48 protein-coding genes and 3 pseudogenes (1 of these 51 running past the window's edge) are annotated in these 55,143 nt (G+C 44.2%); 18 read left to right on the top strand and 33 right to left on the bottom strand.

What is annotated here, in order from left to right; all coding sequences use genetic code 11:
* Positions 1–380 precede the first annotated feature (380 nt).
* Genes MKHDV_RS08470 through brxL form a run of 7 tightly spaced genes read left to right on the top strand, consistent with a single transcriptional unit; the run spans position 381 to position 13,219 of the window.
* Positions 381–554: a helix-turn-helix domain-containing protein gene (locus tag MKHDV_RS08470; RefSeq protein WP_160714238.1), complete on the top strand. Its 174-nt coding sequence runs from the start codon at positions 381–383 to the stop codon at positions 552–554.
* A complete protein-coding gene (locus tag MKHDV_RS08465) occupies positions 523–1,350 on the top strand; it encodes a hypothetical protein (RefSeq protein WP_254060435.1) in 828 nt (275 codons plus the stop codon). The genes MKHDV_RS08470 and MKHDV_RS08465 overlap by 32 nt, the downstream gene beginning before the upstream one ends.
* Positions 1,343–1,894, top strand: a complete 552-nt coding sequence (locus tag MKHDV_RS08460; RefSeq protein ID WP_160714236.1) for a BREX protein BrxB domain-containing protein — start codon at positions 1,343–1,345, stop codon at positions 1,892–1,894. Before MKHDV_RS08465 ends, MKHDV_RS08460 begins: the two co-directional genes overlap by 8 nt.
* Before the next feature lie 14 nt (positions 1,895–1,908).
* Positions 1,909–5,370, top strand: a complete 3,462-nt coding sequence (brxC, locus tag MKHDV_RS08455) for a BREX system P-loop protein BrxC (protein WP_160714268.1) — start codon at positions 1,909–1,911, stop codon at positions 5,368–5,370.
* 18 nt (positions 5,371–5,388) lie between these two features.
* Positions 5,389–8,826, top strand: a complete 3,438-nt coding sequence (locus tag MKHDV_RS08450; protein WP_160714234.1) for an Eco57I restriction-modification methylase domain-containing protein — start codon at positions 5,389–5,391, stop codon at positions 8,824–8,826.
* Positions 8,823–11,174: a BREX-1 system phosphatase PglZ type B gene (pglZ, locus tag MKHDV_RS08445; protein WP_160714232.1), complete on the top strand. Its 2,352-nt coding sequence runs from the start codon at positions 8,823–8,825 to the stop codon at positions 11,172–11,174. Before MKHDV_RS08450 ends, pglZ begins: the two co-directional genes overlap by 4 nt.
* Entirely contained in the window at positions 11,174–13,219 is a 2,046-nt protein-coding gene (gene brxL, locus MKHDV_RS08440) for a protease Lon-related BREX system protein BrxL (protein ID WP_160714230.1), read from the top strand. Before pglZ ends, brxL begins: the two co-directional genes overlap by 1 nt.
* Before the next feature lie 213 nt (positions 13,220–13,432).
* On the opposite strand, the pseudogene MKHDV_RS08435 reads toward brxL, so the two are convergent.
* Positions 13,433–13,708, bottom strand: a pseudogene (locus MKHDV_RS08435) (tyrosine-type recombinase/integrase); the annotation flags it as partial.
* Positions 13,709–13,838: 130 nt separating this feature from the next.
* Here MKHDV_RS08435 and MKHDV_RS08430 point away from each other — a divergent pair.
* A complete protein-coding gene (locus tag MKHDV_RS08430; RefSeq protein WP_160714266.1) occupies positions 13,839–14,705 on the top strand; it encodes a GIY-YIG nuclease family protein in 867 nt (288 codons plus the stop codon).
* 77 nt (positions 14,706–14,782) lie between these two features.
* Here MKHDV_RS08430 and MKHDV_RS08425 read toward each other — a convergent pair whose 3' ends face one another.
* The 6 genes and pseudogenes from MKHDV_RS08425 to MKHDV_RS19185 form a co-directional block, all read right to left on the bottom strand.
* Positions 14,783–15,154 carry a hypothetical protein gene (locus MKHDV_RS08425; RefSeq protein WP_160714228.1) on the bottom strand — a complete coding sequence of 124 codons (372 nt, stop codon included), beginning with the start codon at positions 15,152–15,154 and terminating at the stop codon, positions 14,783–14,785.
* A gap of 19 nt (positions 15,155–15,173) precedes the next feature.
* Complete coding sequence (locus MKHDV_RS08420; protein WP_160714226.1) at positions 15,174–15,524, bottom strand: hypothetical protein; 351 nt, start codon at positions 15,522–15,524, stop codon at positions 15,174–15,176.
* An 18-nt stretch (positions 15,525–15,542) separates the two neighbouring features.
* Positions 15,543–17,045: a hypothetical protein gene (locus MKHDV_RS08415; protein WP_160714224.1), complete on the bottom strand. Its 1,503-nt coding sequence runs from the start codon at positions 17,043–17,045 to the stop codon at positions 15,543–15,545.
* Positions 17,046–17,449: 404 nt separating this feature from the next.
* Positions 17,450–18,556, bottom strand: a complete 1,107-nt coding sequence (locus MKHDV_RS08410) for a site-specific integrase (RefSeq protein WP_160714222.1) — start codon at positions 18,554–18,556, stop codon at positions 17,450–17,452.
* Positions 18,557–19,642: 1,086 nt separating this feature from the next.
* Positions 19,643–21,604, bottom strand: a complete 1,962-nt coding sequence (locus MKHDV_RS19190; protein WP_371416023.1) for a multicopper oxidase domain-containing protein — start codon at positions 21,602–21,604, stop codon at positions 19,643–19,645.
* Positions 21,602–21,844: pseudogene (locus MKHDV_RS19185) on the bottom strand (multicopper oxidase domain-containing protein); the annotation flags it as partial. The pseudogene MKHDV_RS19185 and the gene MKHDV_RS19190, both read right to left, overlap by 3 nt.
* A gap of 395 nt (positions 21,845–22,239) precedes the next feature.
* Here MKHDV_RS19185 and MKHDV_RS08400 point away from each other — a divergent pair.
* Positions 22,240–22,401 (top strand): annotated as a pseudogene (locus MKHDV_RS08400) (transposase); the annotation flags it as partial.
* Positions 22,402–22,627: 226 nt separating this feature from the next.
* On the opposite strand, the gene MKHDV_RS08395 reads toward MKHDV_RS08400, so the two are convergent.
* From MKHDV_RS08395 to MKHDV_RS08310, 18 genes are all read right to left on the bottom strand, one after another.
* On the bottom strand, positions 22,628–23,620 hold the full coding sequence (locus tag MKHDV_RS08395) for a contractile injection system protein, VgrG/Pvc8 family (protein ID WP_160714216.1): 993 nt from the start codon (positions 23,618–23,620) through the stop codon (positions 22,628–22,630).
* Positions 23,614–23,820, bottom strand: a complete 207-nt coding sequence (locus MKHDV_RS08390; protein WP_160714214.1) for a tail protein X — start codon at positions 23,818–23,820, stop codon at positions 23,614–23,616. The genes MKHDV_RS08395 and MKHDV_RS08390 overlap by 7 nt, the downstream gene beginning before the upstream one ends.
* A complete protein-coding gene (locus MKHDV_RS08385) occupies positions 23,817–24,281 on the bottom strand; it encodes a phage tail protein (protein ID WP_254060433.1) in 465 nt (154 codons plus the stop codon). Before MKHDV_RS08385 ends, MKHDV_RS08390 begins: the two co-directional genes overlap by 4 nt.
* Positions 24,268–25,965, bottom strand: a complete 1,698-nt coding sequence (locus MKHDV_RS08380) for a phage tail tape measure protein (RefSeq protein ID WP_160714212.1) — start codon at positions 25,963–25,965, stop codon at positions 24,268–24,270. The genes MKHDV_RS08385 and MKHDV_RS08380 overlap by 14 nt, the downstream gene beginning before the upstream one ends.
* Before the next feature lie 123 nt (positions 25,966–26,088).
* Positions 26,089–26,331, bottom strand: coding sequence for a phage tail assembly protein (locus MKHDV_RS08375; RefSeq protein WP_160714210.1), 243 nt, complete (start codon positions 26,329–26,331; stop codon positions 26,089–26,091).
* A gap of 183 nt (positions 26,332–26,514) precedes the next feature.
* Positions 26,515–27,027: a phage major tail tube protein gene (locus MKHDV_RS08370; RefSeq protein ID WP_160714208.1), complete on the bottom strand. Its 513-nt coding sequence runs from the start codon at positions 27,025–27,027 to the stop codon at positions 26,515–26,517.
* On the bottom strand, positions 27,027–28,229 hold the full coding sequence (locus tag MKHDV_RS08365; RefSeq protein WP_160714206.1) for a phage tail sheath C-terminal domain-containing protein: 1,203 nt from the start codon (positions 28,227–28,229) through the stop codon (positions 27,027–27,029). The genes MKHDV_RS08370 and MKHDV_RS08365 overlap by 1 nt, the downstream gene beginning before the upstream one ends.
* Positions 28,230–28,321: 92 nt before the next feature.
* Entirely contained in the window at positions 28,322–28,663 is a 342-nt protein-coding gene (locus MKHDV_RS08360) for a hypothetical protein (protein WP_160714204.1), read from the bottom strand.
* Complete coding sequence (locus MKHDV_RS08355) at positions 28,660–29,238, bottom strand: hypothetical protein (protein ID WP_254060432.1); 579 nt, start codon at positions 29,236–29,238, stop codon at positions 28,660–28,662. Before MKHDV_RS08355 ends, MKHDV_RS08360 begins: the two co-directional genes overlap by 4 nt.
* Position 29,239: 1 nt before the next feature.
* Positions 29,240–30,145, bottom strand: a complete 906-nt coding sequence (locus MKHDV_RS08350) for a hypothetical protein (RefSeq protein ID WP_160714202.1) — start codon at positions 30,143–30,145, stop codon at positions 29,240–29,242.
* On the bottom strand, positions 30,108–30,920 hold the full coding sequence (locus MKHDV_RS08345) for a phage tail protein (protein ID WP_160714200.1): 813 nt from the start codon (positions 30,918–30,920) through the stop codon (positions 30,108–30,110). The genes MKHDV_RS08350 and MKHDV_RS08345 overlap by 38 nt, the downstream gene beginning before the upstream one ends.
* Positions 30,921–30,928: 8 nt before the next feature.
* Entirely contained in the window at positions 30,929–31,480 is a 552-nt protein-coding gene (locus MKHDV_RS08340; RefSeq protein ID WP_160714198.1) for a phage tail protein I, read from the bottom strand.
* On the bottom strand, positions 31,477–32,364 hold the full coding sequence (locus MKHDV_RS08335) for a baseplate J/gp47 family protein (RefSeq protein ID WP_160714196.1): 888 nt from the start codon (positions 32,362–32,364) through the stop codon (positions 31,477–31,479). The genes MKHDV_RS08340 and MKHDV_RS08335 overlap by 4 nt, the downstream gene beginning before the upstream one ends.
* A complete protein-coding gene (locus tag MKHDV_RS08330) occupies positions 32,361–32,699 on the bottom strand; it encodes a GPW/gp25 family protein (protein WP_160714194.1) in 339 nt (112 codons plus the stop codon). The genes MKHDV_RS08335 and MKHDV_RS08330 overlap by 4 nt, the downstream gene beginning before the upstream one ends.
* 342 nt (positions 32,700–33,041) lie before the next feature.
* On the bottom strand, positions 33,042–33,722 hold the full coding sequence (locus MKHDV_RS08325; RefSeq protein ID WP_160714192.1) for a phage baseplate assembly protein V: 681 nt from the start codon (positions 33,720–33,722) through the stop codon (positions 33,042–33,044).
* Positions 33,722–34,303: a hypothetical protein gene (locus MKHDV_RS08320; protein WP_160714190.1), complete on the bottom strand. Its 582-nt coding sequence runs from the start codon at positions 34,301–34,303 to the stop codon at positions 33,722–33,724. The genes MKHDV_RS08325 and MKHDV_RS08320 overlap by 1 nt, the downstream gene beginning before the upstream one ends.
* Before the next feature lie 178 nt (positions 34,304–34,481).
* Positions 34,482–34,904, bottom strand: a complete 423-nt coding sequence (locus MKHDV_RS08315; RefSeq protein ID WP_160714188.1) for a hypothetical protein — start codon at positions 34,902–34,904, stop codon at positions 34,482–34,484.
* A gap of 230 nt (positions 34,905–35,134) precedes the next feature.
* Complete coding sequence (locus tag MKHDV_RS08310; protein ID WP_160714186.1) at positions 35,135–35,344, bottom strand: hypothetical protein; 210 nt, start codon at positions 35,342–35,344, stop codon at positions 35,135–35,137.
* A gap of 706 nt (positions 35,345–36,050) precedes the next feature.
* On the opposite strand from MKHDV_RS08310, the gene MKHDV_RS08305 reads away from it, so the two are divergent.
* From MKHDV_RS08305 to MKHDV_RS08265, 9 genes are all read left to right on the top strand, one after another.
* Positions 36,051–37,331, top strand: coding sequence for a diguanylate cyclase (locus MKHDV_RS08305; RefSeq protein ID WP_160714184.1), 1,281 nt, complete (start codon positions 36,051–36,053; stop codon positions 37,329–37,331).
* Positions 37,332–37,620: 289 nt separating this feature from the next.
* Complete coding sequence (locus MKHDV_RS08300) at positions 37,621–38,295, top strand: FadR/GntR family transcriptional regulator (protein WP_160714182.1); 675 nt, start codon at positions 37,621–37,623, stop codon at positions 38,293–38,295.
* 18 nt (positions 38,296–38,313) lie between these two features.
* Complete coding sequence (locus MKHDV_RS08295) at positions 38,314–38,511, top strand: hypothetical protein (RefSeq protein WP_160714180.1); 198 nt, start codon at positions 38,314–38,316, stop codon at positions 38,509–38,511.
* A gap of 84 nt (positions 38,512–38,595) precedes the next feature.
* Positions 38,596–39,999, top strand: a complete 1,404-nt coding sequence (locus MKHDV_RS08290) for a hypothetical protein (RefSeq protein WP_160714178.1) — start codon at positions 38,596–38,598, stop codon at positions 39,997–39,999.
* A gap of 24 nt (positions 40,000–40,023) precedes the next feature.
* Positions 40,024–41,193, top strand: coding sequence for an MBL fold metallo-hydrolase (locus MKHDV_RS08285; protein ID WP_160714176.1), 1,170 nt, complete (start codon positions 40,024–40,026; stop codon positions 41,191–41,193).
* Positions 41,194–41,266: 73 nt separating this feature from the next.
* Positions 41,267–43,093, top strand: a complete 1,827-nt coding sequence (locus MKHDV_RS08280; protein WP_160714174.1) for a GTP-binding protein — start codon at positions 41,267–41,269, stop codon at positions 43,091–43,093.
* On the top strand, positions 43,090–43,677 hold the full coding sequence (locus tag MKHDV_RS08275; protein WP_160714172.1) for a MotA/TolQ/ExbB proton channel family protein: 588 nt from the start codon (positions 43,090–43,092) through the stop codon (positions 43,675–43,677). Before MKHDV_RS08280 ends, MKHDV_RS08275 begins: the two co-directional genes overlap by 4 nt.
* Positions 43,678–43,685: 8 nt before the next feature.
* Positions 43,686–44,123: a biopolymer transporter ExbD gene (locus MKHDV_RS08270; RefSeq protein ID WP_160714170.1), complete on the top strand. Its 438-nt coding sequence runs from the start codon at positions 43,686–43,688 to the stop codon at positions 44,121–44,123.
* Between the two features lie 116 nt (positions 44,124–44,239).
* The gene (locus MKHDV_RS08265; protein WP_254060439.1) at positions 44,240–44,647 is read left to right on the top strand and encodes a TonB family protein; all 408 of its coding nucleotides are present in this window, start codon (positions 44,240–44,242) and stop codon (positions 44,645–44,647) included.
* A 136-nt stretch (positions 44,648–44,783) separates the two neighbouring features.
* Here MKHDV_RS08265 and MKHDV_RS08260 read toward each other — a convergent pair whose 3' ends face one another.
* The 8 genes from MKHDV_RS08260 to MKHDV_RS08225 all read right to left on the bottom strand — a co-directional run.
* On the bottom strand, positions 44,784–47,381 hold the full coding sequence (locus MKHDV_RS08260; RefSeq protein ID WP_160714166.1) for a PEP/pyruvate-binding domain-containing protein: 2,598 nt from the start codon (positions 47,379–47,381) through the stop codon (positions 44,784–44,786).
* A 3-nt stretch (positions 47,382–47,384) separates the two neighbouring features.
* Positions 47,385–48,098, bottom strand: a complete 714-nt coding sequence (locus MKHDV_RS08255; protein WP_160714164.1) for a hypothetical protein — start codon at positions 48,096–48,098, stop codon at positions 47,385–47,387.
* Positions 48,098–49,348 (bottom strand): sulfite exporter TauE/SafE family protein, encoded by a 1,251-nt coding sequence (locus tag MKHDV_RS08250; RefSeq protein ID WP_160714162.1) that lies wholly within the window; start codon positions 49,346–49,348, stop codon positions 48,098–48,100. Before MKHDV_RS08250 ends, MKHDV_RS08255 begins: the two co-directional genes overlap by 1 nt.
* Positions 49,349–49,390: 42 nt before the next feature.
* A complete protein-coding gene (locus MKHDV_RS08245) occupies positions 49,391–49,774 on the bottom strand; it encodes a response regulator (RefSeq protein WP_160714160.1) in 384 nt (127 codons plus the stop codon).
* A 27-nt stretch (positions 49,775–49,801) separates the two neighbouring features.
* Complete coding sequence (locus tag MKHDV_RS08240; RefSeq protein WP_160714158.1) at positions 49,802–51,166, bottom strand: sensor histidine kinase; 1,365 nt, start codon at positions 51,164–51,166, stop codon at positions 49,802–49,804.
* 697 nt (positions 51,167–51,863) lie between these two features.
* Positions 51,864–53,261 carry a sigma-54 dependent transcriptional regulator gene (locus tag MKHDV_RS08235; RefSeq protein ID WP_160714156.1) on the bottom strand — a complete coding sequence of 466 codons (1,398 nt, stop codon included), beginning with the start codon at positions 53,259–53,261 and terminating at the stop codon, positions 51,864–51,866.
* Complete coding sequence (locus MKHDV_RS08230) at positions 53,236–54,726, bottom strand: sensor histidine kinase (protein WP_216846891.1); 1,491 nt, start codon at positions 54,724–54,726, stop codon at positions 53,236–53,238. The genes MKHDV_RS08235 and MKHDV_RS08230 overlap by 26 nt, the downstream gene beginning before the upstream one ends.
* A gap of 130 nt (positions 54,727–54,856) precedes the next feature.
* On the bottom strand, positions 54,857–55,143 hold the 3' portion of the coding sequence (locus MKHDV_RS08225) for a response regulator (RefSeq protein WP_160714152.1). It continues 94 nt past the right edge of the window; 287 of the gene's 381 nt are visible here — the last part of the coding sequence; the start codon falls outside the window, past its right edge; the stop codon is at positions 54,857–54,859.

Genomic DNA, 55,143 nt, shown 5'->3' with positions numbered 1-55,143 from the left:
ATCGTCTTAGACAATGAAATTTATACGATTGACTTTGCAATTGACCACCTGTCGAAGCTTAGAGCAATCATAAAAGAATCACAGGAAAATGCTTCGTAGCAGGCAGGAAAAAGAACTTCAAAAGTGCCTTTTCCTATTCAACTGCAATCAGTGCTTTTAAGCCTTCAACGAAAACGCATCAGCAAATTATATTAACCGTGCCCCCCGTTATAGGGACAAAACCGGACAAAACCGGTTAAAACCGGAAAGAAATCTTGACTTTTGAACTGCTATCTATAAATCATCGCTTCCATTCAAATTATATATTGGTGAAGCTTCCTTGAAGTTTCTCCCGTGGCCCCTATAAAAACATTTTGACGCCAGTCCACATGGAGCAAACCATGGAAGATAGATGGCTATCTGTTGACGAAATTGGAATTTATCTCGGCGTAAAGCGAGATACGATTTATAAATGGATAAGTGAGAAAGGCATGCCAGCCCACAAAATTGGAAGACTTTGGAAATTTAAAAAAGACGAAGTAGATGAGTGGGTTCGAAAAGGTGGAGCAATTTAACGAAATGATAACAATAGCTGAACAAAAAAATTTAACACAACTTGGATTCAGTTTTGAACGAGGCGGCGCACATACTGCACGCACGATGATGCTTGACGAGCTAAGTGAATTATTAGCATTCATATCTAAACCTGAAGCTGAAAAAAGTGAATATCAACAAGCCATTGTCGACATTAACTGTCTAAGAAAACGCTCTGGGAAAACCCGGACATTGACCTACCGCCATCTTGTCGACCTTTACTCACTTAACCCATCCAATACGCTGTTCAATGCTTTACTCTTTTTCTGGAATCGAGATCCTCAAGGCCAACAGCTCATCGCGTTGCTTTGTTCATATGCTCGAGACTCCATCTTTCGAGCTACAGCACCATTTATTCTTGAAACGCCCGAGGGAACGCATGTTACGAGAGAATCTTTAGAGGAATTCATTGACTCTAAAGAGCCTGGGCGGTTTAGCAAAGCAACCTTGAAATCTACAGCCCAGAATATAAATTCTACATGGACTAAGTCTGGTCACTTTAAAGGAAGGATAAAAAAGATTCGAACCAAACCAGTACCTACGGCTGGAAGTGTTTCATATGCACTGTTCATTAGCTATCTTACAGGTGCACGTGGACAAGCTCTTTTTCATACAGAATATATGAAACTCCTGGATAGTCCTACGGATAGGCTTATAGAACTAGCTAAAGAAGCATCGCTCAAAGGTTGGATCATATTTAAACATGCTGGCAATGTAATTGAGGTTCTCTTTCCTAAACTCATTAACGCGCAAACTATGGAGTTGATTAATGAGTAAAGTAAAACGCCTTATCCAGTCCTATAGCAATTTCATCTCTGTACCATGGCGTAATGATACCGCAGCAGCTCAGCGAGTCATTTTCTGTGTTTACAACGAAACAGAAGAACGCGGGATTCGTGCAAAAAAAGAAGAATTTGAACTTGTAACCCACCAGGCCGGACACGAATGGGTTGTATTTGACTTAACAGACACTTTTGCTCTGTGGCTTTCCTCACAGCGATATTCTGAAAGCTATTTCAAAAAGCCTGATCTTCTCCCTACTCTCCTTCCAAGGTATTTAGACTTTATTAAAACTACCTTCGAAACATTTATTGAAGAAAACAAGATTAACTCAAATACAGTTGTCGCCCTTGAAGGGGTGGGGGGTCTTTTCGGCTTACTAAAAGTAAGAGACCTTGTTGATCAACTTGCCCCCTTAATAACAGGACGGCTTTTAGTTCTTTTTCCTGGAAGTTACGAAAACAACAACTACAGATTGTTAGACGGTTATGATGGCTGGAACTACCTTGCCGTGCCAATTACAGCCGACAAAGAATTTTAGATAAGGACTCAATGATGTATAACCGTGACCTTTACCAAACTGATCCTGCTAGCCAAAAACTTGTCAACCAAGGTGTGGCAAGTGTTAATGACGAGACAACAAGCCAAGCACTCGCGATACTTCGGTATGAACTTGAAACCTTTGTCTGTGATGGGCAGTATGAAAAAGGTTTAGCTCATATTTTAGAGACATACCTCAAGAACATCCAACAAGCTCAACAACCGGCGGTTTGGGTTAGTGGCTTCTATGGGTCTGGTAAATCACACCTTGTCAAAATGCTTCGTGCTCTGTGGGTAGACACGGTATTTGAAGACGGTGCAACTGCACGTGGGATTGCGAATCTTCCTCAACACATTCGTGATCACCTCAAAGAACTTAGCACCGAAGGCAAACGTCACGGCGGATTGCATGCTACATCTGGGACTCTTGGGGCAGGTGCAAGTGGCAGTGTCCGACTTGCATTGTTACGACTGATCTTCAAGTCTGCAGGATTACCAGAACAATATCACACTGCTCGATTTGTTATGTGGCTTAAAAAAGAAGGCATTTATGAACAGGTTCAAGAAGTTGTTCAACAAAATAACTACGATTGGAACGAAGAACTCGATAACTTCTATGTAGCCCAAGGGCTCCACCAAGCGTTGACCCAAATAAAACCTAATATCTTTTCATCAGAAAATTCTTGTGCTGAAGTTTTAGCCAACCTTTACCCGAATGTTTCTGACGTTTCTAGCGATGACATGCTAAGAACAATTAAAAAAGCATTAATAAAAGATGGGAAGTTTCCGCTGACTCTCATCGTACTAGACGAAGTGCAGCAGTACATTGGCGAGGACAGTCAACGCTCTATTGATGTTCAAGAAGCTGTTGAAGCGTGCTCCAAAAATATTGGAGGAAAGCTGTTATTCATCGGTACCGGTCAGACTGCTGTTACTGGTACAAGCAATCTAAAAAAACTCGAAGGTCGTTTTACCATTCGTGTAGAACTCTCTGATGCAGATGTTGACGCTGTTATCCGTAAAGTAATTTTAGCCAAGAAACCCGAATCAACTGGTCCAATCAAAGAGACCATGCAAACAAACCTAGGTGAAATTTCCAGACATCTAGCAGGTTCCACAATTGGGCACAGACAAGATGATATCCAATATTTCCCCCAGGATTATCCGATCTTGCCTGTACGCCGTCGTTTTTGGGAAAACACCCTTCGAGTGCTTGATCAAACGGGCACAGACAGCCAGCTTCGCAACCAACTCAGCATGATTCATAAGGTTATTCAAACTAACCTGGATCAACCACTTGGCCATGTTGTTCCAGCAGACTATCTCTATTTTGACTCTGCTGACAAACTGCTTCAAACAAGAATTCTACCACGAAAGGTTCATGAAAAAACCATGAGCTGGAGCAAAGGTTCTGAAGACGAGCGGCTTATGGCTCGCGCTTGTGCTCTTGTTTTTTTGATCAATAAACTTAATAGCAAAAACAAAGAAATTGGCCTCCGTGCAACTATCGACACCCTAGCCGATCTTCTTGTAGAAAATTTAAACGACGGTAGTGCAAAAATTCGTTCTTCTCTCGCGAGGCTTGTTGAGGAAAAAACACTATCTGGGGCAAAAAAATACGACTTACTCGATAAAATTGGAGATGAATACCGTATCCAAACCGAAGAAAGCGCTGCATGGAACGATGAATTCTTAAGCCAACGCTCAGCACTCTCCAACGAGTCTCATCGTATCGACACAGAACGAGACGATCGCCTTCATAGAAAATTTGGCGAATTAGTCCGAAAACTTTCACTCACACAAGGTCAATCTAAAGTGAGCAGAACTTTACACCCAACCTTTGACCCTCAGTTACCTAACGATGCGTCTCAAAAAATTCATCTATGGGTTCGAGATGGTTGGGACACTGATGAAAACTCCGTTAGAGCCGATGCAAGGCAAGCGGGAAACCAATCTCCAACTGTTTTTGTATTCATTCCAAAAAGAAATGCTGATGACCTAAGGCACAACTTAATCGACTTCAAAGCCGCAAATGCCACACTTGATATTCGTGGTGTTCCTAACACCCCTGAAGGAACCGAAGCTCGTGCTGCTATGGAGACTATTAAGCAAACTGCCGAAGGAAGAATCAATGAACTATTGAGAGATTCTTTTTCTGGTGCTCGAGTTCTTCAGGGAGGTGGAAATGAAATTTTTGGTAACAACCTTCAAGAAATGGTTACCGAAGCATCCGTAAACGCTCTGCAACGGCTCTATCCACAATTTACTACTGCTGATCACACTGGGTGGGAAAAAGTCTACGCTCGAGCGCAGAAAGGCGTGCCAGATGCTCTTACAGCAGTAGGATACGATGGTGAGCCTACAAACCATGCCGTTTGCAAAACTATTCTTGCGACCATCGCAGGAGGAAAAAAGGGAGCAATCATTCGTGACCACTTTGAATCTGCACCACACGGTTGGTCACGTGATGCTATTGATGGCAGTCTGCAGGTTCTTTTAATTGCTGGACTCATGAAAGCACAAGACGAGCGCGGCACCCCGCTAGATCCAAAAGAACTTGAGCGTAGATCTATTGGTAAAACAACATTCAAGGTCGAGTCGACTACAATAACAACCGCTCAACGCATTAACATCCGTAAGGTGTTACAAAAAAAAGGTATTACAGCCAAACAAAGGGAAGAACTAGCTGCTATACCAGAATTTATTCAACAAATGAAAAAGTTAGCAGAAAATGCTGGAGGGGAAGCACCAAAACCCGTAGCCCCAGATACAGTTTTCCTTGATGAAATCAGATTGGCCTCCGGAAATGAACAATTGCTTGCACTGTACAACCGGCGTGATGAACTCAAGACACATATTGAAGATTGGACAAATATTGGCAGCAAAATTCAAAAGCGCTTCCCTGCTTGGAATATCTTAAAAAGATTAGCTGCTCATGCTTCAACTCTTAACGAATTCGAAGTAATTTCAGCTCAAATTGAAACGATCGAAGAGCATCGTCAACTTCTGGAAGATCCTGACCTTATAGCACCACTTACGGCCAACCTAGCACAACTATTGAGAGAAAAGCTTAACAAACTCAATGAAGAATACAGCAAGGTTCACGAAGAAGGTATAGAAAGGCTTCATAACGATATCAACTGGCAACAGTTAGAGCCCGAACAACGCCATTCGATCTTAGCTGAACAGTCACTGCACGGTAAAGCTCAACCATCTGTGGCCGTTCAATCTACAGAAGATATCTTAGCAACTCTTGATAAATACACATTAACAAGCTTTGCAGATCGAGTTGCTGCGATGCCTAGTCGATTCGACAATGTTGCAAGCAAAGCAGCAGAATTGTGTGAGCCAGAGGCTCAGTTCGTTAACTTACCGCGCTGCACATTAAAAACAGAAGAACAAATCGACAACTGGTTAGCAGAAGTAAAAAACAAACTTATGGGTGCCTTGAAAGAAGGTCCTGTTGTTATTCGATAACTACTCAAGGATATATACATGCAGCCGCTTGATAAAACGTTACGAAATCAACTTGAACGTACTATAAAAAATGCACGTGACCTCGCTGAAAATGCAGCCCGAGCCGCGCTTGAACAACTGGGGGTTGGTGCGCCTACCCCGTTTTCTCACTTGGACGAACAAGATCGAAGACTTCGCCGAAAACTCCGTGTTCATGGAAGACAACTTGGGGATGCTAAAGACAGTAAAGGTAGTCAAGAGACTACTCGCCTTCTCGAAGAAGTAGCTTATGAGCACTGGCACCGCATGCTCTTTGCACGCTTCTTAGCTGAGAATGACTTGCTAATGTATCCTGATCCAGACGAACCAGTCGCTATTACCTTAGAAGAATGTGAAGATCTTGCTAGCGAAGAAGATGCTGCAACCGGCTGGGAACTGGCTGCTCGTTACGCCGCTCAAATGTTGCCGCAAATATTTCGCCTGGAATCCCCTATAGTTCAGCTTACTCTTCCACCAGAATATCAGCAGAGACTTGAGCAATTGGTGGCCAAACTGCCACAAGAAGTATTTACGGCTTCTGATAGCCTAGGTTGGGTTTACCAGTTTTGGCAGGCAAAAAAGAAAGATCAAGTTAACGACTCGGAAGTAAAAATTGGAGCACGTGAACTTCCTGCTGTTACTCAGCTCTTTACTGAGCCATACATGGTATCTTTTTTGTTAGATAACTCTCTTGGAGCGTGGTGGGCAGCAAAACAACTGAGTGAAGCTGACCTTAAAACTGCTAATAATGAAGAGGAATTACGACAAAAGGCTGCTATCCCTGGGGTACCGCTTGAATATCTACGCTTTGTCCAACAGAACGATAGTTCTTGGACTCCTGCGTCAGATTCATTTGAGAGCTGGCCAAATCAGCTTACCGAATTAAAAACCCTTGATCCTTGCTGTGGTTCTGGTCATTTCTTGGTAGCTCTTTTTTTAATGCTGGTTCCTATACGCATGCACGTTGAAAACCTATCAGCTCAACGAGCTGCCGATGCAGTACTTAAAGAAAACCTTCACGGACTTGAGCTTGATCAACGTTGCGTAGAACTAGCAGCCTTTGCCTTAGCACTCGCTGCTTGGAAATATCCTAATGCAGGAGGCTATAGGCCGTTACCAGAACTTAACATTGCATGCTCTGGTCTTTCTGTTGGTGCAAGCAAAGAACAATGGACAACCCTTGCTGCACCACAAACAAAACTGAGAAATGCTCTCGATCTTCTGTATGATGAATTCGAACAAGCACCAATACTGGGGAGCTTACTTAATCCAACACGCAGTATCGCAACAAATTTAGTTAATATAGATGAATTATCCCAACTTCTTAAAAAAACACTTGCTTTTGAACAAACAGATGAACATTTTGAAACTTCAGTAGTAGCACAAGGTGTAACAAAAGCAACGTCTCTACTGACATCACGTTATCATTGGGTGATAACAAATGTTCCCTATCTCAAAAAATCTAAGCAGTGTAGTGCATTACAATCTTTCTGTGAACAGCATTACCCCACAGCAAAAGCAGATCTTGCAACTGTCTTTCTTGAGCGCTGTGTAGAATTATGTACAAAAGGAGGAACATCCAGCATAGTCCTACCGCAAAGTTGGCTTTTTTTGAGCAGTTACACTAAATTTAGAAAAAAAATCCTCAATAATACTTGCTTGCATTCAATTGCCCGCCTAGGCCCTGGAGCCTTTGAAACAATCAGTGGCGAAGTTGTTAAAGCAATTTTAATAACCCTGTCTAGCAACACCAATGAAACACAACACAAGGAACTATTTCAAAACACAAACAATACTAACCAGCTCTGCGGCCAAGATGTTTCCGAAACTCCAACAATAAGTGAAAAAATATTTCAGCTACAACATGCTAATATCACCAGTGTGTGCCAACGTGACCAGTTAAAAAAACCTGATGCAAGGATAGCTTTCACTACCGAAGATAAGTTTCCGTTACTCAACAACTACGTAAACAGCCTTGTTGGGATTCAAACAGGTGATGACCCTCGTTACCTAGTTAGCTTCTGGGAAATTCCATGGAACAATCCTCTTTGGGCTCCACTGCAAAGCACACCAGAACGTTATTCTGAATATGGGGGACAATCGTGGATGATTCGTTGGGAGGACAAAGCCGGTGAACTTCACAAGTCAAAAGGAGCAAGAATACAAGGGACAGAAGCTGTAGGAAAAAATGGAATAGCAATCCATAGGATGGGCACTATTTTTCCATATCATTATAGCAACCGCTTATATCATCAAAACATTGCGGTGTTGCTACCTAAAGATGAAAAATTCCTGCCTGCAATCTGGTGTTTTTGTTCCTCTTCACAATATGCCAACAAGATAAAGCAGATTGACCAAAGTCTAAAAGTTACTAATGCGACTCTTGGTAAAGTCCCATTTGACATCAATTACTGGACTCAAGCTGCAGCTCAAAAATATCCAGCAGGATTACCCAAACCATTTACATCTGATCCAACCCAATGGGTATTTCACGGGCATCCTTGTGCGTCTACCATATGGAATGAGAATTCAAAGAGGACTGTCAATGACACATTGCGCCACGATGACACAGTGCTACAAGTTGCAATAGCTAAACTCTTAGGCTTTCGCTGGCCAGCCGAACTTGACGCTGACATGGAGCTAGCTCAAGAACAACATCGATGTGTAGCTCTATGCCAGGATTTGCTAACTTATGCAGACGACGATGGTATCGTCTGCATCCCCCCCGTGCGGGGCGAGGCGTCTGCTGCCGATCGGCTACATAACTTATTAGTTGCGGCCTATGGTGATGCTTGGGCTAAAGATACGCTTGCAACCCTACTTGCAACAGTTGGACATACTGGCAAATCATTAGAAACTTGGCTGCGCGATAAATTTTTCACACAACATTGTAAGCTGTTCCAGCACCGCCCATTTATTTGGCATATTTGGGATGGACTTCAAGACGGCTTTGCGGCCTTAGTCAATTACCATAAACTTAACCATAAGCTCCTAGAAACACTTATTTACACATATCTTGGAGATTGGATTATTCGCCAGAAGCAAGATATCTCCAATGGCGTCGATGGCGCACAAGACCGTCTTGCTGCCGCAGAATCGCTTAAGAAAAAATTAGAACTTCTTCTCGAAGGTGAAGCACCATACGACATTTTTATTCGCTGGAAATCACTTGAAGAACAGCCTGTTGGATGGAATCCTGACATTAACGATGGCGTGCGTCTTAACATCCGCCCATTTATGACGGCAGAGGATGTAAAGAAAAAAGGTGCAGGTGTCCTAAGAGACAAACCAAACATAAAATGGGGAAAAGATAGAGGCAAAGATAGAGGCAAAGATGTGGAATCTGCCCCATGGTATCACCTCTTCAAAGGAGATCGTATTAACGATCACCACCTCTCATTAGCTGAAAAAAGTGCCGTTCGAAAGGCTAACAAATGAAAGTAGTAGACCAACTTATTAAAAACTTGCGCAACACAGCCACATTCAATCCAGATGCGCAAGTTGCACCTGCGTGTATTTTGTGGCCAGATCCGTCACGTCAATGGGAGTCCATTATTCCATCTCTTCAAGAGAAACTCCCTGAGCTTATGTGTCTTGGCGATTACACAGCAGAAAAGAAAACTGGTCCTGCAATCTGGCTTCGCTGTGCCATTGCTAATTGTGTTGAAGATCTTGATCTTACAAAAAATCAAACCCCGATCCTTTACCTTCCGGGAGTTGGCAGACAAGATCTTAGAGCCATCGAAAGCTGTCCTGAAAATATAAAACCACTAGCAGAACTACAGTACCGCGGTATTATTTGGTCACAAGTTAGCGCAAAGGACTGGACAATTTTAGCATTTCTAAAATCAGACCAAGGCGGCCTAGGCTTACATGTCTCGCAAAACGCTAACACCAAGAATGCAATGCGCCTTGCAATGCGAAAGTTTCTCAATGAAGATCTTACGTCGTTAAAAGGGAAATACCTCGATCAAGATTACTTCAACGCCCTGCTCTCTGGTGGAGACTTTACTCGCAACCTACTTCAATGGATTGACCAAGGCGACTCAATTAAAGAAGAAATAGGAACACTTGAATGGAACGCATTCGTAGAAATTTGTGTTTCTCAATTATCCTTTAATCCACAAAGTGAAGGACTTCTGGCAGCTGCAACTAACCTTGCAAGTCACAATGGACCGTGGAGTGTTGTTTGGGACCGTTACTGCGAAGCCCCAATTCGCTATCAAAACATTCCACATCAAATTAGAAGATGCGCCCCTCCACTCACTAATATGCTTTGGCATATGAGTGACGGACCATTCCCTGGATGGCCACAATGGAACGAGCAACAAGAAAAAAATCTTCATCAAGAAATGATGAATCTTGCAAAGCTTCCACCGCACCTTGCTAGAAAAAAAATCTTAGAGTTAGAAAAACAACACGGACACAGACGCTCTTTGATTTGGGCAGAGTTGAACGAAGCCCCGCTTGCTTGCGCCTTAGAGCATCTAGCATCGGTAGCTAAAGAGACTGCCATCAACCTTGCTGCAGGTACTGTCGAAGAACTCGCTACAAAATACGCAAATTACGGCTGGCAAGTGGATGACGCAGTACTAAGGTCATTAGCTTACACGGAAAGTATAAGTAGTTTTGAAGCAATCAAGACTGCTATTCGATCCTGTTATCTATCATGGTTAGAAGATTCAGCTCGTTATCTTCAAGACATAACAACTCAATCGCACTACCCTGGAGGGACTTACCTCACAGCAAAGCCTCTATCTACCTCGCCTGGAGATTGTGTATTATTCGTAGACGGATTACGTTTTGATGCAGCTATGCGCTTGAAGGACAAACTTAATAAAACAGGCTTTTCTACTTTAGAGGAACCTATTTGGTCAGCTCTTCCTAGCATGACTGCAACAGGAAAACCTGCAGTTACCCCAGTACACGGAAAAATTCGGGGAGAAATACCAAATCCTGAATTTGTACCTAATGTTATAGAGTCCGGGTCGCCTTTAATAAGGAACGGCCTCCTCAAAAAATTGCTCAACAATGCAGGATGGGCAACACTAACAATCTCAGATAACTCATCAAATGATGAATATGCATGGTGTGAAACAGGAGACATTGACAGCGAAGGGCACCATCGAGGATGGAAGCTTGCCAAGCATCTTGATCCAATACTTATTGAAATCCATGATCGAATCGCTGAGTTATTGGCTGCGGGCTGGAAGCGTGTCCAAGTCGTTACAGACCATGGCTGGATACTACTTCCTGGAGGGTTGCCCAAGATAGATTTACCCAAAACTCTTACAGAGAGTAAAGGAAAACGCTACGCAGCGATTAAACCTGGGGTCTCCACTGACGAACGGTTATATCAATGGTATTGGAATCCCAACCACCAAGTTGCTTTAGCAAACGGTATTGCCTGCTTCCAACATGGGGAAGAATACGCACATGGTGGACTAAGTTTACAAGAATGCCTAACTCTCAAACTTATTGTAACCCCAGGTAAAAACAAACAACTAGCTCCTGCTGTTGAAATTACAGATTCTGGTTGGAAAGGATTACGCTTCACAATTGCTGTCGATGGCAATTTCACGGATTTACGTTTGGACATCAGAGAAGAAGCTGGAAACGCAGAATCCAGCATTGTTCTTAATAAAAAGAAACTAAAAGAGAATGGAACTGCCTCTGTTGTTATTGATGATGATAGTAAAGAGGGGCAGAAAGCTATGGTAGTATTACTAGGCTCCGATGATTCTCTTATTGCTCAGCTACCAACTATTATTGGTGGAGAAAACTAATGCTCGAAACGGATGCTCTTGATAGTAAAGCGGCAACTTCTCTTGAAGGTTTTTTGGTTAGAAAAGATCTTGTTCGTACATTTAGCCGCCAATTCCCTGTTCCAACATATGTTGTCGAATTTTTACTCGGACGATACTGTGCGAGTACAGATCAAGATGAAATAGACGAAGGGCTTGAAATTGTAGAGCGCCAGCTTAAATCGCGCACAGTAAAAGCTGGCGAAGAAGAGCTGTTTAAAGCAAGAGCGAGAGAAAATGGTGAAGTAAAAATTATTGATCTCATCACTGCTCGTCTTGATGCAAGAACCGACTCTTACATCGCAACGCTACCAAGTTTACAACTAACTGACGTACGAATTAATTCTGATTTAGTAAATCAACACGAGCGAATGTTAACCGGTGGCTTTTATGCTGAAGTAACCCTTAGTTACGATGCTGCAATTGCACAAGAAAGCAAAGGACGTCCATTTGGTGTTGAATCATTACGCGAAATCCAACTATCCAAAAGAAATGTATTGGACACTCTAGCTGAAGCTCGGCACAAATTCAGTACAGAAGAATGGAAAGACTTTTTACTGCGATCCATTGGTGTTGAACCCCAAAAACTAACAGAACGTCAACGCGATGCTTTTATGCTCCGTATGGTTCCATTTGTTGAACGAAATTATAACGTGATGGAACTTGGACCGAGGGGCACAGGCAAAAGCCACTTATTCCAACAAGTATCACCATATGCTCACCTGATTTCCGGCGGGAAGGCAACCGTTGCGAGAATGTTTGTGAATAATGCAACAGGCCAGCGTGGATTAGTCTGTCAGTACGATGTGGTCTGCTTTGATGAAGTCTCTGGTATCTCTTTTGACCAAAAAGATGGCGTCAACATCATGAAAGGTTACATGGAATCTGGAGAGTTTAGCCGTGGCAAAGAAAGTATTAGAGCTGATGGTAGCATCGTTTTAGTAGGTAACTTTGATGTTGATGTTGAGCATCAACAACGAATTGGGCACCTTTTCGGCCCAATGCCTCCTGAAATGAAAGATGATACCGCATTTATGGATCGTATTCATGCCTTTCTGCCTGGTTGGGACATTCCCAAAATAAGCAAAGAACTTCTGACAAATCACTTTGGTCTTGTAAGTGATTTTCTGTCTGAATGTTGGACCCAACTAAGAAATCAAAGTCGAGTGAGCGTACTCCAAAACAGGGTATTTTTTGGTGGAGCTCTTTCTGGACGCGATACAAACGCAGTAAACAAGACCGTTAGTGGCCTGATCAAACTTCTCTACCCTAGTGGCGGTACTGTATCTGATGAGGACCTTGAATGGGCAGTACATCTTGCTATGGAATCACGAAGAAGAGTAAAGGAACAACAGAAAAGAATTGGCGCAGCAGAATTTAGAAATACTCATTTCAGTTACGTAATGGGAACTGATGGTGTTGAAAAATTTGTGTCAACACCCGAGCTGCAGAGTGACAATAGCATTGGTAGCGACCCGTTAGAGCCAGGCCAAGTTTGGACTATTTCCCCCGGAGGAGCAGACGAACACCCCGGCCTTTACCGAATTGAGATCAACGAAGGCCCTGGCTCTGGGGTAAAAATACTGAATAAACCTGTACCGTTATCTTTTAAAGAAAGTATGGGATATGCTGAGCAAAATTTATATGCACGGTCTACTCAACTCGTCGGTGACAAGGACCCGAGGCAACATGAATTCACAACCCAGCTTCGAGCTTTCGACGCCTCCAAATCAGGGGCAAAGCTGGGCATGGCTTCTTTAATATCACTCTGCACATCTTTATTAAAGAAAAGTGCCAAAGGTGGACTCATAATTGTCGGTGAAATAAACCTTGGTGGTTCTATCGAATCTGTTCACAATCCAGTAACACTTGCTGAAATAGCTGTTGAAAAAGGGGCTACCACACTACTCATCCCTGTTTCTTGCAGAAGGCAACTCTTTGACCTTTCAGATGAAATGGCCACAAAAGTTGATATTCAATTTTACTCTGATGCACGAGACGCTCTATTGAAGGCAATTGTAGAATAAACACTACTTGAGTCTGACGCACGACCTTCTAATAAACAAAGTGGGTGGCATACTAAAAAATAGCATGCCACCAAAAGTAATCTATCAAATCAAGTCGAAACTCTTACAGCTTAATATTATCCTAGCACGCCTTATGTCCTTTTTTTTAAACTAATAATTAGTTTTTTTAAACAACAGCCCGACAGTTTCCACTGACGAGCTGTTGTGCTTTAGCTAGAAAGCTTCCCCAATCACCTCAGAAGCATTCTTCAACGCGTCATCTCTTAAGTGAGCATATCGCAGCACCATTGAAGGAGTTTTGTGTGTAAGCAACTTCTGAAGCGCAAACATGTCTACTTTACCGGAGCTTGCGAGGGATGATGCAAAAACATGTCGTAAGCCGTGCATTGGACGAAAAGACTCTGGAAGCCCTGCTTCTCTACAAATCCTTCTAAAAGACTTCACTTCGCGCAACCGCCCTTTCTTACGACCATAAAATACATATTCACTTTCTGAATGCGTAAGCTTCCCTTAAAAAGACACAAGTCAAAAATAGAGTTTTCTGGCATAACGCAGTCAGGAGATATCTATGAAGAAATAACGAGTTACCAATCATTTTATGCAGATAGAAAGGAACACCATGCTTTCTGGAAAACAGCCATTCTCCATCCACATGTTTCTCCCTGACGGTGACCCGGAAGGATTACGCATTATCTCACGTTCAAACTGGACGGGGGTAGGTGTTGCCTTCACAAGAACCGGATACAAAACGGCATCGAAGGAAGAGGAATTTTCTTCAACTGGCGTATATATTCTGGTCGGCATTGATAATGAAAGTAGCTTGCCAGCCGTCTACATCGGTGAAGGCGATCCCGTTCTAAACCGACTAAATAGCCACTACGCAGAAAAAGACTTCTGGGACTGGGGAATATTCTTTGCTTCCAAAGACGGTAGCCTTAACAAGGCTCACGTAAAATATCTTGAAAGCCGCTTACTCCAGCTTGCAAAAGAGGCTAAGAAATCAAATCTTACAAACTCTAATGGCTCCAGCAGACCAACATTATCCAAAGCAGACACCGCAGACGTTGAAAGCTTTCTTATTGATGTTCTAAGAATAGTTCCCTTAGTGGGGCTGTCTATTTTTGATAAGCCGGATGAAACAGAGAAAAACAACATCACCATGCTCTACGCATCCGGCAAAGGCTTGAAAGCAACTGGATACGAATCCTCAAAAGGGTTTGTTGTAACAGCCAGTTCTGAAGCATCATTAACAGAAACGCCTAGTCTTTCTGACAGTGTGCGAACCATTCGAAAAGATTTACGAGCAAAAACAGTCATACGTGAAGATTCGAACAAATTCACGTTCGCTCAAGACTATATTTTCAAATCTCCCAGCATGGCCGCAGATGTCGTTTTAGGCAGATCAGCCAACGGCAGGACAGAGTGGAGAGATAAAAATGGAAGAACGTTAAAAAAACTTCAAGAGCAGGAAAACAATACTGCTTAAACACTCACTCTGTAATACACATCTGCCAACAATTAGTCTTCTCATAAGAAAAAGCCCTCATATGAGGGCTTTTTCTACTAGCTCATCCAGCTAGAAATTTTCAAACAAAAAGCCAAACTAATTGTAGCGACAAGAAAAGCACCTGTAAGAATGTACCCGAGCACATTAAATCGCATCCAAAGCCTCATCCCACCTTTCGGTATTCCCAAGCGCCTAAATAAATATTGTCTACAATACTTAAAGAAGCGGAAATTTGCTGAAATGGTCCAAGTGTCTTTATAGTCTTTTCCATCAGCAAAATAAGCATCCAATTTTTTAATTCCGCTAGCAGAAATATACATAAAATTTACTGAAAAAATCATCAAAATTAGCCCGCAGGGAATCATTATTCCGTCTCCAAGAAACTCCATAACGATGTCTGCCGCCTGCTTAATAACTGACTGTTCCATACTTTTTACGTTAGCCAAACTAACTTAAAAAATTTAGATAGATAGACAGCAAAACATAACAGCCCAGTTGAACACAAAACAATATATAACCAAGTGCATTAAAATACATCCACCATCTCATATTATGGTCTTCAACTTTCAATTTGCCTCTAATGAACTCTTGGCAATACGTACCAAATCGAAAAGTCGCTGAAAGCGTCCATGTATCATTATAATCTTTTCCATTTTCAAAATATGCATCCAGCTTCTTGATTCCACGCCCATGAATATATCCAAAATTTACTAAATAAATCGTTGTAAAAGCCATTAAGGGGATAAAAAGGCCATCCCCCATGATAGTTCTCATTTCTAAAAAAACACCGCTCATCATATTGCCTCTTATACCCTCTTATATTTGATCAACATTCCAGCTAAAAAAGCCACCATGTTCTTCTGCGTACTCAATAACACTATCAGTAAAATCAAAGAAAGATTCCGCTGCCCATTTGAAAATGTCGCTTCCTAACAGAGCGCCGTAATATGCACCAATGGCACCTCCTACAATAATTGCAATCCCTAACGTAATAGGACCACCGCTTACTGCTCCAACAACTAATGTTGCTAACCCTGCACCGACCTGAGCACCTAGGTTACCCCCTGTATACCCACCATAAATTGCTGCGGCTTCAACTGAAACCGTCTTCACTGGTCGCCCTTTCTCTGAAGTAAAAGCCTCTGCGATTACAGGAATGGATGTCAAAGAACCCAAAACTGCCCCAACGACTCCCAACGTTTTTGTTCCCTTTATCCACTTAACAACCGCATTTATCCGTGGAGCAAAGCTCTTGAGTACTCCATCAATATTAAGCATATCTTTGCCATGATAGACGACACTTTTTACCGATAACCCAAGAGTATTTTTCAATTTTTTAAATACGGGAATTCCAACGCAATTAAATGTTAATCTGTGTAATCCTGAATCCAGTTGCTTAAATAATTTTGCTCGGCTAGTGTAAAATGTTTCTGAAAGTAATTTCGCAGAACCAAGGGACGCGACTTCATCAATATAAAGCTTGTTAATCGCCCTAAAGGTCTCCTCAATGGACTCAAAAAATGCCCCAAAACCTGCAACGATACTTCCTGTTACGGCAAGCGACTCTTCGTAAAACTCCTTTGTCCCAAAATAATCAAGTAAAGGAAAAAAACGTACCGCAACTTGTGCCTCTTCTTCACTAACTGAGTGTAACGCTGTTGAGACCTTCCGTGCCTCAATTTTTAGCTCATTCAGCTCCGCTACTTCTTCATCGGTCTTTGGCTCCCGCGTAGGAAGAACAATTATCTCACCTTCTCGAACATGGCTCTTCAAATGATCATTATGCCTATCTATAAACGATCGTTTATCCTGCTGATATTTACTTGGAAGCAAGGCAGCAATCACATCAACTTTTGATTGACTCTTTTGAGACTCAGACCAACCGCATAAAAACTCTGTTCTTTCTTGCTGTTCGGCTGGTTCTTCCGGCTTAATAGGTTCTGGAGTATATTCATCAATATTAACGGAACAATCTACAGGCTGATAACTGACGCCAGACATTGGCCGTCGTTTGCCAGAGCTTTTTATCGCATTCACTCTTGAACAAAAACTATCACTACCGCCAATGCAGCCTTCCACGACTCCAAAGCCGCTTGAATCATCCAGTAAAAAAACCCTACCTTCTTCAACATCCCGTACTAGCTTATTTAACTGAATATCTCGATTTCCCAAAGGTGTAACATACTGCCCAAATCCTTGAATAGTAATCCAAGAGGAACTAAACGAATCACGAAGCTTACGAACTGCCACATAAGGGCGAACTATTTTTCTTGCATCATCTGCAAACATTGCACTGGATGCCACAAGCCGAAGACTCACAATTACCTATCCTTCTTTTATAAATTGGAATGACCAAGTACGAGCTAAGCAAAATTCATACAATTTATAAAAGCCTTCTATTCTCAAATAGTTAGAACCACCCTCCAAACAAGCTGGCAACTTATTGCTCAAAAAACAAGCAACTTATTGCATGGTTGGCAACAAGTTGCCTGCTTTCAGATTCTTTACCAAGCATTGAATCGTCCTCTGAATAATTTGTTTTAATAAGCGCGTTGACTCTCAGGGGACAGCAAAGCAGGTGTATGAATGAGAATGTGGCTACGGCTGGCTTTTAACTAAAACACCACAGTAACCCTACTGCCTGTTTTTCCAACACAAAACCTAACAATAAAAAAGCCCACCTAGTTAACCAGGTAGGCGTTTCTCATTCTTATATCTTACAACTAATAACTATCTCCAATAACCTCGGAAGCATTCTTCAAAGCATCATCTCTCAAATGAGCATAACGCTGAACCATTGCTGGTGTTTTATGCGTAAGCAACTTCTGAAGCGCAAACATATCGACCTTGCCGGAACTTGCGAGGGATGATGCAAAAACATGCCGCAGCCCGTGCATTGGTCGAAAAGATTCTGGAAGCCCTGCTTCTCTACAAATCCTTCTAAAAGACTTCACTTCACGCAGCCGCCCTTTCTTTCGACCGTAAAATACATATTCACTTTCTGAATGCATTTGGGCTTCAAGCACTTTTCTGGCAACTGAGTTGAGAGGAATACGTTGATCAGTTTGTCCCTTTGGAGCCTCAAGAAAGATGGACGCACGCTCGAAGTCTACATGTTCCCATTTTAATTTATATATTTCTCCCTTACGCATTCCCGTATAAAGAGCCAACAGCATCATGTTTGCGATCATTCTATTTGGATCGTTTTCAAGAACATGAAATAAACTTGCGAGCTGTTCTTTGTTAAGATCTTCTGTTCTCATGTTGTTAAGCTTCGGCATTTCAAAGTGTAATGTAGAAATATTAATAGGCGCACATAGGCCGCGCTTTGCTCCAAAATTTAAAATCCGTTTCAGCAACACTAAAGCCTGTTTCACAGTCGCTGGAGCAAGCCTTTTATCTTCAAGCCTAGCCCGCAGCTTATCAACGTCAGTTGTAACAACCTCTTCAGGCAATTTCTTCCCGAAATCATTCAACAAATATCTGTTCCATCTATTGCGATCATCATTAATGCTTCGATTAGAACGCTTGTACTCATAAAAGGCTTCCCAAAGACGCTCCACTGTCTTTGTACTTCGATCATCACGCTGCTTTGCTCTCCGCTCATTGTTGGAGTCAGCCTTTCCAGAAAGCCGAAGAACGCGCAGTCTATTAGCCTTGGCTGGTGACATTCTATCTTTGTGTTGTCGGCCTGCCTTTTCCTCAACAGACTTTCCATTCTTATAGTAACGAATGTAAAAAATTCTCTCAGGAACGCCAGTACTTGGGTCTTTCCCTTCGATGAAAAACACGCCTTTGTAATCTGTCTTATGTCGTTTAACTGTTGCCATCGATCGTATTCCCCACATTTTTATATACACGGCGGATCAAAATACGTGGTATGAAGAGGAGTTATTCCCCATACTATTCCCCATAAGTTTTATTCAAATAGCGCAATTTTGGAGAAAATCAAATAAGGTCAGTTAAACAACTTAATCAAAAAATTAAATCAGTTACAAGCAAATTAAACTCAGTAAATAAGCCAGTAACGGGATTCAAAATCCGCCGGCTTTACAGCTGTGGGAGTTCAAGTCTCCCTCTCGGTACCATGTGCATTCTCAAGGGGTTACGTACTGTCTTAATGACGGATCGTAATCCCTTTTTTGCGTTCTATGGACTAACTTCCCCCGTTACTCCCCCGCTTTTGGTTTCTATTCCTGTATTTCTCCCCCTTTTTTCTCTATCCAGTATCCCAAAAAAAGACGCCGCATTAGCGGCTTCCTTACCCCACGCCGCGAACGCGCGTAGCAAGGGAGGGGTGGGGGCTGCTTCCACTACTCCCCCCCCTCTCCAAGACCTCGCAGAAAGGTCTAAAAGGCAGTAGTTAGCACCAATTTATCGATCCAAATCACCTAGGTTCTTTCCAGCCTTTCAACCCACAGGGGTCGTTTGGGGCGCGTTGCGTTTATGAATACGACGTTGGGAAAAAAGTGAAAAACTTAAAAATCGTGCAATGCCACTAGTCATTAACATCTCACGCTTGAATCACCCTAGTTTCCTAGATACACTTCACTTATAAACTCGTAACTTCAGGAGGGTCGATGAGTGACAAACGCTATACGGAGAAATTTAAAATGAAAAAATATTTTCTTTTATATTAAGAGGATAAAAAAACAAATAACGATTCAAACAGCTAATACTACAGCCTGTAACAACTAAATGTTTAAGGTATTATTTAAGAGTGTGTCATAGCTTAATGAACTCAAAAAATTCATTCATGAGTCCATCCATATATGCAATACAGACTATTCACATCTTAGTTTAAATATAAAAACATCAGACCAAATTACACAAACATGGCTGCAAGGATTCCCTCACAGCCATGTAATCAACATTTAACCCCGCCAACATATTTTACGACGGAAGAAATCAATTCGTTAAAACTGAAGTTGGAAACCACCGCCCCATCCATAGTCTGAGTGCCATTGTGCCATAAGAGAAAATTGATCCGAAATGATGTAGTATGCGCCAATAATTCCTTCCCAGTAATCGTGTGTATCAAACTGAGCTTCCCCTTTTATGGAAAAACGCGGAGTGAACTGGAGGGTTTTTTCTAAAGTACAGCGGGCTCCACCTTCTGAATCTACCCATGTGCGCGAATCTATATTAAACGGCAGCAGGTAGCGAATACCTAGGACTCCTCGACCGACTTCTGTGTCTGTATTATTGAGAAACATATCGCCACCCGCAAATGGCGAGAAAAAGCGGTTTACGTAATAATCGTATGTGCCCACAAACTCAGATTCCACATAGTCAATTAACTGCCAACCTATTTCCCATGTTGCCATAAAAATATGTCGAGATGAACTTACCTCCACAAACCCCTCAGTGGTATTGCTTAAAATATTTGCTTCACCAAAGGCAGTCCATTTTTCGTCGTAGAGGTCAGGACGCACCTCTGCAAGAGCAGGGTACAGCTCGAACCCTTCATAATGAACCACACGAGCCATTCCGGCTTCTAGGTGATAGAGCAGATGACAATGGAAGAACCAGTCTCCAAATTCATTCGCATCAAATTCTATAACCGTTGTGCTTAGTGGTGCGACATCTACAGTGTGCTTCAACGGCGCGCAATCTCCATATCTATTTATTACTCTAAAAAAATGACCATGCAAATGCATCGGGTGGTGCATCATTGTTCTATTAATCATGATAAAGCGTACAACTTCGCCTTTTTTAATCTTAATAGAATCGCTCTCTGACAGCACTTCGCCGTTGATCATCCATACATACCTCTCCATGTCACCATCAAGTGTAAGACGAATTTTTCGTACAGGTTTGTCTGAAGAAAATGCAGTGTTATGCAAGGAGCGAAGTTTGCTGTATGGAGGCCAAGGACGCTCCGGCGAGCTTCCATCAACAACCAGTGGGGTTGAAGAAGCTACATCTGAAGCAAGTAATCCAAAATCCCATGCAAAACGTTTCCCGCTCGGTGAGGCTGGGACAGGGTAGGCAAGAGCGATATCACCTCTTGCAGTTTTGGCTGTGTGTTGAACAGGCTCTTCTTCTCTGGCTTTCTGCGAGGCGGGCGGTGGTACTGCGGGCATTGGGGACGAGCCTGCCTTGCTGGCTAATGACATTTCAGGGCTCATAGTTTTTTCATGCTTCATAGAAGCCATTTTCTTAGAATGCATCAGTTTACCGGGAGTATCAAAATCTCCTGCGGCAACACGGGCATCGGTCAGCCCCATAACATCATTAGGAGCAATTGCGAAAATCTGCCTCAACGAAAGCTTGCCCATCTGAAAATATAAATTGGCCTTCGGGATATTTTTCGCTGCATGCAAACAGCCTTCTCCTATCCATACTGAAGCATGAGCGGAACCGTCCTGTGCTGTGGCACGAAATTCATACATTCCATCCTCAGGCACCTTAATGACGATGTCATATGTTTCTGCAACGCATATGAGAAATCTATTTTCATCAACAGGTTCCACACGTTGACCATCCGCAGAAATGATCGTCATTGGTCCACCGGCAAACTCCAACAGAAAAAAAGTGCTTGCAGAACCATTGATAATCCGAAGACGGATAGTTTCACCTGCTTTGGCAGATAGGTGCGACTGAGGCATACCGTTAGCTAGAAAACGGTCGTACGCAATATCTGCAATATCTATGTCCGGCATTCTGCGCAGTTCACGCATGAAGTAATCTCCCAACATGCCGATGCTTGCCGCTCCAATAATGCTTTGAGATGCGCCTTTTTGTAAAGAAGGAGCGTCACTTCCCCGTTTAAGCCAGCGGTACACAAAATCAGGTGAAGTGTCCGTCCAATCAGAAAGCACTATGACTTCGTCACGGTCTGCAACTGGCGTATCAACAAGAGGATGTACAACTATGGCTCCGTATAACCCGCGCTGCTCTTGAAAGCCGGTATGCGAGTGGTACCAGTATGTTCCATGTTGTCTGATGGGGTATTCATACGTAAAGGTGGTATGCGGTTTAATAGGCGGAAAGCTTACATATGGCACCCCGTCCATATCAGGGGGAACAAGCATGCCATGCCAATGGACGGAAGAGGGAGTATCCATTGTGTTATGAACGTGAATTCGCGCAATATCGCCTCGGTAAAATGCAAGGTGGGGCCGGGGATCTGCCCGTTTACAGTAACGGACTCTATAGGAGTTCCAGTTATGCTTACCTTCTGCTGTGCGATAGTAAGGTTATACTCCACAAGCTTGGCCTGCGCCTGAAGTGCAGCAACTGGGAATAAAAGTAAAAATAAAGCCAAAACGACATTATATAAACCCGCTTTCATACACGGCTCCTACTGGTGCATCGATTGTTGAGACAACTCATATCCAGAGTAGTCAACTACTTTGGATGATTACGATACTACAAAAGCAGCCCTATCAATAGGTAATAGGTTGGAATGTTATTCTTTATATGCAGGCTAACAAGCATTTGGTCAGTATAAATCCTCCCCAACAAACTGAACCAGTTAAGAATACAAAACTTGGCAGACTAGCTTATTATGATTCAGAGAGTTTTCCGTGAAAACGATATATGTCACCGACGCGCAGATAGCTTTCGCCTCACGCAAGCTGAACCAAGCACAAAAGTTGAAGAAGGCTGCCGTAAGATGAACATGTCAGAGGCTACGTTCTACAAGTGGAAGAAACATGGTAGGTTTGGGTAAGCAAGTAACGTCACTCAAACCAGCTTGAAGAAGAACATCGTAAAGCTTAATTAAAAAGCCAGAAGCGAGACTCAAAACCCGCTAATTTTGCAGCTGTGGGATCTCGATATCATGTAAGAAAAGGCACCTGCGTAGAAATACGTGGGTGCCTTTTTTATACTAACAGTAATATTCGCAAACCTTGCTCATCGCTTCAAGCCATTTATATTGATACGTTGCAAACTTATTTCAGCACTAGTTCTCCCTCAACACTTGTCACACCACCACTATTACTCATTGTATGCGTTGCTTTGGTGATGATCCATTCCCCATTAATGCCAGTACGAAATTGCTTCAAAATGACTTTAGATTCTGCCACCAAGTCTGGATTCAGTGGCAACGAAAGAGACAGTGTCCATGTGCCTCGTTTATACAAATCTAAGCGCTTATGGGCAGCCATAAATGCCGCTTGCTTACTGGAGTACATACCTTTAAGGCGAAATACAGGTTCTGCATTCCCAGCAGTTATTTCTACCTCATCAGAGTTTCCGGTATCCCGATATGTTGCCACAACTTTTTTAAACGTTCCACGTAAAGACAGTTTAGCAGACCCACTCGTTACTTGCTGCTTCGTAAGTGTCAGCACAGGCATATCTTCCCCACGCGGGTTCTTGCCTTTGCCTCGTTCGACAAACAGCAACTTGCCACCATTTGCCTTTGAAATGGCATCATGCTCCTTCGCAATACGGGTGAGCAAGTGCATATCAGATTCATCTATCTGATTAATATGCGGCAATACGGCCTTAGCTAAACGAGGAGAAACTAACGGCTCAAGACCATGTTCATTTGCAATTGTACAAACGAGAGTATTAATTGTTCCAGCAGAAAAAGATCGTTTCTTTTGAGACTGTAAAGGAGAAAAACCAGATGTGCTTTTATCAAACGGAGCAGAATTGGCTGAAATAGCCATACTGTCCGGAGGAAAATTTAACGCCACCTCGTCTACAATATACTTACCCATAAACCATAAGCGATCCTTCTCGCCCAGATGTACGGTCAGTTCTGCACCGGTAGCGGGCATTGCAATTCCTGGATCATTCAGCTGGATACTTAATTTATCTGATTCGTACCCAGCTGCATCAGTAATTGTAATTTGTGCGCTATGCTCTTGTAGCAGTTTGGTGATATCTTTACCATTTGCCTTGATTTGATAATCAAGAGCATATCCCACTACCATAACCGCACGCTCTCTTTTACGCTTGGCTTAGGTAATTCTGGAAAATCAATCTCTACCCCTGCAGGCAAAATCGCACCATAATCCGCGATTCCTTTATTTGCGTCCAGCACCTGTTCAAGTGCTCCGGGCTGCCCATCATAATATTTGAAAACAACAGCATCCAACACATCGGCTTGCTTCGTTCGATACATGACACTCATGCTTTTTCCCCATAATATTTAAGTTCCAATGTAAACTCTATTTTCTGGGGATACCCTCCCGCTAAAAAGTCACTTGCGTTCTCTTTTATGGATGTGATGCACCAAAACCCTTTCAGATCCCCAAAGCCATCCATCAACTGAAGTGGTTTTCCATGCCCCGCAAGAGCACGCATTTCTACTACCTGCTTTAAGCCCCCTTTAAATCTCGGCAATATAATCCCCGGCAAACTGATTGTCTCAGCACCCACACCAGTAAATTGTAAACATGGATGAGTACCTATCCGAGCCTGTTCTGCCCAGTTGTAAGAACTCGAACGGCTCATGCTCTGAAACGCCGCAGTATTTAGAGAAAACACAAAGTCGCCTAGCTTCATCATCGCTGTTGGCTCAACGATAATTGGCCTATTAAATTTAGCTATCTCCGCTTGCTGCGCAATACTTGGCTTGTTAGCATGCATCATACAATACTCCAGCATCATTATTTAGAACCACAAACGTCTCCTGAGCTATTTCTTTAGGACTCTGTCCCTCTGTTGCATGTACGTTGATAGTAATATTGCGATTATCAATATTTTGATTAGACTCGACTGAGTTTGAAGAGGGAGATGGCATCAGTGGTAAAGATCGAGCATTCACAGTCTGTGTAGCATGCCCACCTGTATACGCGTAATTTCCATGACAAGATTCATCTTGCTGTCGCCTCCATACGTCTGACTGCGTACCTACCGAAGACGTCAAGTTGGGCTTAAATGGAGTTTTTTTCTCTTCTTCCTCGTCATCTCCTCCGATCCCAAAAAAGGTTGCAGCCGCGCCTAGAATTCCACCTTCTTTAAACGATTTTTTTAGATCATCCCAAGCATAGATTAACCGCCCTACAGCCAGAACAGCCAAACCAATAATTGCGGTAATCGGGTTAGACATTACTGCAAGCCCTACGGCTTTAATCCCAGCGATAAGAGCTGGAAAAACAGTAGACGCAATTAAAGAAATTGTTGTGCCTACTGACATAAACATCGACGAAAGATAAGGAAGGGCTCCAGAAACTAAGGGCGCAACGGCCTTGCCAATTCCCCATAACGAACTAGCCATTTGGTAACCGGAAACCAAAAATTTAGTGGCTTTAACACTACCTACGATAGCTGCAACGGTTCCGAAACCACCGACTGCATCAGTGACACTAAGAACAGTACTACCAATAGAAGTCATTACATTTAAAAGAGAAAATGCAAACTCGCCAATCTTTGGCAAAGCCTCGCCGAGCATCTTACCAAACTTTTTAATATCGTCTCTATGCTCATTAAAAAGCGCACCAATTTTAGGAGCCAGCGTGGCTACATATGGTTCCAGTGCCCCGCCAATAAGGCCTGAGAATTCTGCAGAAGCAGAAGAAACCACAGTACCTATAGAGCCCATGGCATCTGAATATTTCTCCGCGCCTTGGCGCCCTTCTTCAGTAAGTAAGCTTTGCTTTGCCTGCTTATTGTAGATCTCATCCATACTCCCACTAAGGGTTCGAATATGACCAACAAACTGACTGGAATCACCACCAAAAACCTGTTTCCCAAGAGACTTTGCTAGATCTGCGTCATCCAGTTTTTTAAGTGCAGAAGTAATTGTTTTAAACTTCTGTTCTGGTGACATTTTTTCTATATCTTTAAATGACAACCCCATCTTTTTGAGCGCACCACCAAAAGGTTTCCCATTACCTAATTGTTTAGATTTACCAATTTTATTGCTCATCTCATTCATGAACTTACCAACACTGCCAGCCTTAAGCCCAGCCCCTTGAGCCACACCTTCCCACGTCTCAAGCCCTTTAGCAGACACCCCCAGCGACTTAGCCAACGCCGCTTGCCCAGCAGTAATGGCATTTACGCTTGCAAGCTTCTTTCCCATATTAATGGCAAAGCCGATTCCACTAGTAAAAGTTTTGGCATTCTTGGCTGATGAAGCAAAAGCCTTACCGAGCTGCTGAACGCTCTCGTTGCCCTTAATTGCACTCAGCTTCTCCTGTTGTTTTTTTAACTTATCATAAGACTCACCAACCTTTGAGAGTTTCCCCTTTGCACTCTCCACCACAGAATCAAGTAAGGGCGCAATTGCGCCCCCAACTTCAACCATTACAGTCTCTACTCTAGCTGTCATTCAGCCTCCCTACCTCATGTACCCACATGGCAAGTTCCTCGCACGACAAGTCCATTAATTCATTGTATCCCCACCCTGTATAACGGGTAAGATACAGCACATAATTTCGCGCCAGCTCAGGCGTTAGGACAAAAAATCGCTGTAAGCCACGTGAAGCTGGTTGTAATCCGCAATCTCAAGTTCTTCGAGCACGGATTTTGAAATTTCACACAAATTCGAAAACAAGGTCAGTTCCATATCCTCTTTACCAGCTGCTTTTTGCGCTACAATTTGGTCACGTACTTTAGGAGCACGCATAGTGAGAGTGGAGTATTCATGACCATCAACAGTAACCGGATATTTCAATTCAATCTGAGAAGTACGCATTTTTCACCTTTTCATTTTTATATTTAAGAAGAACAGATTAGGCGCATGAAAAAAGCCAGATGCACATCAAAATATTGCTACGAGAGCATCTGACTTTTTCCAAACAACCCCGACTCAGCCGCAGCTACGCATTACGAGAGCGGGTGTACCTTTCGGTACGCCAAAGAAGGAATGACCATTAGCCTATTTTAATCCGAGGTTCTTACGATGCTCTCCAAGCTGGTCTGTACCGTTGATGATGCGCTTCATGTTCAGCACATCAATTTCATGCACCACACTGCCATCCTGAGTATATTTGTAATAGCTCAGATTCACAGTGTATCCAGTGGAAGCCTCGCCACCTTCTGTCCATGCTGTTGGAGCAATTTTTGTAATTGTACCAACCATATTCACAGTCACAGGTGTAACCGTACCATTGTAACTTTCGAGACTAGCTTTTACTGTAAACTGTACACCTTCGTTCTTACGTGCACCGAATAGACCAAGAGTTTCACTGCAAAGCTTTGTGGTAGAGAAGGTCGTAACGAGTTCTTCCATCCCCTTATCGAGAGACACCGGTGCATCCATACCGCCAGCGCGGAACTGCTCAAGCTTCAGGTTCAAATCTGGAAGTTTTACTTCTTTAAGGTTACCGGCAAAGCCGCGACCATCCACAAACAAGTTAGCGCTTTTTAAAACATTTTCTGCTACTGGCATTACTTAAATACCTCCTCAACGTAGCCGTTAGTCATACGGCTGCGGAATGTCACACGTTCTGCTGTATAAGCTGGAGTAAAATCAAAATCGAAGTAGGTATGTCCCTGTTCAATCTCACTTGCGCTGTTGATTTCTGCATCAACCCAGCATTTGCCACCCAAAATGGCACCTTTCTGTTCCAAAGTTCGTAAGAACTGGTTTACGGATTCCTGCACCGCTTCAAAATAAATGCGTCCTACCGGTCTATCGACTGCCCACATGTGAGCCTGCTGGATAGACTCATTAATCATATCCGCGATACGACGGGTTGAAAGGAAAGACCAACGCGCATCACTGGAAGTAGTGCGGTTGCCCCAAAGTCTGTAGCCATCTTCGCAAATGATGGTGGCAATCTTCTTTTCGTTAAGCACGTTGGCTTCACTTGCAGTATCACCAACTTCGAATGGAACAGGACGCGCGACGCCGGAGATGCCGAGAATCTCTTTGTTGGAAGGAGACCACCAGAAGCCTTTTTCCGCATCAGTACGGGCAATAACACCGGCAACACGGGCAGAAGATGGTTCATCCACAAATGCACCGTCACGATACACAGTGACAAAAGGATCAACGATGTAGGTACGCGCAGATCCAAACAACGCTGCATCCTGCATTGCTGCTTCGGAGTTAGTGTTACAGCCATCTTTGATCGCGATTGCGTTGAGTTTCTCAGCAATTGCTTCCATTTCTGCAGCAACAGGGTTCTTAAGATATGTTCCTAAATTATCAGGATCTTCGAAACGCTGATGAGTGAAGCCTGGCGCAATCACAATTTTCGGTTTTACTGCACACTTGGATTTTGCACCAAGGAAGGCATGCACGCCTTTCATACCTTCATTTGTAGTACCGCCCACAACATTGGTCATGGTAGCTTTATCGTCAGCACCCTCCGCAACACGGACAACAACAACCAAACCGTGATGCTGGTCGAAAATTGCATCCATTGCATTCGGCAGCGTGCCTGCACGAGTGCCTTTAGTATCCAACTGAGCAGCCTTACGCGGGCTGCCGTAGATCAATACCGGAGTATCCAACGGAAATTCAGTTTCATCTGCATCCGGAGCAGTACCTACAAGACCAATCACAGAAGAACGCACTACTTTTACAGGACGCCCACCCTCATCAATTTCAATAAATTCCACACCATGTAAAAAATCAGTACTCATTATGCATCCTTAACTATAAAATGTTGCCTTCGGCGAGGAGGCTCTGCCCTCCACCCGCAAGGAGCTCGCCCCTTGACCCTTTGTAAAAATCACTAACTAATAGGTGTTAAAGAATGATTGAAAAATTCATCACCCGCGTAAAACACAGCCAAAAAGAATTTGACAGCAAGCCATGCCCGAAGCGGCAACAACCACTTACTTTTGCGAGAACAAATGAAAATCATATTTGCCAAAAAGAATAGATCTGCCTTCTGCCTGTCCTCACCCTCCTGATACATCCAATCATGAATATTACAGGCTTCAGAAATGCCCGCGCCTGCAAGCTTTTCAGGTACCAACTTCCCGATAAATCCAGCTGGCCCACAGCCGTTACAGACTCGGCTTTTTAATTCCTCTGAAGCTTCTTCATATGTTTGAGGCGCTAGCAGTCTCATTCTGCCTCCGGAAAATTAAACACTGGGTTGATAGCTTCTATCTCTTCAACGGTGGCGTAAGCCTCCAGTGCGTCTTGATACTTTAAGCGCTGGCCCGTGGCACCCCCTGCAAGGACTGACCATGCTTGTGTGTTCTCTTGAATACGCCGCGCCATTTCTACCACATCCATTCCCCGCGCATTGGCAATAGCCCGAACAAGTGGGGCATCTGCTTGCGGATCAACGAGAAGAGCACTTGCTTCAGTGCGCTGGCTATCCCATGTTTGCCGCTCCATTTCAGAGTATTCTTTGCTTTGCACTTTAAGGAACGCATCATGTGCGGCGGCGATCTCGCGTTGTTTTGCGGTGCGGACTTGATCAAGTGTAAGTTCCAGTTTGGGCACTGGAACAACTGCAACAACTGCAACAGGGTAGCCGTATTCGTCTGGTTGAATTATTTTTCCTTGTTCTTGTTTTTGAAGAAGGGCTAGATAGCTACTTTTTGTAATCTCGCATGCATCCTTTGGGCATGATGCAAATGATGCAGTACCTTCAAGGTAAAAACCTTTAGTTGTCTTTGAGAAGAAGATTGTCATATTATTTCCCCACAGCGAACCAGTTAACAGTTATGTTGGGTTGCGTTGTAGTGCCATACCCATCGGTTAAAATTTGGAACTGTGTTGGTGATATGTTTCGTGCATATGCCGACATATTGCCAATTGCTGTGCTTGATACAGATATTGTTACAAAAACTTTATAAGTATCGTTTAAATACGCCGTAGGAAGTGTGATCGTTGGGTGTGAGGTTTCTAGATATGTTTGCACTGTTCCATATTGTTCAATTATTCCGTCAGGTCGTTTGAATGCCTTACCCGGCACCAATTCCACCCATTCGGAACGATCAACCTTATTCCCATTAATCGCCGCTACCTGTTGCGCCAGTGCTTGCATATCAAGTTGTGCGGCATTTAGGGCCACATCAAACGCTTTGATACATGGCAGAACGTAGGCGGTTTTTGGGCGATTTTCTTCAGCTGTTGGGACAACTCTTGATGGATCAAACGTAATTGTAGTGTAGGTTTTGCTTCCACCGCCAACATCTGGATCACCGTATGGTGTCCCTTTAAATGCCCCAGACGATGCTCCACTTGTTTTTGCAACAAATGACCCCGTGATATTCCTGATAGCATCCCCTGCCCAATCACCAGCCGCCTTATCTCCATGTGCAGCCGCAAAATACTTTGTGTAACATGGCAGAATGAAGTACTCTCCACCGTCCCAGCAGTACTTGCCGCATGTACCATCTTGTGCGGCTGCTTCGGCATCCCATGCTGCTTCATCCGTAAGGTGCGTTCCGCCCTTCATCCATTCAAAAAGCTGTGGGTAAAGAGCACAACGTATTTTTTGCTTTACGTTAACGGGAACCGTACCGGGCAACGCTACGTTGTTAGTCGAAAAACAAAGTTCACCAACTGGGACACCAGTAACAGCCCCCCCATGCAATACTACCGTCTTCCTGCTTTATAAGAACCTGCCATGCTTCACCTTCATCAAGTGGCAAGCCGTGGGGGGTGGCATCCTCCAAGTGTACTGTGAACTTCTTGTAGACTTCATTCACAGCCTTTGAGGTTGCTAGTTTTGCTGTACTGGTAGACGTATATGCGCTGCTCATTAAAGACTTGAGCAATTCCCATACACCAAACGGAGTACAAGCAATATTCTGTGCAGTCTCAGCTTTATGTTCTTCCACTGTAGCGAGACGCACAAAACCTGTTTGTGCAGTTGTTGCTAACCGATGCGCTTGCGGATCGGCATTGTGATCAGCCACATCCTGTTTAGTTGCGAGGGCAACAGCAGCGTTGATAACGAGATTCACAACCTCTGCATTTTCAAAGTGCAAAGGTAAACGAATCACCAAATCACGCACAGAACCATTTACGGCAACAGGCTTTTCGGTCTCTGGAAAATTACCTATGCAGAACAGCTTGCCGCTTTCGTCCAACAAGCCAACTTCTCGAATGGTGAAGCCACCTGTATCGGCTGGAATGGCAAATTCAAAAATGAAGGTATTAGGATCGTCAGGATCAACCTTTATTCCTAAGACATCTCCGCGCCATACTTCGTTAACAAGTGTAGTCATCCCCTTATTGGGAATAACGGCTAAACTGTTCCCATCGCCCACAACTGCTTGAGTAAGAGAAAAACTCTCCCCTTGTGTGGATGCAAGCCCTAATGCTTGAAGTCCTGTATCAGTCACTACGGTGTAAAAATCAGGCATACCGTTTCCTAGTTTGCTTTAATTCGACCAAGCTCATAAATAGTCACAACTTCACCGCAAAACACAACTCCGGATACAATCGGCTGCTGTTTCAATGCTGCTGGAGTAAGAGCAATTTTGCCAAGGTGAGAGCGGCAATTTTTAGCCGCAGTCACAACACGTTCAACCTCTTGATAGGTTGCTTCGTCTGCTTTGTAGCCGGCCGGAAGCTGCACCTCTAAGTCGTACGTTCCAGATACGCCCTTCGGCTCTGTTTCCCACCATTGAATTGCACGGACAGTAATTCCCAATGCACCTAGGGCTTCCTCTACAGCTCCGCATGTGCCCTTTTTTTTGTGCACACTTATAGAACGCGCTGTTACCTGCCTTTTCTGCTCCTCACTCCACTCTTCATCCCATTCATCAACCGACCATTCAAACGCCAACCATGGAAGAGCCTCCAATGGACATTCAAACGGGTTTCGCAATGTGTTGATGAGGACAGGTAACGAGAACGAGCGGGCACACGTTTTCTCTAACGCTCGTTCATACTTCGTGGCATTGGAGGGAAGTAGCGTCATTCACTGCTCCCTTGCCCCAAAGTAATCTTGGTACAAAATGCAGCCTCATGCCCTTGAGTGATGATATCCGCGGACGGAGAAACAATGTCTACGCGGGACACACCTGCAATGTGCAAGGCTGCATCGATACCGGAACGGGCAATGCATGTACCGAGTTTATGGTTGTCGGTAACGTACTTTTCCAAATTCTTCCGCGCTTCTTTCAAAACTGTATCTGAGGACGGCCCAGGTAAAATGTGAATTGTTGCCACGACTTCGTACTCCTGAATAACAGCAGGTAGTACCTCAAGATAGTCAGTGAATGGTCGAACATCTTTAGAAAAAACTGCAGCAACGTTATCTAGAATAGCTTTTTCCGGAACCCCATTCTCCTCTTTACCCAGCACGTACAGTTGAACATGCACAGGTGCAGGAGAATGCGGATGTGCATCCTTTACCCCCACAACCGACAGTGCATGAAAGGTGTAGGCACCTTCTGGCCCTGCTGTGCTGAACCCTTCCGGAGCCATCACAATACGCTTCCGAAAATCATCACAAGCCTCATACACAGGTTGTGTTGGCGGGTATGCATTAGGATCGCCTGCATCCAGCAACTTGCGCTGCAATGGAACCGAAGCCGCCAGATGATCCAAATCTGTACCGGTAGCATAGGCAACAAGTACTGCCTTCACTGCCTCATTAATTCGCTGACGCAATAGGAGCTCCCTGTATGCATTAGCTTCAAAGACCTTGTATGCAGGATCAGAAGGGAGCGGCGCCGTAAAATCCGGATCTAGCTCTTCATGATACGCAATAAGCTCTTTAAGAATTTGCTCTACGCTCAAAGATTCAATAATCTTTGGAGGCGCGAGTTGTGAAAGATTGATCGCATTGAATGCACTCATTTAACCTCTACTCCCTCAAGCGTAATTCGCTTACCATCCGGCAAGTATTCACCCACCAGATTGAGTGCGATAACGCCGTGTGACGCCGATGCAATACGCACGCTTGTTAGTTTAAAACGCGGCTCCCAGCGACTTAACGCTTCTACGGTGGCAGCGTAAAATTCAAGGGAAGTTTCAGCATTCACTGGCGCATCAATTAGTGACGGTAACCGCGAACCATACTCTCGGTTTAAAACACGAGTTCCAATTCGGGTTGACAGAATATCGCAAATTGACTGCCGTAAATGCTCTATGCCAGAAAGCCTCTCTCCCGTTTCTTTATTAATGCCATTCATGAGTGCAAACTAGCAGTGTGGAAAGATATATTCCAATGCACTTTGTGACTTTTGATATTTAATTCATATTTTTCTTCATATATAAACCAACATCACGTCTTCATCATGTAAAAAAGGCATTGCAAAAAGCTTACTTTTAGCTTTTTACAATGCCTTTTTATATTTAGTTACATTGCTATTTTGCGATTATATTTATATTACATCATATTTTAGCAGTATAGAATCACAAACTGAACAACGCACAAAAGTGACATCAATCACATAACAAAGGACAAATCTCGAATAAAGAAAAAGTCTGCACACTCCAGCCAGTAAACCAGCTAAGCCATTCACCCGTCATAACTAACTGGGCGACCCAGTCCCGCCTTCCCTGCAACTATGCGTATGCCCATTCAATGAGACATTCGCTACCACATCGCTATCCGTAGTAATTTTACCAGTCGTATGTAGAGAACCATTAAAAGATGCACTCCCTCCATTGCTGCCACCACCTTGAGAAAGCGATCCATTAATTATCGTTTGACCATTTAAAACAATATTCTTTGCGGTAATGCTTGCAAACGTCCCAGCGGTTACATCTACCGAATCATCTGCTGTAGCAGATATATTTTTCCCTGCTGCCGCTTCGATGTTCCCTGTCGCAACAACTGAAACATCACCTTTAATGGCCGCAGTAAGTTTATGAGTTGATCTGTTGTACATAATTTCAGAACCGTCCTTATAGACGGTTTTCTGTATTTCAGGACTGTTCTCCGGCGCAGCGAACTTAGACTGGTTCAACACTCCTATAATTACACCCAAAGCTTGCCCGGGAGGCGTAATTACAAATACCTGTTCGTCCACCTCCAAAGAGTCATACGTGAGGTTTCCCGCAGCTCTTCTTGTGAGCCACGGTAAGTAATCTGTTACGACTGCTCCAAATGCCACTCGCGCTCTGTTCTCACCATAGTCAACAGAATGCACAGTCCCTATCCGCACCATGTTATTAAACTGCCGATTTAATTCAGCCAGTTCAAAACTCATCAGACACCCCTCTTATATACCAGCGTGTATTTATCGATATGTTTAAGTCCTATCTCGGGAGCCATGGATACATAGACTTCCTCAGGCGGTATGAAATCATCGATAGAACTTGATGATTCGAGACATATTGAGACTCGAAATTCAAGCAACCACGGTGACAAATGAGACAGTGCAGGTAATGACGAATCCTGTGCAGCTTGTAAAAAACGCGTCCCTCTCATGGACAACTCGAAGTTATTTCCATTAATCAAGAGAGCTACCGCCGCAACAAGCTCGCGAAGCTTTCTCTCTTTACCTGCTCCGTCGTACGCTCCCAAAATACGCCCTTCAAAATGCAAATCGACCGCCAACAGACCATTGCCCGTTTCAGTATCACGAACAAATGAAGGCATGGATAAAACAAAGGCTGGTAGCGGACACGGCGTATTACCCGAACCTCCTTCAGTATCTATTGCCAAGGAAGTGTAATCCTCAACAGTCTGGAACAACGGAAAAGCGGTGCGTACTGCCTCTAGAATACCGTTGTGCACCTCCTCAACTGTCACCCCACTATTATTGTTTTGCTGTAAATCTTTTTCCATTTCTGCTCCGTCTCAAGACAGTGAAAGATTTATGGATGCCAAAAGCACGCTTTCACGCACCATCGGCTTTCGCTCCATTTCCCGATGGTGCAGCTGTACATAGCTCCGCGCAACGCTTCCAATGCAATTTGTGACCACTCTTTCTTAAAGCCATTTTTTCACTTACAAGTTCAGTAAGTTACGCTATCCCAGTGTTACTTTTGTACGTTACACTGTTACGACTCTGAGCATGCATCCATCGACTGTAGACCATTTTCACTGCTGACACATTCATCCCCAAGGCGTCGGCTATAGCCTGATACCTGACACCTTGCTGCCGCATCTGGATTATTCTCTTATTACGCTCCAGCTTAATAACACTTGAGCACTTGGGAATAGTCAAAGGTTCGCCTGCATACTCCTGAGAAAGTTCACGAGCAGCCTCTTCCCCGATAGTCTTAACCAGCCAATGAGAAGACTTCATGCGGCTAGGACTTGGAACATAGAGACTCCGACATTTAGTTTTTTGCTTGCCCCGCACCAGTTCCATTGTCTTTTCAACTCCAATAACCTCCGCAATGTCCTGTGCCGTAAATGGCAACTGTTCCCGCTGCATCTCCATACCTACCCTTATTGCTTTTCGAATTTGAAACCTCAACGAGGTCACAATCAGACAGTAAAGCCAGACCAAACGCGTACCGTTAAAGCAAATAGCAAACAGAATCGACGTCACATGCGTTATGAAAAACGCTCATTTCTTCCAGACTAATTGTCTCCATCCGCCGTTACAGAAAATAGGCATAACAAGCGATGACCACGTCCCGACTCGCACTTCCGACCTCTTTGGTAGAGCTATGCATGCCCAACGATTCGCGATGAATATGTCCCATTTCTTGCACGTCTAGGCGAGGTGCGAAGCTGTGCAGCACGTCGTTGAAATTCATCAACCCCCGGAACTTCGTAACCGGCAGCAGAAAGCCGCATTGCTGATTCATACGCTTTAATACCAAGCTTGAGTCCAGCAGAAATCAACTTGATCGTTTCCTGTGTCTGTTCATTCATATTATCCGTCTCCTTGCTTATGGTTTCAAAGCAACATCGCACACATTCTATCCAATGCTCTTTTTAAAACTCATTTTGATAATTTGATCTGTTTATTTTATCAAAACAATGTAGCAAAATACATAAACTTGAATTGCTTCGTACATTTTGTACATAAAAAATAATTCATGAAGCATAAAAGATGTTTTCATACTCATTATTCAATATTAGTTATTTTCCTTAATGACTAAATTTTACTTTTTACAATAAAGACATGTAGATTTTTCATCATTTTAAAGTAAAAAACATGCATATTACTTTCACACATTGCTAATTATAGAATTAAGAAACAAAAAAAAAGCATGTACTGATTAAGTACATGCCTTTTATCACTGGTAACAATTTCAAGCTACGTGCATACATTTATATACGTAAAACCTACTTTATCGCTTGCTTCTTACACTACTAAATGTTGCTAGAAAGATTACTCGTAATGTAATGACAAAATTCTACTCACTACAGTAGCAAATAATCCTCTACATAGTAATGCTACAGTAGCTTCAATTTGCCTCTGCTATAAATTTGCGTGGTATAAGTTAGGCCATTGTTCTGAATCAAGCGAAATGTGACACTCATCCCTTCTGAAGAACTGTTTGCCAAATGGGATACGTCGGGGGTATTGATGCTAGTTATCTTGCGTTAACAATACAGCTTATCAAGGAATACAATGCTGAAGCATTCCGACAGCAATCTGTCTGCTGCAGAAAATGCAGAAACATATCTTGCAGATTATCTTGAACACATCCCCGCTATTGTCTGGCGAATCGATATTGTGAGGAATGAAATATCCTTTCTCAACTCATACACTATTCCCACACACGAGGAAAAAGTTCGGGCTATTCTACAGGACACTCAACTTGCTAAAACGATGATTCTGCCTGAAGACAGGGAACAATTTAACAGCTGTTACAAGCAGATTCGTAACCGCATCAAAGCTGCGTGCGTATTCCGGTTACGCCTTGGAAAAGGTGTAACCGGATGGTTCAAACTTGCCTCCATGCCGGACCCTAATCACCACAGTTGTTCCATTGGCGTGCTCATAGACGTTTCCTCACAGGTAAACACTGTACTTGCCACCGATGGCATGCCCACGCTTTCTACCAAAATTGATCTCATCGAAGATCCCGTACTGCTTATCCACTTTTCGGATCGTACCGTCCGTGCCGCTAACAAAGCAGCCAAACAGTTTTTGCAATATGATGACGACAAGCTGCTTTCTTTGACTTTTCAGAAACTTCTGCAACACAACACCAGCACCACCCTGCACCAAGTGTACGAAGGGCTTATTTTCTCAGACAGCTGGAGTGGCAAGCTTAACGTGTCTGACAGTCAAGGCAGAAGCCACCAATGCTCTACTCACATACAGGCAATTGCCCACGCCGAGGAAAACTTGCTGTGGGTCACCATGAAACACAACAATGACTGCCTTACGTGCAAAGGCACCCCAGTTCACGGTAATGAGGCAGTACCGCTAGAAGCCATCACAAAATCTATGCGGAAATGTAGCACCATAAAAGAGCTACTAGAAACCATGCTCAAGGCACTCCCTTCCGACTCCCCAACGGATGCCATTATGCTGTCTCGCATTTTCATTGATAAGAATACCGTGGTCGTTATAGGAGCTGGAGAACCCTTTGAAACCGTGTCGGAAAACCATATCCATCCATACGAAGGGTCCATCGCCGAAAACATTGTCCGTTTCGACCTACAAAGCCACGTGGTCATGGAAACATCCAAGAGCATTAAGCCAATAGACTGGGCACTTTTCATTCCGCGCGGCATTCGTTCCTACTATGCCCAACCTTTTTATGAAAAAGATGTCCTAACAAGTGTTCTTATCTTCTGTTCCACGAAAGGGCAGAGCTACGATCCAGACGCGAACGCCCCGCTGCTTGCGCTTCACGAAGAATTTTTGAAGAACCTTAAGCGCTGTATGCGCGACAGGTAACAATACTGGCCCAACCACTTTGCTAAAAATTATCAGGCGCAACAGAAAAAACTCTGCTGCGCCATTTTTTTTTGCCCCATTCCCCCTTGTTTCAGACAACAGGTCATACTGTTCTATTTCAGACAGTTATAATGCCGTCATGACCACTACAGACTATGAGACACAGAAATTGGCTCAACCAGTTTGTCTGCAAATATCCTACAATCCCTTGCCCTTCGAGTTCTGCCTCAATAAAAGAACATTCAGGCGACAGTTAGCGCTTACAAACATAAAACTGGTTGGACTAGATATGGCTTCAACGCAACGACCACTTCTTTGTCAAAAGATTACAGCAATGCTTCAGGGTAGCTCTTTCTCCATTGGAGATCGGCTACCTGGAGAACGCCGTCTTGCCGAAATGTTCAACACAAGCCGAAACACCATTCGAGAAGTACTCTGTAATCTCGAAACCATGGGATACTTAGAGATCCGCGAAAAAAGTGGCTGCTACCTGAAAAGCAAGGAAGGCCGCATCAGCTGGGAAATGCTTCGCAGGCGCAAAAGCCTCATCGCGAACCGCCAAATCATCGAGACTCTCATGTTTATGGCACCAAAGCTTGCACGAGCCGAAGCGTCCCGCCTTTCAGCCAATGACATTGGAAAACTGGAAACAGCCACGTCAAAACTTGGTGAGGCTATTGTTAATTTCGACTTGCCAACAGTCAGTCGCGAATACATCGGATTTTTTCTGGCGTTGGCAGAGGTCTCCGGAAACGACTACCTCATCTTGCTCATGAAAGAGCTCGCCAAGGCCTCCCAAAATATTGAGCACGGTGGAACCAGCCTTTCAGAAGTGCAGATACACTCCCTGTTTGCCTATCATGTGGAACTGTTCAATGCCCTGAAGAATGGCCAGCCCGATCAGGCAGAAACGCTTGCCGAACGTTGTATGCAAACGTTCTATCAGCTGATTCTTCCTGAATAATAAGAAAAGAAAACAGTTATGAAACGAAGAGAATTTTTTAGCCGCCTCATTCCCGGAAAAAGCCAGAAAAAGAATGTGTCAGAAACTGCTCACCAGAAGGAATCACTTCCAAAGACTCCGATGACTGAAAACGAGCGATTTTTGCGCGCCATGGCACTGGGAATTGACCCGGCTACAGTAACACCCGGGCAACTAGAAGAACTGGTTTCCGAATAGAAACCATCAACCTAACTCTAGAATAGCGTAGTTGGGACACGAGGACTGATCACCTTCGCGACGAACTCGTAAAGGATTAGTAACATGGACAATAGTAGTTTCAGCTACCTTGAAAGTCGAAAATTGGTCAAACGCTGGAATGGCCCAATTCCGGCTTTGGTTAATACGATTATCATTTTTGCATTCTTTTATGTAACTTGGTGGATTTTCCAAGACCCGCGCGGAATTATGCGCATGTATACCCCGTATGTGGGTTACATGGTCTGCCGTTGGCTCCTGATTCTGTTCATCTGGGTGGCCTATATTTTTGATTTTTGGCCGTTTAAACGATCATGGCTCCAAAAGACGCATCCTTTGATTAAAGGTTCGGTGCTTACACTCGTCAGCGTCGCAGCCATGATCATTCTTATGAAAGGCTTCTTTGTAGAAATTCTTGGTAACTTCGGTATCCCTTACTTCAACCCTGCACGGCTTGAAGCTATGGGCATCACGGATTTTTATTCTATCGAATATGCAGCTGAAGCCATTATGATGTTTGCGGCAATTGCCTCTTGGCTTTCTCCAAGCTGGGTTGTTGCGTGTGAAAATGCACCGTGGCAAGACTTAAAACAGCCTGCTCGAGGCATTACAATTGTCCTCGTAACGTTCTTCTTCAGCATGATTGTCTTCTTTTTGACCATGCACTCCCACATGGCGATTCTCTTTTACCCTTGGCAAAAATTCACCGCAATTTGTCCGCCTTATTGGGAAGATTTTGCCAATACGGTTTCCGGTAACTTCCATATCGCATGGATTATGTGTTGTACCGTAATTGTTTGGGTTTATGAAACTATTTGGGAACGCTACCCTTTCAACCTTATTAAGAACAATGCGCTGCGCCGCACAACGTCCTTCTTTGGAATTATCGCCATCGCCGTTGCACTGTGCTTTTTCCTGTTCTACGCACAGGATCTCGTTTGGGGCGAAACCATTCGCGGCACCCGTCGTATTATGGCTCCGGACTGGCGCTGGTTGCACGTTGGCGAAATGGCTATTTTCTGGCTTGTTCCAACGCTGTTCCTCAACTTCTATTGCGGAAACTGGCCGACCAAGTTCAGTCGTCCAGTCAATGTATGCATCCGTACCCTGCTGACAGCTGCTTTAGCTGTGCTTGTCTATGTAGTTTACTACAAAACTTCTCATCTCTTCCTTGGCACTCAGAAAGGTATTTCCCACCCACAGCAGTTCCCGATGATTCCTATGATCTGGCTGATCAACATTTTCTTGATCAACGTCTGGTTCATGGACGGTTGGCCTGGTTGGAAGGCTGTACCTAAAACCCAAGAAGAGCTTGAAGAAATCAAGGAAGAAGTTGTTGCACATGACGTGAAGTGGTCCCCGGGTATTGCCAAAGGCCTTATCTTTGGTCTGGCTATCGGTCTGGCGCTTTATTTCGCTGTGATCAGTATTCTGCCGTGGATTGGCACCAACTTCACCATCATTAAGTAAGCGCAGGGAATAAGGAGCGATAGAATGAGCAACGACAAAAAGAACCTCAGCAGACGCGACTTCGTCAAAGGAGCCGCAACCGGCCTTGTGGCAGGCGCTTTTGCTGGTATGGGTATGTATTCCTATAGCCCGATGGCTTATGACAGTCTTGAGAAACCGCAGCGTAAACAGCACGACTTCGGTGCATGCCGCAATGTCCGTGTGACCAACATTTCTGAAACAAGTTGGTTTAACAACGCACACCTCATCGGCGATATTCATGAAGCTGGCGGTCTGCTCGTTAACCAGTACACCTTGAACTGGCCACCGTTCGCCAACGGCAAAGGCTCAGCTCAGGGTAACTACGAAGAAGGCATCGGTTCTATCAAAGAACTGCTTCCAAACGACTTAAAGAAAGCTTGGGAAATCCAGAAAGAGCTCGCTTTGCATCCTGATAACGCCGGGGGTTACTCCTGCCTTATCGAAGTAGAAGCTCTGGACGGAACCATCCATAAATACCTACTAGACACTGGTTGGTCTTACGAATGGATGGAAGATAGCTTTAAGCGCGAAGGCATCGACAAAATGCTGCGCGATCAAGAAATTGAAGCCCTGATCATCTCGCATGAACACTGGGATCATTTCTGGGGTCTGCCTGCAACCGTGAAATATGACAACCGCATCCCGTTGTATGTTCACGATGGCTTTTATGAAGAAGGTCTCCAGTACATTGAAGATTGTGGCTACAAGGGCGACCTGACCATTGTAGACCAACCCATTACTGAAATTGTACCGGGCATGGCAGTACTTAAATTCGACGTACCTATCATCAACCGTGTATTCGGTGAAACTTCTCTCGCGTTCAACATTAAGGATCGCGGCCTAGTACTGATCTCCGGTTGTTGTCATCAGGGCATCCTCAAGTTTGCAGACTTTGCCTACACCAACTTGAAATATGATAATGACAAGTTCTACGGCATCTATGGTGGCCTGCATATCTCGCCTTTCGAGGACTGGGACCCGAAATATGACGACCTTGTGATCTCCCTCGGCCAATGGGGCTTTGAGCGCATCGGCTGCAACCATTGCACCGGTCATCTTACCGCTAAGAAGTTTATCGAGGCTGGTTATCCTGTTGTTCGGGGTACTGCTCGTTTCCGTTCTGCCTCAAAGGATTACCTTGGCAACGGCGATAAAATTACTTTCGGCTGCTAAATAACTTCCTATATCTATAAAGGTCTGCCCTGCTTTTCATAGCGGGGCAGACCACCTATAAACGAGAACGACCATGAACCTTTCCGCCATTCTTCCTCCGCAGCGAAACAAAAAAGGGCAGCTAAATCTGCCGGAAGTGCTGGTTAATTGCATTTTAGCAGCCTGCCAGCATGATGAATTTAAACGGTTAGTCGGTTGGAAAGGTCTAGCTGTGTGTCCTATGGGTATGCAGGCATGGACCATGAAGTTCCGCACCCGATCAGGGGTGTACGGCCTTTTAGCTGAACAGAATTCTGAAAGTGATTCCAATCAGCAAGCCGCTCTCGGTTTGTACTATTTTCCTTCCCCTGACGAGCCGTTGCTTGAGTCTATGTCTCTTGCCGCCAACCATGCGGTAGTACAGGACGACTATACGCAGATGCTCCGACAGTTTTCGTCCCGCATCCAGTGGGCAGCTCCTTTTCGTATCGCCTCTTTAACCTTTACGCTAGGGGCAGAAGAAGATGCGCTAAGCTTGCAGATGTGTGCTGATGACTGCAAGCTGTGTATTGCACAAGATGGTGTTGCAACCAATGATGGTCAGTGGATTATTGCACCGGGTGAAGCTGAGGAAGAAATCCCGGCTCATGCCATCGCAACAGATTTTTACCTTGTACTTGCCGCTGCCGTTTCTAACAGCCTCGGAACGCCTCCCTGCCGGTTTGGTAGAAGCGAAGTTGCAAGCAAAGGTGTTGGCTATGACGCACAGGGCAACACCTTTTCTATTTCCCAAAAAATACTCACCCTCACAGACGTCCTCGGGTGGGGGAAAAAAGAAACTGTTGAAAGACTTGCATCCACTGTTCTTTCAACGCCTACTGTTTCAGGAAACGCACCCAACAGGAAGACCCTCCCCGAACCTATCCGCTCAGCGCTTTTTTGGGAGACTCACGACCTTGCCGCCATTGCTGACAAGGGTGAGCATGAGTATGCATTTGACACTCGCCCAAGTCTCATAGTGCTTAGCGGATTTCTCGGTGCTGGGAAAACCACGTTCCTGAATCAGATTCTTGAATACCATGCGGCTCGTGATGAACTGGTCGCGATTATCCAAAACGAAATAGGTAAGACCGGTGTTGACGGTAAGCTGCTTGAAGGAGATGACTCCATCATTGAACTGGATGAAGGATGTGTCTGTTGTACTCTGGCAGGCAATCTTTCTAAAGGGATTGAGCAGCTTAAAAGCCAATTCAGTCCAAAAGTTATCGTGCTGGAAACGACTGGATTGGCAAATCCGTTTAATATTCTGGGCGAACTGGGCACACTACGTCCACATGTTCGGTTAGACTCCATCACTACACTGGTGGACGCTGAAAATGCTCCGGCGTTGCTTGCGGAAAGTGACATCGCTCGTAATCAGGTTAAGGCTGCAGACACCATCATCATCAACAAGTGCGACTTAATTTCTGAACATGAACAGCAGGCGCTGACTGAACGCCTATGCACATTGAACAGTCGTGCTCTTATGGTGAAAACTAAGCACGGCGCTATAAATCCCGGAACACTTTACGACTTCGACCCCCTTACACAACTTGCGGCAGGACTTCTGCCTAGCCCTTTAACATCTCCACAGCACACACACGCCATGGAAGGGTTTACTTCCAGTCGTTTCACTTTTAGTAAAACTTTACTACGAGATGAACTATTGAACACTTTGCAATTGTTGCCGAAAGAGATATTCCGACTCAAAGGGATTGTAAAAATAGCCGAAGATGATCAGCCCAATGTGGTGCAATATGTTTCCGGCCGTTATGAAATCTCGCATCTTGGCAGTGAATTTGTTGACGAGAGTTTTCTCGTAGCCATTGGACGAGATATGGATCTTTCAATACTAGAAAAGTTGGAACGGGGGCATGCATGAACATTCTTCAACAAGGCGGCTTAATGATGTGGCCGCTTCTTATCCTCTCTATTGCATCCTTTGCAGTTGTGGCCGAGCGTTTCGTGATATTCACAACACGCCGCTTTCCTACAACGGATAACCTTAGAGATCTCTTTACGCTCGCCCGAAACGGTGACAAAGAAGCTGCCCTTGAGCTAGTAGAAAACGACGCGCCAACCTATCTGCCTTTGTTCAAAATTCTTTTCAGTGACAGCCCTGAAAAAGAAAAAGGACAAGAGTTGCAGGTTGCAGGCGAGAGCCTTCTGTTCTCTCTAAGCAGACGTCTGGATTTTCTCTCTACTGTGGTTGCAACCGCACCGCTTATTGGATTGCTGGGAACCGTATTCGGTATGATTGAAGCATTTTCACGACTTTCTGCATCCAACAACGTGGATATTACGATGCTTGCCGGTGGCATCTGGCAGGCATTACTAACCACAGCAGCTGGGCTTTGCATTACTATTCCAACTTTGCTCGCTCATGGTTGGTTTTGCAGACAACATGAAAAGACTGCTTATGCTATGCAGCGCGCAAGCAATGCCTTTCTCGAACAAGAGCTGTAGAGAACACTATGATCTCGTTCAAACAGCATTCGCCGCGTCCGGCTAGTCCCAATTTGACATCACTTTTGGATGTCGTGTTCATTCTTCTGATCTTTTTTGTGATCTCAGCGGTCGTTACGGTGAAAGGCATTTCCATGGAACTACCACCCGCTGAATCTTCCAAACCAGTTTCCGGCAAGTCCATGGAAATTGAATTGCATTCAAACGGTGATCTCTTTTGCGACACAAAACCCGTCACACTTCACGACCTTTCACACCGACTTCGTATTCTTGCTGAAAAGCCTTTTGCCATGCAGCCCGAGCATTTCTTACTCAAATCTGCCCCGCAGGCACGGGTACAGCAATTTATCTCCATCGTAGATGTTTTACGGAAACATGGTTTTAGCAACCTTGTAATTGTTACAAACAGCAAAAAAGCACAACAAGAGACTGAGGGGAATCTATGACCCCGCGCCAACTGTTATGCTTGTGTATTGTAGGCTCATTTTTTTTTCACGTCTGGTTGGTGCAGCAAACGTGGACGGCTGAACCAGTTGTGAGCGACGGATATATTGTTGTGCCCATGAATTTTGAGGTGGCTGCGAGTAAGCCAAGTGACGCCCTTGCCTTAGAGCAAGGGGTTGAAGAACCTTCTGATGCAAAAGATTGCGAAGAAGCAGCACAACGGCTGATGCGACTTGCAGTGAAAAGCTACTTAAAAGAAGTCCACATAGCGATTGAACACCGAAAATTTCTTCCCGGAAACGGCGATCTTTCTAAGCTGATAGGTAATGTTCTCTACTCCTTCCATATCCAACCGGATGATAGCTTCACAGACATCCGGCTCGTGCGTTCTTCCGGTGATTCATCCCTTGATGCGGCTGCACGTCGAGCCATTGTCGCGGCTAGCGGAGTAACAAAACGACCAAAAATGATTCGCGGTCAACAATTCACCGTCAGCATCACGGTCAAATATCAATACAGCATGTAGTAACTCACTGCTGGGCCAAGCTGTTGGCTCAAACTGCTGGTTCAAACTGACTTCAAGCTTCAACACAGCCACCATGTACTACAAGACTATTCACAAGAAACAGCACTCTTACCCTAATGCCTTCCACATTCTCAAACTAATGTGTTCGCAATTGGGCAAGCTCTCCACGCAATTTTTCTAAAACATTTGCGAAGGCTTGCTCTGAATGCAGAATCATATCCAATTGGCGGGTGTGCATAAGCAAATGCCCCACTACATAGAGCCTCTGCTTTATATCTTCTTCTGACATGTTTTCACATCGAGCCGTAAGTCTGTCCTTTACAACAGTAACTCTAAAATCGTGCTCATCCAAAATTATTGCAATGAGGCGAACCCTTGCGTTCTTTTTTTGCAGATCAGCTGCACCACCGGAAAACTTCATTGATATAAAGTTTTCTGCGGATACATTCCCACCAAGAGTTTCCACTGTGCAGAAATGATAGCCAAACCGGAACTGTAGGCAGCAGAACTTGCTGCTTATGAGAAAGTAATTACGCATGGTGTAGATAGAACTTGCATCTGGAACAAGAGAAGGATCACACGTAGATTCTGCAAGAATAGTTAAAAAACTTTTCGCGCTTACAGGTGGCGGACCTGCCCATTTTACAGCCGTCATCCCTTTCCAGATGGCATGCATGGGAACAGAAGAAATATTATCAAATGTTACAAATTTCCCCGTCGGATACGTTATGAAACCATCATCTAAATCCACAACCCAATATTGCATGGGACATTTTTCATAAAGCTGTTTTGTCTTACCAGATGGAATATGCATATCGCGTCCGACTCGAAACATTTCATCGATTGCGTATTCATGACAGAATCGTGTGATGTCATGAAGTGTTGTACAGTTTTCTGCGGTAAATTCAGGACTTGTTGGATCGGTTAAATGCAGCGGAACAATTTTCTCCACCGCTGATGCAAGCATTTCATACACAGGGGTGCCTTTCATGGAACGACTTTTTTGACTCCATAGCGCTAACAGCGCATCCACTTTCCCTGCATACACCTTTCTATATTGTGCATCCAACGTAGCGTTGCCCTTGTACAAGGCTAGATTTTCAACATTCCCGACTCCAAAAATTCCCGGAACTCCATACTCTCTAGCAACGGTTGCAAGATGCCCCGCACGTGAGCCCGTTCCTGAAATAACACCACTGGCTTTTGACAACAGCGGCGCCCACCTTGGTGATGCATACTGAACAACCAAAATGGCACCTTCTGGAAACATCAGTGCGTCTACTTCTCGTTGAACAAAAACTAACTCTCCATACCCGACACCAGTAGAAACCGTATCCCCACCGGAAAGAAGCAAAGGTTCTGCAACCTCAATTGAATGTTCTATGCACGACGACTGAAACAAGGGTCTGCTTTGAAGGAACAGTATCTCTCTGTCTTTAGTCATCCCCCATTCAATGTCTTGCGGGCAGCCGTAATGCTTTTCAATCCTCGCAGCATAACTCTGCAACGATTTAAGTTCATCAAGCGTTAGCACTGGAACATATTGCAAACTCAGAGGAACAGAAACAAGCTCAACGCCTCCATCTACAGAAACATACTGCTTCTCTTTATTAGCAATATCCTGCTCAACAACAGCCGCGCCTTCACTCTGATCCTTACGCATTGTAACGATGTCCGCCGCAACTCTGCCATCCACAACACCCTTTGGCAGTCCATAAGCGGCATGGATTGTGGATACGTTCTGTGAACAGGCAATCGGGTCAGTACTGTAAATTACTCCGCCCGCTATCACGTTTTGCATTGGCATAATGGCAACACACACAGCAAGATCACGTGCCGCAAGCCCCTTTGCTTTACGATAAGCAACCGCTTCGGGAGAATATTTAGACGCGACAACTTCTTTCCATGCAGCAAGGATTTCATCATTGGCAACATTCAAACGGGAAAGATACTGCCCTGCAAATGCGTGATGCCGACCATCTTCACCGACAGCACTACTTCTGACGGCAAAAGAGTGTAGGGAAGAATCACCCATGTCTTTGACCAGACGAAGAATCTCTGTAGAAATTTCTTCCGGCACAGAGGCTTTCATAATATCCTGACGAATTTTTGAACACACTGCATACAGTTCTGTAAGGGAGTGAGACGTTACTTGTCGTAATCTGCGGTCGCACACTTCATGAAGTTCATTATGACGCATGAACACCCAAAAAGCGTTCGAGGTTGTTGCAACGCCATCGGGAACCGGTACACCGACGTTGTTCTTCAATTCACCAAGATTTGCAGCCTTCCCGCCTACAACAGATGCGTCGCTTGCGGTAATCTGTGAAAAAGGCATGACAAGAGGACTCTCTGTACTGGAGGGAATACTCAACAGCTCGTTGTTCAACGTTTTTTGAATCTCCAAAAAGCGTTTTTTTATCGGAGCAAATTTTTCAGGAGAATATCCCTCAATGCTCGAAATAAGCTGGTACACAGCAGTATTGACGCGTGTAACTTGAGTTCGAACATACGTCGCGTCAAACTCGTCCCCTTCCGCCAATGTCAGCTCCATCTGCGCCATGACGTCCAGAGCTTTATTGTTCGCACTTATTAAGCGTTTAAAATTGGACGCTGCTTTAGTAAAATCTTGCTGCAAAACCTCTTCCCCTCCGTCATTATCGGAAGAGAAGAGGCGTTGAGTCGTTTCAGCAAGTCCCTTCAAGCAATGTAAAACTTGATGAAGGATCTTCATTCACTACACTTCCTTTTTAGAGCCACCTTTCATAGCGAGTCCAACACCTTCACATAAGTGGAAAAGTGCATATCCCCACCATAGTGTGTAGATAACATAAAAGATCAAAGCAAAGGAGAGAATTCCATAACTATTCGAGGCTCTTTTTGGTTCAATACCAAAATAGTTATACCCCACTTCCACCCCTTTCAGGATAACAGCATTTACCACAACCGCCTCTGGGAACATTTTCTGACGTTTGAGTGCTTTTTCTGTTTCTTTAAGGGTCTGCCACCATCTATACATTACCACTTTAGGAAGCATACCATACCGTTTCATAAGCGTTGCTTCATCATTATAGAAGGCAGTATCGCTATCTGTAATTGCGGATGAAAGCATGGAACCGAGAGTTCCTGAAAACTCAAGGCTAGTTTCATCTTTCATTACAACATTACCTGTATTTTCGAGCAACAGTGCTGCCTGCTGAGCAACCTCCTGACTACTAAACTGTAATGAAACTGCGACCGCGGTATTTTCAACCGCCTGATTGTTCTCTCTCAAAAAGCCTATGTAATGCGTAGAGCCTTTTGAGATAGAGTTAAACAAATCATCCGAAGCCTGAAATGCACTCCTGCCGTTACCGAACCAAGGCATAAACATTCCCGCAAATACGCATCCAAAACTTATGGCCATCACCAACCCAAGCATGAAATTTTTATGATCTCGTATTAGCATCACTAATCCCTCCTCAGTGTTGGTATGTTGGTAACGAATTTAGAAATTACCCACAGAGCAAAAATAGTCACCACAATAAAGAATGCGTAGTTGCCCCATGTTGCTATTGTTTGTGCAAACTCCGGAGAAATATCCAGCACTTCCATTTCTTGTAATTTTGCAGGCAATGCCAACAGTCTGTTAACGAACCCTGCTAAAATTGCTGTTGCATAAAATCCACGGATATAGATGCCTTTTACAACGCGTGTTGTGAGTGCACCAAGCTGAATACCCAGCAAGGAGCCTAAAAGCATGCCCATTGCGAGTGTATAGAAGATAAAGCCATAAATGGCGTACTGTGTGATGGAAGCAAAACCGGCGGTAAAGATAATCTGTAAAATATCTGTACCAACAGTTGTAAAGCTCGAAACACCCAGAACATATACAAACATAGGGAAGGTAAGGAACCCGCCGCCAACGCCCATAATTGCCGCAGCAAAACCTACAAAAACACCACAGATTGCAACAAACACACCTGAAATCTGCTTGCCACCCGGAACCAGATCTTCGTCAAAGGTGATCATAGGCGGAAGGTTTACACCTTGCAGTTTAGACGCAAGTCCCTGTCCGTCTGCCGGAGTAGAACCATGAGCATCACCGCCGTCGTCCTGATTACGCAGCTTCAAAAAATCGATCAAAGAATAGAAGCCAAGGAACCCTAACAGCACAACATAAATGGCACTAATAAAGGCATCACTTAGCACAGGGTTAATTTCGTATAGTGCCCTGTTTACAAGGCCACCACAGACAACCCCGCCTAGAGAACCTACTAGAAAGGCTCCAGCAAGCTTAGGTGAGACATTACCGAGTTTTTTATGAATAACAGTCCCCATAATTGCCTTTGCAAAAATATGGAAAAGGTCGGTACCTACTGCCAAGATACCTTTAATGCCAGCACTCATAAGAGCCGGAGTAATAATAAAACCGCCGCCAGCTCCGATACACCCGGTGATAAGCCCTGCGAAGAGTCCGATAACAATTGAGACTGCAAAAATTCCAGGCGTGTAAAAAGCAGGTGAGTATGCCTTTTTTCCGCCTAAAATTTCCGGCATCACATCGCCAGCCACTGCCAGAGACACAAGAATTGCCGGTAGCGCGAGCGCCAAAAGTATCAGCATACGTTTTTTGCTTCGCAATATATTGTGCGAAACTTCTAACTCCCACCTCGCATGCGCTTGCGAAGCGGCCATAAATACAGCATAAAATTTCCTCATAACTTCCTCCTGGATAACTAACCACAAGTTCTGTGCGTAATGCTAAGAACGGTGTGAATTATGTACATTTGCAGCATCATGAACTTTGAACATGAGCTCATCGATGTCAGCAGGCTTCAACAAATAGTCATATGCCCCCAGTGCCATTCCACTGATAGCAACATCGAGATCTGCATGGCCTGTCAGCATAATTACTTCCACATCAGGCATGAGTTCTTTGATCCGCCGCAGTGTTTCAATGCCGTCAATGCCCGGCATCTTCACATCTAAAACAACAACCTTTACAGGTTCTGCTTCCAACTTTTCCAGTGCTTCCAAGCCGGAGGATGCAACGCTTACTGAAACATTTCTTCGTGCCAGCCTGCGCGCAATTACGGATAAAAAATCCGGCTCATCATCAACTAGTAATATTTTTAATTCTTCCATGTGATCACTTCTCCTTGGTCTGGACGCCTACAATGCAGGTAAAAAATCTACTTCTGCCACTGGCAGAGTTAGCGTGAAACTGCTTCCTTTTTCTGGGCTTGATTCCACGGTAAGCTTTCCGTTGTTCCGCCTTGCAAGAGAATGGGAGATTGATAAACCAAGACCGGTGCCATGCCCCGCTGCCTTTGTTGTGAAAAATGGTTCGAAAATTCTATTTTTAAGCTCAAGAGAAAGTCCTACTCCTGTATCTGTCACACGGATAAGAACCGTCTCTTTTGTGCTGAATGTAGATACGGTAACCCTGCGCACTTCTCTATTGCTCGCGGCTACAGCATCAATGGCGTTGTTAACAATGTTCAACAAGATCTGTTGCACATGACCGGACGATGCATACGCAGGCACAAAGGCATTGATTTGCGATTTAAACTCGATCCCAAGCTCTAAAGCCTTCGGCTGCAATAAGTGCATAACGTCCTGAACAACCACATTCACATCCACTTCAGCTTTATTCTCAGCACCCTTACGCGACATTCGCAGCAAGCCATGCGTAATATCCGCACATCGCTTACCCTGCTTGCACATCACATTCAGCGAAGCATCCATCTCTGCAAACGTTGCACACAGCGCTTTTCTAGGCTCTTTATTAAGCAATTCGACATGTTCCTGTAGATCTTCAAGCAGTTCCTTCACCCATCCAGCTTCCTGAATAATGATCGCGAGTGGTGTGTTAATCTCATGCGCGATCCCCGCGACAACTCTTGTCTGGGCAGAGAGCCGGTTGGATTCAATCAATTTTTGCTCAAGCTTTTCCCGCAGCACTGTCTCCTGAGCGAGTTTTTCATGAACAAAACTTGAAAAGATAACGGAATTAAAGATGGATGTAACAAGCAGAGAAAAAAACAGAGTCAGACACAGGCCAAAGGAAAAGGTTGCACCAGGTAACAGAGACTCTATGGAGACTCCGTAAAAAACACTGCCCGATTCCGGCATATAGACGTGCAGCCACACACTGGAGTTTGGAAGTGGTAATTTTGGAGCATATATTGAGCTTGAATGATCACCATTCTGAAGGTGAACAGCATCCACCAGTCGTAGTTGCTCAGCGCTATCTTCAATATTGGAAGATGTAATTTCATTGGATTCGTTCTGGATGATCCACTGCCCGTCGGGAAGCAACATTGACAGCTTTTCACGCAACTCTTGCGTAGTATGAACCTCTTTGTTCTCAACCATCGCCTGCGCATACCGAAGTGCAGGGGCTGCGGCATCATCCAGAAAATTTTGGACAACACGGCTGCATAAAACAACAGAGAGGATAAAAAGAGGACCGATACCAATCAGGAAGATTCTTGTTGCAAGCCAGCGGAAGGAGTTATGCGAGGAAATATACATATCCTTACCCCTCCCGCGTAGCTATGCATGACAACACAAAACAACTTGCCCCTACAATGTCTTCAGCAAACATCGAAATTCTCGCTAGCAAGTGCTTCTGTTGGTCGTACGGAACAGTAACGTTACCCAACAGGCGTGCCGTCGTTGAAAAAGAGAGGTATGCAATGCAACCAGACACAATGCTAGCCTTCCCAACAGAGCAGCAAACCGTAGTAAAAGATAAAAAAATATCTCTCTGGCTAACTACGGGATGCTTAGCTCCACAGGTGCCGTTCCCAATCCCGCCGTATAATGAAAAGAAGATGTCAATCTTTTCATCCCACATGCTAGAGTGACGAGCTTGGACAACAAGCACTGTCGAGAAGTTATATAGAGTTACATTGCATACCATGCCTTCTATTAGGCAAGTGGTGTGCCAAACATTACAACCGAACAGGAAACAATTAACATATTGATTTACAATACTTTTATGAGGACATAAAAAAAGAGTGCGCCTCAAAGTGGCACACTCTTTCGTCAGAATATTTTACGATTGATGTAATTTTTTTTTACAGTTCAATCTGTTGAGTACACATAACCATGCATACGGGGTTTACTCTTAAGAATCTATTCAACAAACAGGATGGCGCAATCTTATGCACTCACAAACAAACTAGATACCACACACGTTACAGGCATCTGAAAAAGCACCAACCCCCTAACGCACATTTTCCTTCAGCCCATACTTTTCAATCCTGCCTAGCAATGTCGGTCTGGACATTCCAAGCAATTTTGCCGCACGGGTTTTATTCCACGAAGCTAGTTCAAGTGCTTCAGAAATGACAATCGCCCCAAAGCGATCTGCAAGCGTTTCAAAAGTCTTTTCATGATGCTCTGTAAGTAACGTGCGTGTCACCCATGAGCGAACGTCTTCCTCATCACCTACAGTTTGAGGAGTAGCAGCGGCTCCCTCTACAAGCTTCACAAAATCGTCTTTATCTAGTGGAAGACCACGGCTAAAAATAAGCGCCTTATGCATTTTGTTGCTTAACTCACGAACATTCCCCGGCCATGAATATTTTTGCATCATAGCCAAAGCTTCATCGGTCAAACCGGGATTATGCATGTCTGATGCGCTGGAGTGCATGGACAGAAAATGCTCAGCCAACATAGGGATATCCTCTGTTCGCTCGCGGATTGGAGGAAGGGGGATGTTTACTACATTCAAACGGTAGTACAAATCTTCCCTGAACTCTCCATTTGCAACAGCCTGTTCCAAGTCTTTGTTTGTAGCAGCAAGAACTCGAACATCTACAGATATAGGATGGCTACCACCCAGTCGCTCTACTTGCCGTTCCTGTAGCAGGCGTAAAATTTTAGCTTGAATTGAAGTCGGCATATCGCCGATTTCGTCTAAGAAGACTGTTCCGCCGTTTGCCAGTTCAATCTTACCCGCTTTACGATGAGTCGCACCGGTGAATGCGCCCTTCTCGTACCCGAACAACTCACTCTCAAGTAACGTATCTGGAATAGCAACGCAGTTAATAACTTGAAATGGTGCCTTTGAACGCAAGCTATGCTTATGGATTGCCTGTGCAACAAGCTCCTTACCAGTGCCAGATTCTCCACGTATAAGAATGGTGGCATCCGTTGGTGCAGCTCGTCCAATTTTTTTGCAGACATCCTGCATCGCCCTGCTTTTTCCAAGAAGAATAGGTGTATTTGATGGCATAGGGGCAGTACGGGCATGAGCTGATGCAGCTTGAATTGCTTTTTCGATAAGGGATAAAATTTCCGGAACATCAAAGGGTTTCATGACATAATCAAACGCCCCCATCTTTGTTGATTCGATGGCAGTATCTGTGGTGCCGTATGCCGTCATAATAAGAACCGGCAGATCAGGATACAACGCACGGAGAGCCTTAAAAGTCTCAAGCCCGTTCATACCCGGAAGTCGAACATCCAACACGGCAATGTCCGGCCTTTCTTTTTCGGCCAATTCAACACCAGTTTCACCGCAATGCGCTTCCACAACCTCATACCCTTCAGTATGAAGAATATTCTGAAAACTTTTACGTAACTGAGCGTCATCATCTACTAAGAGAATTTTTGCCATGTTTCCCTCTTGTTGCAGGAAGCGCGAGTAAGAATGTTGTGCCCTTATTTTCAGAAGACGTTACATGCAACCAGCCGCCATGCTCTTCCACAATCCGTCTTGCAATGGCAAGCCCGAGCCCTGAACCCTCTTCTTTTGTACTGAAAAACGGTTCGAAAATTTGTTCTATAACATCCTCAGCAATCCCCGGCCCTGTATCTTCGATTCTGATAAAAACGATTGTTCCAAGCGGCTCAACCACATCCGTTTTCTCCGTAATAGTAATCGAGCCTCCTTGAACCATTGCATCACAAGCGTTCAGAATCAAGTTAACAAGTGTCTCTTTTAACAGTCCACCATCAATAGGTATCGCAGGTAAAAGTCCTGTTCGCTCAACAGAAACATTCACTTCCTGCGATTCAAACCGGTGCTTAAGGAGCCTAAGTGCCGTATCGACAACTTCAGATGGGCTTTGAATTTTCGCTTTTAATTTTGGACGGCGGGCAAATTCAAGAAAGTTTTTCATAATGTTATCAATATGCAGAATTTCTTCGCTCACAACATCAAAATCTTCCTGCTGTTGTCCATCCAACTGTAACGACCTTTCCAAAGAAAACAGTCGCATCTTTACAGAAGTAAGTGGATTTCGGATGGAATGGGCAACACCCGCTGCAAGCTTGCCGACAAGCGCCATTTTTTCCGACTGAAGGAGCGTTTCCTTATTCGCATCAAGCTCTTTCTGGGTGTCATCAATATGTATGATTAACGATTCAACTTTGTTACTTAATGTAAGCACATCGTTTTTAGTGGAAGGAGAAGCACTGTCACCAACCTCACCCGTGGCATGAGCAAGATTTCGAATAGGATCTAAAATTTTTCTGTATAAAAAGACGATAAGGAAAAGCTCGATAATTGCCGATAAAATCAAACCGGCCATAATTACCTTATTGACTATCTCAGCTTCTTCCGAAAACTCCTTACGATTCAATTCAATAGCCTGCACATAAAGCGTTCTGAACTCTTTGCTTAAAAGCAACAATGTGTTGAATTCATCGCGAATTTTCCAATGCAGTTCAGCTCCGGCGTCCGGATGTCCCTGCTTGTAACTTTCAATAACTTCTTTTCTGCTGGCATCATATTCTGCATACAAAGATTCCAACTCAGAAAGCACAAGAAGGCTTTCAGCAGAAAAAGCAGATTCCTTTGCTTTAACAAGCCATCCTTCAAAAAGTTCGCGCTTAGCATTAAGCTCTTTTAACCATGAATCATCATGTGAAAGCAGGTAGTAGGTAGTGTTTCCCTTTTGATCCATCAGTGATGCAGACAAACCATGTGATGCTTCCAACGCTGCCACATTTTTAGCAGAAAGCTGCACTTGCAAACTTTGCGTCCGGTTGGTGTACCACAATGTTATGCCTGCACCTGCCAGATTTAGAGCAATAACACAGAACAGTAACAACGCTATTCTCGTGCGTAATGAAAACATGCTTACAACCTTTTTACTGCTTTCCATAAAAAAATAACGGGCCGACCTTATCATGCAGGTAGACCCATTATACAAGTGCGCCAATGCCATAACCAATATCTACTCTGTGCATTCCACACAGGAGGCATCACTATGGTTCTACATTTATTTGCTCAAACGCTGCCATGATCGTAATGATTAGTGTTTCAAAATCTACTGGCTTTGTCATGTAGGCAAAAGCGCCTAATTGCATTGCCCGCGTTTTTTCTTTTTCACCACCATGGCCTGTTACAATAATTACCTGAACATTGGGATAATTTTCTTTGACCCGTTCAAGCACTTCCAGTCCATTAATACCCGGCATCATTATGTCGAGCAACATAACATCCGGAACTCCTTCTTGTACAATAGATAACGCCGTTTCACCGTCTAACGCGA

The organism is Halodesulfovibrio sp. MK-HDV (assembly GCF_009914765.1).
Classification (GTDB): Bacteria; Desulfobacterota; Desulfovibrionia; order Desulfovibrionales; family Desulfovibrionaceae; genus Halodesulfovibrio.
This window is presented reverse-complemented; position numbering and strand designations above follow the sequence as displayed.

What these genes read in the sequence shown, in the direction of transcription:
- MKHDV_RS08470 (WP_160714238.1), top strand. Translation starts at nt 381, where the DNA reads ATGGAAGATAGATGGCTATCTGTTGACGAAATTGGAATTTATCTCGGC.
- MKHDV_RS08465 (WP_254060435.1), top strand. Translation starts at nt 523, where the DNA reads ATGAGTGGGTTCGAAAAGGTGGAGCAATTTAACGAAATGATAACAATA.
- MKHDV_RS08460 (WP_160714236.1), top strand. Translation starts at nt 1,343, where the DNA reads ATGAGTAAAGTAAAACGCCTTATCCAGTCCTATAGCAATTTCATCTCT.
- brxC (WP_160714268.1), top strand. Translation starts at nt 1,909, where the DNA reads ATGTATAACCGTGACCTTTACCAAACTGATCCTGCTAGCCAAAAACTT.
- MKHDV_RS08450 (WP_160714234.1), top strand. Translation starts at nt 5,389, where the DNA reads ATGCAGCCGCTTGATAAAACGTTACGAAATCAACTTGAACGTACTATA.
- pglZ (WP_160714232.1), top strand. Translation starts at nt 8,823, where the DNA reads ATGAAAGTAGTAGACCAACTTATTAAAAACTTGCGCAACACAGCCACA.
- brxL (WP_160714230.1), top strand. Translation starts at nt 11,174, where the DNA reads ATGCTCGAAACGGATGCTCTTGATAGTAAAGCGGCAACTTCTCTTGAA.
- MKHDV_RS08430 (WP_160714266.1), top strand. Translation starts at nt 13,839, where the DNA reads ATGCTTTCTGGAAAACAGCCATTCTCCATCCACATGTTTCTCCCTGAC.
- MKHDV_RS08425 (WP_160714228.1), bottom strand. Translation starts at nt 15,154, where the DNA reads ATGGAACAGTCAGTTATTAAGCAGGCGGCAGACATCGTTATGGAGTTT.
- MKHDV_RS08420 (WP_160714226.1), bottom strand. Translation starts at nt 15,524, where the DNA reads ATGATGAGCGGTGTTTTTTTAGAAATGAGAACTATCATGGGGGATGGC.
- MKHDV_RS08410 (WP_160714222.1), bottom strand. Translation starts at nt 18,556, where the DNA reads ATGGCAACAGTTAAACGACATAAGACAGATTACAAAGGCGTGTTTTTC.
- MKHDV_RS08395 (WP_160714216.1), bottom strand. Translation starts at nt 23,620, where the DNA reads ATGGTAGTGGGATATGCTCTTGATTATCAAATCAAGGCAAATGGTAAA.
- MKHDV_RS08390 (WP_160714214.1), bottom strand. Translation starts at nt 23,820, where the DNA reads ATGAGTGTCATGTATCGAACGAAGCAAGCCGATGTGTTGGATGCTGTT.
- MKHDV_RS08385 (WP_254060433.1), bottom strand. Translation starts at nt 24,281, where the DNA reads ATGATGCATGCTAACAAGCCAAGTATTGCGCAGCAAGCGGAGATAGCT.
- MKHDV_RS08380 (WP_160714212.1), bottom strand. Translation starts at nt 25,965, where the DNA reads ATGACAGCTAGAGTAGAGACTGTAATGGTTGAAGTTGGGGGCGCAATT.
- MKHDV_RS08375 (WP_160714210.1), bottom strand. Translation starts at nt 26,331, where the DNA reads ATGCGTACTTCTCAGATTGAATTGAAATATCCGGTTACTGTTGATGGT.
- MKHDV_RS08370 (WP_160714208.1), bottom strand. Translation starts at nt 27,027, where the DNA reads ATGCCAGTAGCAGAAAATGTTTTAAAAAGCGCTAACTTGTTTGTGGAT.
- MKHDV_RS08365 (WP_160714206.1), bottom strand. Translation starts at nt 28,229, where the DNA reads ATGAGTACTGATTTTTTACATGGTGTGGAATTTATTGAAATTGATGAG.
- MKHDV_RS08360 (WP_160714204.1), bottom strand. Translation starts at nt 28,663, where the DNA reads ATGAGACTGCTAGCGCCTCAAACATATGAAGAAGCTTCAGAGGAATTA.
- MKHDV_RS08355 (WP_254060432.1), bottom strand. Translation starts at nt 29,238, where the DNA reads ATGACAATCTTCTTCTCAAAGACAACTAAAGGTTTTTACCTTGAAGGT.
- MKHDV_RS08345 (WP_160714200.1), bottom strand. Translation starts at nt 30,920, where the DNA reads ATGCCTGATTTTTACACCGTAGTGACTGATACAGGACTTCAAGCATTA.
- MKHDV_RS08340 (WP_160714198.1), bottom strand. Translation starts at nt 31,480, where the DNA reads ATGACGCTACTTCCCTCCAATGCCACGAAGTATGAACGAGCGTTAGAG.
- MKHDV_RS08335 (WP_160714196.1), bottom strand. Translation starts at nt 32,364, where the DNA reads ATGAGTGCATTCAATGCGATCAATCTTTCACAACTCGCGCCTCCAAAG.
- MKHDV_RS08330 (WP_160714194.1), bottom strand. Translation starts at nt 32,699, where the DNA reads ATGAATGGCATTAATAAAGAAACGGGAGAGAGGCTTTCTGGCATAGAG.
- MKHDV_RS08325 (WP_160714192.1), bottom strand. Translation starts at nt 33,722, where the DNA reads ATGAGTTTTGAACTGGCTGAATTAAATCGGCAGTTTAATAACATGGTG.
- MKHDV_RS08320 (WP_160714190.1), bottom strand. Translation starts at nt 34,303, where the DNA reads ATGGAAAAAGATTTACAGCAAAACAATAATAGTGGGGTGACAGTTGAG.
- MKHDV_RS08315 (WP_160714188.1), bottom strand. Translation starts at nt 34,904, where the DNA reads ATGGAGATGCAGCGGGAACAGTTGCCATTTACGGCACAGGACATTGCG.
- MKHDV_RS08310 (WP_160714186.1), bottom strand. Translation starts at nt 35,344, where the DNA reads ATGAATGAACAGACACAGGAAACGATCAAGTTGATTTCTGCTGGACTC.
- MKHDV_RS08305 (WP_160714184.1), top strand. Translation starts at nt 36,051, where the DNA reads ATGCTGAAGCATTCCGACAGCAATCTGTCTGCTGCAGAAAATGCAGAA.
- MKHDV_RS08300 (WP_160714182.1), top strand. Translation starts at nt 37,621, where the DNA reads ATGGCTTCAACGCAACGACCACTTCTTTGTCAAAAGATTACAGCAATG.
- MKHDV_RS08295 (WP_160714180.1), top strand. Translation starts at nt 38,314, where the DNA reads ATGAAACGAAGAGAATTTTTTAGCCGCCTCATTCCCGGAAAAAGCCAG.
- MKHDV_RS08290 (WP_160714178.1), top strand. Translation starts at nt 38,596, where the DNA reads ATGGACAATAGTAGTTTCAGCTACCTTGAAAGTCGAAAATTGGTCAAA.
- MKHDV_RS08285 (WP_160714176.1), top strand. Translation starts at nt 40,024, where the DNA reads ATGAGCAACGACAAAAAGAACCTCAGCAGACGCGACTTCGTCAAAGGA.
- MKHDV_RS08280 (WP_160714174.1), top strand. Translation starts at nt 41,267, where the DNA reads ATGAACCTTTCCGCCATTCTTCCTCCGCAGCGAAACAAAAAAGGGCAG.
- MKHDV_RS08275 (WP_160714172.1), top strand. Translation starts at nt 43,090, where the DNA reads ATGAACATTCTTCAACAAGGCGGCTTAATGATGTGGCCGCTTCTTATC.
- MKHDV_RS08270 (WP_160714170.1), top strand. Translation starts at nt 43,686, where the DNA reads ATGATCTCGTTCAAACAGCATTCGCCGCGTCCGGCTAGTCCCAATTTG.
- MKHDV_RS08265 (WP_254060439.1), top strand. Translation starts at nt 44,240, where the DNA reads ATGAATTTTGAGGTGGCTGCGAGTAAGCCAAGTGACGCCCTTGCCTTA.
- MKHDV_RS08260 (WP_160714166.1), bottom strand. Translation starts at nt 47,381, where the DNA reads ATGAAGATCCTTCATCAAGTTTTACATTGCTTGAAGGGACTTGCTGAA.
- MKHDV_RS08250 (WP_160714162.1), bottom strand. Translation starts at nt 49,348, where the DNA reads ATGAGGAAATTTTATGCTGTATTTATGGCCGCTTCGCAAGCGCATGCG.
- MKHDV_RS08245 (WP_160714160.1), bottom strand. Translation starts at nt 49,774, where the DNA reads ATGGAAGAATTAAAAATATTACTAGTTGATGATGAGCCGGATTTTTTA.
- MKHDV_RS08240 (WP_160714158.1), bottom strand. Translation starts at nt 51,166, where the DNA reads ATGTATATTTCCTCGCATAACTCCTTCCGCTGGCTTGCAACAAGAATC.
- MKHDV_RS08235 (WP_160714156.1), bottom strand. Translation starts at nt 53,261, where the DNA reads ATGGCAAAAATTCTCTTAGTAGATGATGACGCTCAGTTACGTAAAAGT.
- MKHDV_RS08230 (WP_216846891.1), bottom strand. Translation starts at nt 54,726, where the DNA reads ATGTTTTCATTACGCACGAGAATAGCGTTGTTACTGTTCTGTGTTATT.